Source organism: Alteromonas sp. AWM4_230, from assembly GCF_056158305.1.
In genome coordinates, this window is sequence record NZ_JBSWTB010000001.1 from 2,815,319 (window position 1) to 2,872,989 (window position 57,671).

Below are 57,671 nucleotides of genomic sequence, written 5' to 3' on the forward strand. Positions count from 1 at the left end.
TGGTAATTGATTCACCTAACTCTTTAAGCTTTTCAACCGACAGTGCACCGTCATATGGTGTATCCCAGTCGTGGCCTAGGTATGGAGACCAGTCTACACTGTGCTCAGTCATTGGACGCCACTCTTCAACAACGCATGCGCCGTGATCTAGTGCTTCGCGGTATTCTTCAAGGTAGCGATCTGCGTCTCGTTGTTCAATTACACCTTCAGCAATTAACTGGTCAGCATAAAGAACACGTGGAACCGGGTGCTTTTTAATTTTCTGGTACATCAACGGCTGCGTGGCGTTTGGCTCATCCGCTTCGTTGTGGCCATGACGACGGTAACAAACTAGGTCAATTACAACGTCTTTCTTAAACTTGTTGCGGTATTCAAGCGCAAGCTGTGTAACAAAGGCAACCGCTTCTGGGTCATCAGAGTTCACGTGGAAAATTGGCGCCTGAACCATTTTAGCGATATCAGTACAATACTGAGTAGAACGGGTATCTTCCGTTTTTGACGTAGTGAAACCGACTTGGTTGTTCACCACTATACGAACCGTACCACCTACAGCAAAGCCGCGGGTTTGCGACATGTTGAAGGTTTCTTGTACTACACCCTGACCAGCAATTGCCGAGTCACCGTGAATAGTGATAGGCAGTACTGTGTTCGTGTCATCATTGCGGCGAGCAAGACGTGCACGTACAGAACCCATAACTACTGGATTAACAATCTCTAGGTGAGACGGGTTGAACGCTAGCGCTAAGTGAACATTACCGCCTGGTGTTGCAAAATCTGAAGAGAAACCTGCGTGATATTTTACGTCACCCGCACCCAATGAATCGTCGTGCTTACCAGAGAATTCATCAAACAGAACAGAAGGGTTTTTACCCAACACGTTAACCAGCACGTTCAAACGACCACGGTGAGCCATGCCGATAACCACTTCTTTGGTACCTGCTGTGCCCGCCTTGGTGATGAGACCTTTGAGCATAGGAATCAAAGCGTCACCACCTTCTAATGAGAAACGCTTGGCACCCGGGAATTTAGAGCCTAGGTATTTTTCCATGCCATCTGCTGCGGTTAGACCTTTAAGAATGCCTAATTTTTCATCGCGAGAGATTTCTGGTTTGGCTTGAACTGATTCAATCTTTTGCTGTAACCAACGCTTCTGTTCTGTATCGGTGATGTGCATATATTCCGCACCGATAGAACCACAGTATGTACGATTAAGTGATTTAAACAGCTCACCTAGCGGCATAGACTCCTTACCAATAGCGTAAGAGCCAACGTTAAATACTGAGTCGAAATCTTTTTCGGAAAGACTGTGGTGAGAAAGTTCTAAATCGCGAACGCGCTCTTGCTGCCAAAGACCAAGTGGGTCTAGATTAGCGTGCTGATGACCGCGGAAGCGGAATGCGTTAATTAACTGAAGAACTTTAACTTGCCTATCATCTGAAACATTTGCCGAAGGCACAGACGGGCTAGACATGCGGGCTGTGGGCCCTAACGCAGCAAGTTGCCTAAATTGATTTTTGATAGTTGTATGATTGGTTTCTAACTCTACGCCATCGACTTTGGGGAGGTTATCGAAGATTTGTCGCCAATTTTCAGAGACGCTTTGAGGGTCTTCTAAATAGGTTTCATACAACTCTTCAACATAGGCAGCGTTGGCACCTGCCATGTGCGAGGAATCCCACCACGCTTTCATCACGCTTTCTTGCATTTAATTTGCCTTGCTACGTTTTATAAAATCTAGTTAACAATCAATATGTATTATAAGGTTATTCTCAGCATAACCAAGTGTTATAACAGCGAATATATAAAAAAATAGCCATCCTTTTGGGATGGCTATTTAGAGCATCACTTTCTGTAACTAAAAGAAGTTATCAGAATATAGTACTAAACAGCCCGTTGTAAAAGCATAGACTTAATTTGGCCTATTGCTTTTGTTGGGTTTAAGCCTTTAGGGCATACACTCACACAGTTCATGATACCGTGACAGCGGAATACGCTGAATGCATCATCAAGGTCGTTAAGACGTTCTTCAGTTGCAGTATCGCGACTATCAATAAGGAAGCGATATGCGTGAAGTAGACCCGCAGGACCAATAAACTTGTCTGGGTTCCACCAAAACGATGGGCATGACGTTGAACAACATGCACAAAGAATACACTCGTACAGTCCATCAAGTTTCGCACGTTCTTCAGGCGACTGTAAGTGCTCGCGCGCTGGCGGCTGCTTGCTATCGTTGATTAAGAACGGCTTAATCTTTTCGTACTGTGTATAGAACTGTGTCATATCAACAACGAGGTCACGTACTACCGGTAGACCTGGAAGTGGACGAACTACTATTTTACCTTTGCCCAGTGCAGATAGAGGAGTAATACATGCTAGGCCATTTTTGCCGTTCATGTTTACACCGTCTGAACCACATACACCTTCACGGCACGAACGACGGAAAGAAAGCGTCGGATCCTGCTCTTTTAGTGCAAGTAGCGCGTCTAGCACCATCATGTCTTGACCTTCCTCTACTTCTAGAGTGTAGTCTTGCATGCGAGGCTTCGCATCTACTTCAGGGTTGTAACGATAAATCGAAAAAGTTAATTGCATGATCGTTGCCTCTCTTAATATGAACGCACTTTAGGCGGGAATGCTTCCCTAAGCTTAGGCGCCATATTCACTTCACGTTTAAGCATTTTATCAGTGTTCGGATCGTAGATGCTGTGGCATAACCAGTTGTCATCATCACGTTCCGGGAAGTCGAAGCGGCTGTGAGCACCACGGCTTTCCGTTCTGAAGTTCGCTGCTACTGCTGTGCTGTACGCAGTTTCCATTAGGTTATCAAGCTCTAAACATTCAATACGTTGAGTGTTGAAGTCTGAACTCTTGTCGTCAAGGCGCGCGTGCTTAAGGCGCTCGCGAATTTCGCTAAGTTCCTTAAGACCTTCCGCCATGGCTTCACCTTCACGGAATACTGAGAAGTTAAGCTGCATGCATTCTTGCAAGTCTTTCTTAATTTGAACAGGGTCTTCGCCCTTTCCTTTCTCTGAATTTTCCCAACGATTGAAACGTGTCATAGAGGCTTCAAGATCAGACTCAGACGCGTCGCGTGTTGGTGCCATTTCAGATAATGTCTTACCAAGATGTAGGCCAGTCGCACGACCGAATACAACAAGGTCAAGTAGTGAGTTACCGCCAAGGCGGTTTGCACCGTGTACAGATACACATGCAATTTCACCACATGCGAATAGACCGTTAACTACCTTATCATTACCGTTTTCATCAACGGTTAGACATTGGCCATCAACGTTAGTAGGAATACCACCCATCATGTAGTGACAAGTAGGAATTACTGGAATTGGTTCTTTAACTGGATCAACGTGTGCAAATGTACGCGATAATTCAAGAATACCTGGTAGACGAGATTCAAGAACGTCTTTACCAAGGTGGTCAAGCTTAAGCTTAATGTGAGTACCCCATGGGCCTTCACAACCACGACCTTCACGAATTTCAGTCATCATTGAACGTGCAACAACGTCACGACCCGCTAGGTCTTTCGCGTTAGGTGCATAACGTTCCATGAAGCGTTCGCCGTCTTTATTTAGAAGGTAACCACCTTCACCACGACAACCCTCTGTTACCAATGTACCTGCGCCAGCAATACCCGTTGGGTGGAACTGCCACATTTCCATATCTTGAACCGCTACACCCGCGCGTAGCGCCATACCAACACCGTCACCGGTATTGATGTGCGCATTTGTCGTTGAAGCGTAGATACGACCCGCACCACCAGTTGCAAGAACAACTGCGCGCGACTTAAAGTAAACTACTTCGCCAGTTTCAATGTCGATTGCTGTACAGCCTACAACGTCACCGTCTTGGTTTTTCACTAAATCTAGTGCATACCATTCAGAGAAAACTTTTGTTTTATTCTTTACGTTTTGTTGATAAAGAAGGTGAAGTAGTGCGTGACCTGTACGGTCCGCCGCAGCTGCCGTACGAGCGCCCTGCTCGCCACCAAAGTTTCTTGACTGACCGCCGAAAGGACGCTGGTAAATCTTACCATTCTCGAAGCGAGAAAAAGGTAAGCCCATATTCTCCATTTCGATAATAGCTTCTGGACCAGTTTTACACATGTACTCGATGGCGTCTTGGTCACCGATATAATCTGACCCCTTAACGGTGTCATACATGTGCCATTCCCAGTTATCTTCGTGTGAATTACCTAGTGCTACGGTAATACCACCCTGTGCAGACACAGTATGAGAACGGGTTGGAAATACTTTAGACAACAGTGCGCATGATTTACCAGATTCTGAAATCTGTAGTGCTGCGCGCATACCTGCACCGCCTGCACCAATTACAACTGCATCAAACTCGTGAACGGGTAAACTCATTTTACACTCCCCACAGTACGAATAGGCCAACAGCTACATAGCCGAACGCGATGATATTTAGAATATATTGTAGTCCTGCGCGCAGACCTGTTGCTTTAACATAGTCTGTTAGCACCTGCCATAGGCCGATGCGCACGTGGATCATCACTGCTACTAGTGCTGCCAATGTGAAAACTTTCATAGCTAGGCCGGAGAATAACCCTCGCCATTCGACAAATGTTAGGTTATCGGTGGTTATAAAGAACCACGCCATGAAAACCGAGTACGCGAAAATAATTGCTGCTGTAGCGCGAAGTGAAACGTAGTCTTGTACGCCGTCACGCTTAATGCTTGCTTGGTTGGTTACCATAATGCAACTCCCAATACTACGGTCAGTACAACCCAAAGTGCGATTACTGCTTTAGCACTTGTGTTGCCCGACTCTAATTCTTCCCAGTGACCTAAATCCATAACAACGTGTCTTAGGCCGCCTAGAATGTGATACGTCAGCGCTGAGGCTGTGCCAATTGCGACAAATTTTCCAAGGAAACCGTCCATGATTGCTTGAACGTTCGCGAAACCTTCAGGCGAATGAACAGAAACTGCCCATGCCCAAATAACAAAAAGAAGCGCGAAGAACATTGCAACACCGGTTACACGGTGGAGAATTGACGAAATAGCAGAGGGCGGAAATTTAATAGTATTGAGTTCTAAATTTACTGGTCTTTGCTTTTTCACAATGTATGCCTGTTTAATCCGTAGGGGATAATGAATTTCTTACCTTTATTATGTCCTGAGTAAGTGAATTCGATTTTTAACCTGTTAATTGCCTCATCCACTGAGTTGTTAACAATTTGTGAATTATTCTTTAATGCCTGTAACAGAATAAATATTCTGTTTCCGAGGCACCGCTGAGTATATCCAGCGTAGTATATAATTACAATTTTTTGTGCCGTAGTAAGACTTTAGTCGCTATACGCACTTTTAGAATAATTATTTTGCTAAAAAAGAGATCAAAATTGAGCGCAACACGTTATAACGAGTGCAATTACAGTAAGTCGAAGTTTATCAGTAGCTAAATAGAATAACTATGCATATCAATAAGAAATTAAGCACTTTTAATCTGAATGCGTAATTATTCCTCATGAAAAGGTTACTTTTTAATCTAACCTGTTAATATATTTATTAATCGGTGGTTTACCTTTGTCGAAAACCAATTGATAATTGCACTGTATCGGGCAAAGTGATTTACCAACGAGTTAATTGAACGTTACTGAATTGCTAGTATTTTTTTAAGCAATTCAGAATATTTATTGTTCAAATATGCAATTAAATTGACTTGTTGGTGCATAATAAAGTACAAATACGCCCACTTTTCCCAACGAAGCGGATATTTTCGTCCGTTTTCGCTGCAAACAGAACCATTCTGAGGAGAGCATTTTATGGCAGATCAGAAAGCCATTCTTAAAGCCGGCGGTAAGGAAATCGAGCTTCCTATCTTGTCTGGCACCGAAGGACAAGATGTAATCGATGTCCGTACGTTAGGCCAACACGGTTATTTCACGTACGACCCAGGTTTTATGGCGACAGGATCTTGCGAGTCTTCAATTACCTACATTGATGGCGCTCAAGGTGTTTTATTACACCGCGGTTTCCCTATCGAAGAACTTGCACGTGACGCAGACTACCTAGAAGTTTGTCACATGCTTCTTCACGGTGATGCACCAACAAAAGAACAGTACGAAGAATTTAAAGAGACAATCACTCGTCACACCATGGTACATGAACAAATCAACATGTTCTTCCACGGTTTCCGCAACGACGCGCACCCTATGGCAATGCTATGCGGTACAGTTGGCGCTATGTCTTCGTTCTACCACAGTGATTTAGATGTTTCTAATGAAGAACAGCGCATTCGCAGCGCACACCGTCTAATCGCTAAGATGCCAACACTTGTTGCTATGTGCTACAAGTACAACATCGGTCAACCATTCGTTTACCCACGTAATGACCTTAGCTACGCAGCTAACTTCCTGAACATGATGTTTTCTGTTCCAGCAGAAGAATATCAAATCAGCCCAGCTGTTGAGCGCGCGATGGACCGTATCTTTACGCTTCACGCAGACCACGAACAGAATGCGTCAACGTCTACCGTTCGTCTTGCTGGTTCTTCTGGCGCAAACCCATATGCTTGTATTTCTGCTGGTGTTGCTTCACTTTGGGGTCCTGCTCACGGTGGTGCAAACGAAGCATGTCTAAACATGCTTGAAGAAATCGGCACAGTTGATCGTATCCCTGAGTTTATTGCACGCGCTAAAGACAAGAGCGATCCGTTCCGTCTTATGGGCTTTGGACACCGTGTTTATAAAAACCACGACCCTCGAGCAACGGTAATGCGTGAAAGCTGTCACGAAGTACTAAGCGAACTTAACGTTAAAGATCCACTACTAGAAGTAGCAATGGAACTTGAAAAGATTGCGTTAAGCGACCCTTACTTCGCAGAGAAGAAACTGTTCCCGAATGTAGATTTCTACTCAGGTATCGTTCTTAAGGCAATTGGTATTCCTACCAACATGTTTACGTGTATCTTCGCTCTGTCTCGTACAGTAGGCTGGATTTCACACTGGCATGAAATGATGAGCGATCCTAAACAGAAGATCGGTCGTCCTCGTCAGCTTTACACTGGCCACAGCCAGCGTAAGTACACGCCGATTAAGTAAAAGTTTAGGTTTCACTGAACTAAGTATTATGCTTAATAGTAAAAATAGCGCCTTTATGGCGCTATTTTTGTTTATACAACCACCGTCAAGGAACATCCATGCCCTATTCTGCGGTTTTTTTAGGTATCGCCGGTCTTATTCCTTTTGTAGCAATGCCACTAGCCTATCAGCTTAACTTGTTATCACTAACGCAAAGCGCCGTTTATTTTGTGCAGTACTCAGCTGTGCTGCTATCTTTCTTTGGAGGTATTCATTGGTGGGACGCAGTAAGTAACCAACGCTATGGCAAGCAAATGCTTACCGCAATGCTGCCAACCATTGTAGGATGGCTATGCTTAGTATTCTCACATGATGTAAAAGTTTTTGGCGTGTTATCGCTTAGCTACGTCGCGATATTAATCTATGACAAGTTTACGCTAAGCCTTCCTAGAGAGCAGGTTGTAAGTTATATCAGTTTGCGTATGGGGTTAACTAGCGTTGTGGTTATCTGTCACGCCTGGATGATTTATTTGCTGGTATAGGTATCGTATAGATGTAGAGTGCGTGCTCAAAAACAGTCAGGCTACAGTTACGCATAACCATCACTTAAGAGAATTAAACTACTGATAGTAATGCAAATTTAACAATTTTCTTAGCAAATAAAAAAGGCGATAATAATGAAGCATTATTATCGCCTTTGTTCTTTTTACCTTACAGTATCTTCAGAAGCACAAGGTAATTATTCAGCGCGTATAAGTGAAAGTAACTCTTCTGTTTTTTGTTCCATCAGAGCAATGTCGCCTTTACTTTCAACATTCAATCGAATAACTGGTTCAGTGTTCGATTTACGCAAGTTGAAGCGCCATGTATCGAACTCTAATCCTAATCCGTCAGTCGTGTCGATAACGCTCGCGAGAGATTTATACTTACTGGTTACACGTTCAAGTGCCGCGTCAGCATCTTTAAGTTTACTGTTAATTTCGCCTGACGATGGAAACGCCTGAATACGTTCTTTTACCATACTTGCGAGCGTTTGTTGTTTCACGCATACTAATTCGGCAATTAATAGCCAAGGGATCATGCCTGAATCACAGTAGGCAAAATCTCTAAAGTAATGATGCGCGCTCATTTCTCCGCCGTAAACGGCGTCTTCTTTACGCATACGTTCTTTAATAAACGCATGACCTGTTTTAGATTTAATCGGTGTACCGCCTGCATTCGCTACAATATCTTCTGTGTTCCAGTACACACGTGGGTCATAAATGATTTTGCTGTCGGTGTTTTTTTCAATGAATGCTTCGGCAAGCAAGCCAACAATGTAATACCCTTCAATAAATTCACCATCAGCGTCAAACAAGAAGCAACGATCGAAATCACCATCCCACGCAATACCAAAGTCAGCACCCGACGCTTTAACAGCATCAGCCGTGTCTGCACGGTTTTCAGGTAATAATGGGTTAGGTATACCATTTGGAAAAGTACCATCTGCGTTGTGATGTACTTTTATAAATTCAATCGGTACACCCTGCACTTTCATCTCTTTCTCAATGGCGTCAAGCGCGGGGCCTGCTGCACCATTACCCGCGTTAACCACCACTTTTAACGGCGTGAAATTACTCAAGTTGACGTAAGAAAGCATGTGAGACACATAGTCAGACATACATGACTTAACCGCATATTTATCGGTTTCAGAAAGCTTGTTTTCTTTTACATGAGCCGTACCATTAAAAAACGCATCGGCATCAATTGATGTAGCCTCAGTGTAGTGTGCTAATCGCTCTGACACGAAGCTATCTTCTAACGCTTCCGCTTTCTCTTTTATCGCGTTAAGGCCTGTGTCGCCACTAATTGGAACAGAGCCTGACTTCACCAGTTTCATACCGTTGTAATTAATGGGGTTATGACTTGCCGTTACCTCAATACCACCATCAACGCCAAGGTGTTTAGTAGCGAAGTAAATTTCCTCTGTTCCTGCCATGCCAATATCAGTCACTGTCGCGCCAGCATCGATTAGACCCGCACTTAACGCTAATTTTAATGGTGTTGACGTAAGACGCACATCACTACCAACAACAACAGTTTTCGCATTTAATTCTTGCGCAAAAGCATAGCCAATTCTGTACGCTACATTTTCAGTTAACTGTGAATTCAATTCGCCACGAATATCGTACGCTTTAAAGCAGGTAATTGGGGTTGCCATTTAGATAGAAATTCCCTGTGTATTTATGATTACATTATCGTCTTTCACAACTAAAGCGCGCATACCGCCCCTTTATTATCGTCGTAAAAGAGAGTTTAGACATACCGATATTAAATCATTAGAGGAAGTGAATTACTATTTCAATTTAAATAACACAGCGTTTCGCTATCTCCGTTATCTATCACTGAGTTTAAAGTGCGAGTTCGAAGTAGATACTGTTATGAAGGGCGCCTTGATGTTGATACTTTCGGCAAAAACACTGCTTAGGACTAAAACCATTCTTGATAAGTACTTTTTCAGAAGCAGGATTGTTATCCATGACTTCAGCAGTAAGCCATTTTAAGCCCTTGCTTTTAGCCTCATCAATTAAAAATGAAACACAGCGAGAAGCAATGCCTTTCCCACATTCCTTCTCCGCGACTCGATAGCCAATTTCCGCCTTGTCGCCTGCTCTGTTTCTAATATTAGCACGCGCTAAAATCTGCTTGTTTCGTTGATCATCAACAAGTACATAACCCCAAGCCCTTTTCTGTTGTTGTAAGTAAAGCAATTCGCTAACGTGATAGCCAAGACCCTCTATTGAATAAAACGTCGCCTCTCTTGGTGCTATAGACATTTCAAAATAGGCTTTGTTACTACGCTCAAATTCTAAAAGTGATAGCACGTGTTTTTCGGCGACGCTTTCAAAATGCATTGGCGGTGTTGATCCTTACTGTAATAAACGTTTAGCTTTCAAATTTATCGCGTCCGTGAGGCGCCATAAGATCTTGCTCGGGTCCAACGGGGATAACTTGGGTTGGATTTATCATAGTGTGGCTAAAGTAATAGTGACGTTTAATATGATCGAAGTTCACTGTTTCAGCAATACCCGGTACCTGATAAAGTTCTTTCATATAACCGTAAATATTCGGATAGTCTGCAATCTGCTTTTTATTGCACTTAAAATGCCCATGATAGACAGCGTCAAAGCGAATGAGTGTAGTAAATAAACGCCAGTCGGCTTCTGTAATTTGATTACCAACCAAATAGCGCTGTTTACTCAACCTTTCCTCAACCCTGTCAAGCGAGTCAAACAATGCGATAACTGCCTCTTCATAAGCTTCTTGCGTAGTAGCAAAACCAGCTTTATATACACCGTTATTAATGTCGTGATACACCATGTTGTTGATGGTATCGATTTCTTCGCGCAGTGCTTTAGGATAGTAATCGTCGTCATTATTAGTCAGTGAGTTAAACCCGCTATTGAAAATACGAATTATCTCCGCTGACTCGTTATTGACGATGGTTTCAGTTTGCTTATCCCAAAGAATGGGTACCGTTACACGAGTGGTTATTTCAGGCTTAGCCTTAGTATAAATTTGATGCGCATAATCGAAGTTATAAAGCTTATCACCCGTCGACCCCGGGTAATCTTTAAATTCCCACCCTTGATTAAGCATTTCTGGGTGAACTACAGAAACATCAATATGGGCCTCAAGTCCCTTAAGCTTTCTAAATATAAGCGCTCTGTGGGCCCATGGGCAGGCTAACGAAACGTATAGGTGATAGCGGCCTGACTCAGCTGGGAAGGTTGCTTCGCCGCTTTTGCTAATAGTGTCACGAAACTTAGATGCTTGACGTTCGAATTTGCCGCCGTTCTTACTGGTGTCATACCATTTATCTTGCCATTTTCCATCAACGAGTAAGCCCATATGCCTGCCCCTATTTATTACTTCATTAAACAATGAATTCATTTAAACATGTATTGGGTAGAACGTATGTCGCTTAAAATCGGATTTATTATTCGAAAAAACTGGAGTGTATTGATCTTTAGTGTCCACTTTTGAGATGATGCGCGCCCTGCTAGCGTGCTCGCACGTTTTTGTGTAAACACACGCCTTTGAGTTAGTTTATTTTTAAGTGAAGTGAAACATGTCTGATGATCCACGTTTAGGCGGTATCGTGCGCTTGTATGGCGCGCAGCAAACCAATAATTTAGCCAATAGTCATGTGGCCGTGGTCGGCATTGGTGGTGTAGGAAGTTGGACTGCAGAAGCGCTGGCCCGTTCAGGCGTTGGCACTATCACGCTTATTGATTTGGATGATGTTTGCGTAACGAATACGAATCGACAGATACATGCGCTCTCAAACACTATCGGAGAAGCAAAGGTAGACGCAATTGCAGCTCGAATTAACTTGATTAACCCAGCTTGCAACGTAATCTGTGTCGAGGATTTCGTTACGCCTGAAAATACAGCCACATTGCTAAATAAAGAAATGCACGCTGTAGTTGATGCCACCGACAGTATTCGCGCTAAAGCGGCGATGATAGCTCACTGTAAACGCAATAAAATTCCCATTGTTACGGTTGGCGGTGCAGGCGGTCAAATAGACCCAACTCAAGTCACTAAAGGCGATTTAGCTAAAACGACGCAGGATCCGCTTGCGGCTAAGCTTCGCAGCGAACTTCGTCGTAACTACAACTTCAGTAAGAACCCTAAACGTCGCTTTGGCGTTGAGTGCATCTATTCAACAGAGCAATTGCGCTACCCACAACCTGACGGCTCGGTTTGTTACAACAAATCTGCAATGGAAGGTGGTACTCGACTAGACTGTGCAGGCGGCTTCGGTGCTGTGGTCACGGTAACCGCCACCTTTGGTATGTTTGCCGCTGCAAGTGTAATCAATAGATTAACTGGACAAAAATAGACTTTAGCCGATAACTTACGCACAATAGTTAAAAACTTATAACACCTTGTCCTGCGGGCTTTTTCGGCGTTGGCTTGGTGTACTAAAAGCACTGGTGAGAAGGAGAACAAAATGTCACCTGATGAACTCAATAAATTAATGGCAGATTGCGCGAAGGACGCTGTGGTTACTGCAGCTGATGAGTTCGAAATTGTACTCGACCACTCACCTGCTAGCGTAAAACTTGTAGATGATATTTTACTGAGTTTTGTAGATAAGTATCACGATTTAGCGTTAGAAGATGAAGCGGTGTTCACCATTTGTAATATCTTTGGCGCTTACGTCGGCGAAATTTTAAAAGCGCAGCTAGATGGTCAGTGGATTTACGATCAGTCAAACCCCAAAGCACCTGCCGTTTTTCTTCAGGTTGGTGAAAATACCTATGCTTTAGCAGGTATCTGCTATGAACGTCTGGTTAACGACAGTCAAATAAGCGTTAATTCTTATTATGAACAAGCGCTGGGCAATCATTTAGGCAGCCACTAAATATTCGTCGGCTTTGCACCTAATCAAAATCCAGTGTTGTTAAGTTACGCGGTTGATGGTGCTAAAAGGTACTGGTTCTAAACGACACTAACTTCAGGGATTGGGCGTCTCCCAATCCTCTACCATCCACTTTAGGTGACGACTCTTGGAAATAGCATATAAAGCTATGCTGTAAAAAACGATTTTCACGCCTGTAATGTATTCAAACCCCCAGTGATGGTGCATTGTGTAATATAGCTGAACGCTTAAGAGTGCCAGTACACCCAACTGAGCCAGCGGTATAAACCATTTTCGCCAAGCTAAATACTCTTTTTTCCACAGACGCTCACGCTGACTAACTAAAACCAAAGCAATTAACACGGGAAAACTGGCTGCTAGCCCTAAACCCAAGCTTTCTTTTTGCGGGTAGAAAAATGCGAGTAGTTCACTGGTTTGAGTACGAGAAGCTAGCGAAAATATAAACGCTAACCAATCGATGCAAAGAAGAATAAGCACGCTATATAGCCAACGGGGCGGCAGAATTCTCCCTGATTCATCATAAAAAGCTAGCGGTAATTTGAGCATGTTTTCACTTCTATGTTTTCAACTCTGCATTTTCAAAACGCAAAAAGTCTTGATGGTATTTATTCCTAAGAAGTGACTAAAGTGGGGGTAGACAACGCTTTTTTAAACCTTCTTGGTGTTGCTTTAACCATATAATCTGTCACTTTTATTTTCATGCTTTCAAAAAAGTTTACCTGCGCGCTATTTCAAATATGCGTTAACAACTTATATCGTCAACGCTAAACATATATACTGCGTCTACGCGGGTTTTCCTGTATAATCCGCGGCCATTTTAAGCTCAGTCATTTTCCAGGTGATATTTTAGATGACAGTAGAAACGTTTAATCCAAACAAAGTAGTAAATAAAACCACCACGCTAGAAACGCCAGTGAAGGTATTAAGTGACAACAAACCTTCGCAACAAAGCAATGGCAGTAGAATTGGTTTTGTTAGCTTAGGTTGCCCTAAGAACTTAGTTGATTCTGAGCGTATTCTTACTCAACTTCGCACCGAGGGTTATGACGTCGTCCCTACTTATAACGATGCTGATCTCGTTATCGTTAACACGTGTGGCTTCATTGATGCTGCAGTTGAAGAGTCGCTTGATACCATCGGTGAAGCACTTAAAGAAAATGGTAAAGTTATCGTGACTGGCTGCCTAGGTGTTAAAGAGGACGAAATTAGAGAGCTTCACCCGAACGTGTTAGCGATTACTGGCCCTCACGCCTACGAAACGGTAGTTGAACAAGTACACGATCACCTTCCAAAGCCACAGCACAATCCGTTTGAAGATCTCATTCCTGACCACGGCGTAAAATTAACGCCGCGTCATTATGCGTATTTAAAGATTTCAGAAGGCTGTAACCACCGTTGTACGTTCTGCATTATCCCTTCTATGCGTGGTGACCTTGTCAGCCGCCCAGTGGGTAACGTGCTTGATGAAGCTAAGCGTTTGAAAGACGCTGGTGTTAAAGAGCTATTGGTTATTTCACAAGACACTAGCGCCTATGGTGTTGATGTTAAGCACAGAACGGGGTTCTGGAACGGCATGCCTGTTAAAGCGCACATGCAGCAGCTGTGTGAAAAGCTGGGTGAAATGGGTATTTGGGTCCGTTTACACTATGTATACCCCTACCCGCACGTCGATGACCTTATACCGCTAATGAACGAAGGTAAAATTCTTCCGTACTTGGATATTCCCTTCCAACACGCCAATAAACGCATTCTTAAATTAATGAAGCGCCCAGGCAGTGCCGAGCGCGTTCTTGAACGTGTTAAGAAATGGCGCGAGCAGTGTCCGTCGCTGGTTATTCGCTCAACATTTATTGTTGGCTTTCCGGGCGAAACAGAAGAAGAGTTTGAAGAACTATTGGATTTCCTTCGTGAGGCCCAGCTTGATCGCGTTGGCGCATTTGCCTATTCACCAGTTGAAGGGGCAAGAGCAAACGACCTGCCTGACCCAGTACCAGAAGATATAAAACAAGCCCGCCTTGCGCGCTTTATGGAAGTACAGGGTGAAATCAGTCAAGCTCGTTTACAAGCCAGAATTGGCAACGAATATCAAGTTGTCATTGACAGTGTTGATGCGGAAGGTGCAGTAGGCCGTACATATGCTGACGCACCGGAAGTTGATGGTCTGGTTCATTTAAACGGCGTTTATGACGTAAAACCAGGCGATCGTGTATGGGCTGAAGTAATCCATGCTAACGAGCACGACGTGTGGGCTGTACTATCTGAAGATCAAGACGAACAAGAAGGCGCAGATCCCGCGCTGTAATTTTCGAATAAAAAGCGGTCTATACTCGTAAGTCATCTATTCGTTATTTTTTTAACCCTATCGGCTAATTGCCAGTCGATAGGGTTTTATATATAACAGACCCTATACACTATTATACAAGTAACCCAATCAACGCCACCTTCTGTGGTACGTGAATAAAATATGGCAATGCTCCCCTACATCAAACCGAAACATTTATCCCACTGCTTTTTGTCGTTTGGCATATTGCTCATTTTAACTTTTGTGTTCAGTCAGCGCGCACTAGCCATCACAGAGTGTAAGACTTTACACACCGCGGGAGCAAAACAGTGGTTTCCTTACGCATTTAACAAGTTTGAAGGAAAGCTGAAAGCCTCGGGGATAGCATTTGACGTTCTAACCCTGCTAGCACAGGATTTAGGTGTCACACTAAAAATAGAAACCGGATTACCTTGGAAACGAATAGAATCTAAACTCGATGCGGGCGAGCTTGATATTTTGGCGGGAAACTATTGGAATGAAGCCCGAAGTCGAAAGTGGCTTATCACCGCCCCTTTTGCAGCAGAAGAGGTTTATGTTGTGCTTTCGCCTTCACTGTCGCAAAAACGAGGTACTGACCTTTCACTTAATGCCCTTGCGCAATACATTGGTGTGATGCCGCGCGGTATTAGCTTAGGTGAAAAGTTCGATAGCATTAAATCAAACTTGAATATTATCGAAGTTAAAGACCACGACAAAATGTATGAGATGATGCGTCGACATCGCGCTGACTATGCAGTTTCACCACAAAGTGCAGCACTAAGCCATTTAAAAGAACTGGAAAACAACGGCATGCAAATCAGCGAGTCACCAATATCATCAAACGAGGTGCATTTTGCTATCTCTGCAAAATCCAAATGTGCATCATTATTTCCAGAGTTTAACGCTGCTCTTGGCGCTCGTTTGAAAGATGGGTCTATTGAGCAGATTATTAATACGTACAATCTAACGCGCTAACAAGATAAGACACAACAGAAAGGTGTGGTTAAAAGATAAAAGAGCGCTTAGAGATAAGCGCTCTTTTGATATAAAGCATTTACGTTTGAGTTCTTAGCAGCTTAACATTCAGCCTACCAAGGCAATACTTCACCATTTGAATGAATAAAGCGACCCGAGTTAGTTACATCTAATTCATCAATACGCTGTGACAAACGTTCGGCGCACGTATCGGCATCAATATCCCCTGCTCCGTTTACCATTTCAGTCTGCACGAATCCAGGGTGGAAGATACCTACGGCAATGCCTTTAGGCTTTAAGTCATTCGCCATAGAAACACCCGCTGCATTTAACGCTGCTTTAGACATACGGTAGCCGTAATAACCGCCTGAACCATTGTCAGCCATAGACCCCATGCGACTAGTGATTAACGCAATTTTGCTGTCCTGCGCCATTGCAGGCAGCAGTGTTTGCGTAACAAAAAGTGGGCCCATCGCATTAACGCGAAACTGGTAGTCGATTGTGTTTGGATCCCAGTCATCAAGACTTTCACGTCCAAGTACACCAGCATTGTTGATGAGCAAATCAATGTTAATATCCATTAAAGGGGCAAGCTTTTCAGCCAATGACTCAGGCTGTGATACATCCACGCCTTTGATAATGGTCACACCTGCACTGTTTAGCTCATCACAGCTATTACGACATGTGGCATAAACCTTTGCGCCACGTGCTTTATATTGCTTGGTAAGCGCAAGGCCTATGCCCCTATTGCCACCGGTAATTACTACGTTCATAACGGTTCCCTTGTTACAATGTGTATGCTTTAAAAAGGTTTCATTAACCTTTCACGAGAACTGGCTGATTCATTAGGGCTTATCGCTCAATACAGATAAACGCTAAGCCTTATTTCAGCACTCGTTTCTCGTTATTTTATAGTCTTCAAAAGGCGTTCTAGATCTTCTGGTGTATCAATTCCAACCGGAGGCGGCGCTATCGCAACTTCACAGTGAATTTTATCGCCATACCATATAGCGCGTAGCTGTTCTAATGACTCAATTTGCTCAAGTGAACTAGGTGTATAAGCTACATATTGCTTAATGTATTGAGCGCGGTAGGCATAAATACCTATGTGGCGTTTATACAGCGACGTGTTTGCAGATTGTGGATTCGCCATCATGTGATCCCGCTCGAAGGGAATGGGAGAACGCGAGAAGTAGATTGACTCTCCCTTTTCATTCACCAATACCTTTACGATATTTGGATTAAACACGTCTTCAACACTTTCGATTGGCGTAGACAGTGTAGCCATTTGACACTGAGGCGCATTCGCAAGGTTGTCGGCAACCTGTCTGATATTTTCTGCAGGTATAAAGGGTTCATCACCCTGAACATTCACCACAATAGTAGAGCTTTCAATGCCTTCTTTTTCGACAACCTCAGCAATACGCTCTGTTCCCGATTGATGATCAACTGACGTCATACAGACTTTGGCAAAACCGGCCACTACGTTTTGAATGCGCTCATCGTCGGTTGCCACTATAATGGTATCGGCGCCAGCCTCCTTAGCACGCTCAACGACGTGTTGAATCATTGGTTTACCGCCAATTAACGCTAAAGGTTTCCCTGGAAACCGGCTTGAGCCATACCGAGCGGGTATCACAACTGTAAATGACATAACTTTTATTTGCCCCTACTTACCACTTAATTAAACGTTTTATTAGCGCGTTGCGTCTACTTCGTCTAACGACAATGCAGTTGCTTTACTTTCGATAAGTACAGGGATGCCATCTTTAATATCAAAAGCCAACCTATCGAATCGGCAAATTAACTGAGTGTTGTCTTCACTAAGTACTAATTTTCCCTTACACACTGGGCAAGCCAAAACTTCTAAAAGCTTCTTATCAAAGGCCATTGTTATTATTCCTGTCCGTTTTGGTGAATCTTTAAACCTGCTTTGGCAAGTTTTACGTTTACTAAATTAAAAAAATCTGGTGCCAAATGAGCGGTAACGGGTAAAAACCAGCAATCGTCGTGGGCGAAGGATGCCGCTTTCACCGCATCTTTTTCCGTCATTAACACTCTGCCATTGGGTATATCTGAAGGCGTTATAGCATGATGATCAGCCAATGGAGTGGCAGAAGAAAGTTGAATACCCATTTCTCTAAGCTGAGAAAAAAAGCGCTGGGGAGAACCGATCCCAGCAATTGCGCTGCACGGCACTTTTTTAATCTCTTCAAGCGTTGTGGTTTTCACTCTGTTAGCCACACAGGTAAAATCCCCTGCGACTAACGTCATCAAGTATTGAGGCGCTACGGCATTGTTGAATGTTGGCATTGAACGACTGTTATGAATTAACGCATCAACGGTATTCAATCGCCACTGCCCTTCACGTAGTGGCCCCATTGGCAGCAAAAAACCGCTTCCCACTTTTCTGTCATCCATTACCACAACTTCAACATCGCGATGAAGTGCGTAATGCTGAAGGCCATCATCACAGATAATTAAATCACACTGTAATTCGTCACTTAAGTAAGCGGCCCCGCGTGCGCGAACTGGATCAATTACCACGTCACATTGGCTTCTTATGGCTAATAAACGGGGCTCGTCACCTACTTCAGAGGCATCGTCCTCGCCGTTAACTAGTCGAGGGTAAAACGGCGACTTAGCGCCATACCCGCGACTTAGAATACCAACCTTTACGCCTTGTTTTTGATAGTAATCGGTCAACGCCAGTACAACCGGAGTTTTACCGTTTCCACCTACCGAAATGTTGCCAACTACGATGACAGGAGCACTCGCCTTGTAAGCTTTTTTGAGGCCTACCTTAAAAAACAAGCGGCGAAGTGCTGAGACAAAGTAAAACAACAGCGCAAGCGGTGAGAGAAGCCACACCAAAGGGTGGCCAAAGTACCACTTATCGTGCTTGGTTTTAATTTGCAACTGACTCACTTAGCCTCACCAAATTGCAGTGCGTGCAGCTGTGCGTAATGACCGCCTTTTTCAAGCAACTCATTGTGTTTGCCTTTCTCGAGAATGCGGCCTTGCTCAACCACCATAATACAGTCTGCATTTTCGATGGTAGACAAGCGATGCGCCACAACAATACTGGTACATCGTTTTTGCAGCGTTTCCAGCGCATCTTGAATTAAGCGCTCAGACTCAGTATCAAGGGCAGAAGTCGCTTCGTCCAAAATCAGAATGGGCGCTTCGGCAAGGATTGCACGAGCAATAGCAATACGCTGTCGCTGACCACCCGATAGCATTAGGCCATTTTCACCGATAACCGTATCTAAACCTTCAGGTAGGTTCGATAAAAACTCTTCAACATGCGCCATCTTAGCTGCACTCTCAATGTCTTTTCGAGATACGTTTTCTCTCGCACCATAAGCAATGTTGTTCGCAATGGAATCGTTAAATAGCGTCACATTTTGTGAAACGACTGCAAACTGCGCTCGCAGATTTTTTAGGTCAATGTCGTTAAGCGGCTTGTCGTCTACACGTATTTCACCTTCTTGCGGCACGTAAAAACGCGTAAGCAGCGACGAGATAGTCGATTTACCGCTTCCTGAACGCCCTACTAATGCTATCGATTGGCCAGGGGTTGCAATAAAACTCACATTAGACAATGCAGGTGTCTGTTTGCCCGGGTAAGAAAAGGTTACGTCGTCGAATTCTATCTTACCTGTGGCGCGTTCAACCTTTGTTTTACCTTTGTCTTCTTCGTCTGCTTCATCAAGGATCTCAAAGATACTGGCACACGCTGCCATGCCTTTTTGGAATTGGTTGTTAATGGTAGTGAGTTGTTTTAGAGGCTTCAGCAGCATTACCATGCAAAATACGACATTGATAAATACACCAGCCGTTAGCTTTTCTAGCATGCCTGGCGTACTGGCTATAAACAGAACAACAGCAAGGGCAATCGACGCTATAACCTGAATTGACGATACGCTTAATATAGAGGTCACATGAAGCTTCATCGACTGCTGGCGATTGTGATTATTTTTCTGTTTAAAGCGTTTCTGCTCTATTTCTTGGCCGCCAAACATGATCACAACTTTGTGACCTTTTACCGCCTGCTCTACTGACGACGTAAGGTTGCCCATTGATTTTTGTATGCTTTTGCTAACGATGCGAAAACGTTTACTGACAATAGATACAATCACCGCCACGATAGGGCCAATCAAAAGAAAAATAAGTGAAAGCTGCCATGAGTAATAGAACATGACACATAGCAAACCAATAACCAGCGCGCCTTCTCTGACAAGCGTTAATAAAGCTTTACCAGAGGCGTTAGCCACTTGTTCGGTGTCGTAAGTGACCTTACTTATAAGCCCGCCAACTGCATGATTATCGTGAAATGACACGGGTAAATGGATGTATTTATCGAACAGCTGTTGGCGCATGCGCATAACAACTTGGGCACCAATCCAGTTTAATGTATAGCTGCCTAAGAAATTAAACACGCCGCGCAATAGAAACAAAGGAACGATGGCGTACGCAGCCATCCGAAGATAATCTTTATCGTTATTACCTAGCGATTCATCAATCATTGGCTGTAGCTGTGAAAATACAAAAGTATCTACCGCGGAATAACCAATCATACCGATAATGGCAAACACAAAAGGCACTTTATACGCTTTCAGATACTGTAAAAAGCGCTTAATTTGATAATCCGAGTTGTCGGCTTGTTGCATGTAGTTTTTTTAACCTGTTTAAAACGTTAACGAAAACGCGTTAAGAGTATTGTACTCGTTCTCACTCTAATTCACTAATATAGAGGCAAAATTGGTTAGTCTGCCAACTAACTGAACAATGTGTGGTCACTTCACTATAATACCAACCCTCATAGGTAATTGACCACTCAGAAGGCGCTGGCAAAGTTTCTAGCAAAGCGTAGAAAGGCAGGAATGGCTTTTTACTATATACAGGGTGTTGAAGTACCGGCTTTTGAGGTGTTGCATGTCGATGAGCTAGGGTTGCACTTCTAGATGTCGCGGACTTATGCCTCGTAAATACCAGCGTTTATGCAAGGTATCTCGCTGGGCATCTATACGATAACTGCCCTGAGTAAACGTTGCCCTTACATAGCCGTGATAACTGGTTAGATACTGTTTAACTCCATGGTGATTGTATCGCCTAGCCACTTCACTTGCCGGAAACTGCCAGCGATTTTCGAAACCTTGGGTAAAGATCACAGCCTCTGGTGCAACATACTCTATGAAAATATCAGTAGATGAGGTTTTGCTACCGTGATGGGGGGCAATAAGAATATCAGCACTCAGCTTTGAAAAGCTTGGAATCAAGGCACTTTTTGTTGCCGCCCCCTCTTCTATTTCAGGTGTATTGCTTATTTCACGTGTGCCGTTTATTTCTTGTGTGCTCTTTATTTCACTTGTACCGATTATTTCTTGTGTAATTAGGGCGTACTCACTCGCCTTTTCAATATCACCGGGTATAAGTACGCTGCCAGACTGACTAGATATTTTTACCACACAGGACATGGCGTTATTGTCTTGCGTATTACCCACTGGCGGCCATAAAAACTCAATGGTCAAATTTTGCCATTGGATACGCTTGCCTCGTTCGCATCCCGCGGTAGGCGAATAAAAGCTGGCTTGTGTTGCCAATTTATGAAGCTTAACCGCAGACAAACCTCCCGCGTGATCGTTATCACTATGTGTATGAATAACAACATCGATGCTTGAAACATGTGTACTTTCCAGAAAAGGCAGTAGGTGTGCGGTCGCTGTGTGAGCAATACCGTTAAACTGAGCACCGGAATCAATAATGATTGCTCTACTCCCTCTCGTAATAGCGATCGCGCTAGCTTGGCCAGCATCAAAAACGTGGAGTGCCCAAGGCTCGTTGTTAACGGGTAGCCATTTTTGAATGGAACTAAAAAAAGGAATAGACAGAATAAGGATACATACTTTTTTGTAGCGCCACCTGGGCAAGAGAAAAATAACAAAAGCAGCAAGCAAACAGAGCGTAGCGCCATTACCTTGGTGAACATTAAATGCACTTATTGAAAAGTCACTAAGCAGGTTCAAGAATGACAATAAATATCCCAAACACGCATCACTTATTTGAAATAGTGTGCTTGCTAATTCCTGGACTGGCCCGAAATGAATAAAATGAAGCAGCAACAGTGAGAGTAAACAACTAGGTAGCAGCAAAGTTATAACAGGTAAGGCAATCAAGTTTGCTATTAGCGCAATCATACTCGCACTATCAAACCAGATGAGCGTTAGCGGCATCATTATTAGCGTTAGCGCTATTTGCAACTTTATTAGCGACACATACCATGGTGAGCGCTGTAGCCCCCATGTGGTTACTAAAAACCAAATACACACCACCGCACCTACGCTTAAGTAAAAGCTTGCACTTAACATAGAAAGCGGGAAAAGCAGCAAACTTAACGCCAGCATAGCTAACGCAATATTTATTGGCCGCCATGCATTTCGTGAAAGCGACAATACGCAGCCAATAGCTATAAGAAACCAGGCTCGCACAACGGGCAAGGCACTTCCGCTTAACAGCGCGTAAAAACAACAAATAACCACAAGCAAGCAGAGCACTATGGTTCTAATCGGCGCTTTAATAGTTAATAACTTTGAACGTCGATTAGTTTTGCCCTCTCCATCAACTATTTTTAATGTTAGGCCTGTTACGCTGGCTAAGAAGTACTGCACACTGCCGAATATATTGAAAGCCTGTCTGAGTATGAAAATTATCGGGTTAAAAGCTAGTAAGCATACCCCGGCAATAAGTGATAAGTGCATACCGGATATACTAAATATGTGCCCAGTACCTGTGCGTTGTAACAGTACCCAGTTGCCTTTCGTAAACCCAGCCTTATCGCCAAGCAGTAGCGCCCGCCACCAATTGAGGTTATTGAGATTCAGCGCTTCTAGCGTTGTCGCAAGGTCATAGCGCAATGAATGCTCATGCGCGATTTTATCGTGCTCTATAGATTTAATATATCCAGTGACATGAATAAACTGACTCACCAGCTGCTGCTGGCGGCTTGCGCCAACGGGATTGGCCGTACCGTATGCAGGTTTAAGTTTAACAACCGCTGTAAACATGTCGCCATTGTGCAAACATTTAAGTCCAACAGATTTTTCTGACGCTTGCGGTCTCACGTGCTGCTTTACATCATCTATATCACGCTGTGAACGAAGCCCTCTCTCAACATTGTCACTTAAATACTTGTATTGCTTGTGAGCAAGTCGAGCTTTAAAGTTGAAAGCATTAGAAAAAACTGCTTTAAACGGTGTTGGTACTACGCCATCATCTAAAAATGTCGCGACCCTCTCACCATTCACCGACGCGATGCTTACCACATAATGAAAAGCGGCGTCTGGGTTGTTACTTTTATTAGAAACGCACCCCTGCGATAAAACTCGCCCCGATATTGTGACATCTTGTTGAATTTTACCCTTGGGCAGTTGCCAAGCGTAGTAAAAATGCCCTACACTCGCCACCCACAGTACGCCGAGTATTAAGCCACTCACTGCACAACATAGCTGCACATCAAAAATGGTCTTATTGGACCTAGGTTTTTCTATAGAAAACAGTAAGATGACAGCAATAGCTATCACCAATATGGCAATCATCAACGCCATAGTGTGGGTACTTGGAAGTTTTTGCCATAAAACTGCACTTATTGCGCCAACGCAAAAACAGCTTAGGCAAATTGTGATACGATTGACCATGTTTTCACGTAGCAATTGACAGTAAGTGAACGTTGCTAGTGCAAAACCGTGCTGCGCAATCCCGTTTGCTGTTGTTTTTTCTGTGTTTTTTGTTTTTATTTTCGAGATGCATTGATATTTATGCCTAAGAAATTTATTCGACGTTTTTTGCCAGATCACCAAAGCATTAAGCAAAACAAAGCGTTAAAAATATTTGGTAGCGTATTGCACGAACCCAATTTATGGCACCTGAACCGTCGCTCTGCATCTGGTGCGTTTGGCATAGGTTTGTTCTTTGCTTTTTGGCCTGTGCCGTTTCAAATGTGGCTTTCTGCAGGTTTAGCTATTCCTTTTCGAGCAAACCTTCCCTTGTCTGTCGCAACAGTCTGGGTGACAAATCCATTTACCATTCCCCCCATATTTTATGGTGCTTACAAAGTGGGTACTACTGTACTTGGGACCAAACCTGAGCATTTTGAATTCCAGTTTAGCTGGCAGTGGGTGGTAGAAAGCATTAACACCATTGGCCCCGCCTTTTTGGTTGGTTGTGGTATTTGCTCTGTGGTTTTCGGATTGGCGGGTTACTTTTCGTTAAACTGGGTGTGGCGTTTTCAAGTGAAAAAAGCGTGGGAAAGACGCAGGCAAATGCGTAATCAGACGGCTCAATAACAAAGCCCCCTCGAGCAAATAGCAGCAAGAGCAAATAGCAGCATTTGCTTTCGATAAGAACTAAAAAAAACGCCACATTTCAATGTGGCTTTTTTTTAGTTCTTATCGGAAGTGAGACTTGAGAATACCTGTGTTTTACAACTGAACTGCGTTAGGCTGAAGAAAACTGACGAAAAGCACTATCAAAGAGACTTCGGCCTGAAAGCATTCTTAGCGTTTAGTTCACAGATCTATTATTCATGCTCAGCGAGGAAGGCGACTAACGCGGCTTCATCCCACACTTCGACATCAAGCTCTTGCGCTTTGGTTAGTTTAGAACCCGCTTTTTCACCCGCCACTAAGAAGTCAGTATTCTTACTTACTGAGCCTGCCACTTTTGCACCTAATAATTGAAGACGAGCTTTAGCATCTGAACGGCCCATTTCACTTAGCGTGCCGGTAATAACACAGGTTTTGCCTTCAAGTGGCAAATTATCTGAATCGGGCTTTTCAATGGCAGGCCAATTGATTCCTTCATTTAAAAGTGCGTCAATCACATCGGTATTATGCGACTCATTAAAGAAGTTGAATATATGGGTAGCTACCACCTCGCCCACATCCTGCACTTCTACTAAAGCTTCTAATGAAGCTTCACGAATCGCTTCCAAGGTTTCAAAATGCGCAGCTAAGTTTGCCGCCGTCGCTTCACCTACTTCACGGATCCCCAATGCATATAGGAATTTGGCTAAGGTAGTTTGTTTTGATGCTTCAAGAGATGCCAAAAGCTTGCTTGCAGACTTCTCAGCCATTCGCTCTAAGCCAACAACGTCACCTAATGACAGGGTAAAGAAGTCTGCGGGACTGTGCACAAGATCAGCATCTACTAACTGGTCGACAAGCTTATCGCCCAGGCCATCGATATCAAACGCTTTACGCGAAGCAAAGTGTTTAAGCGCCTGCTTGCGCTGCGCGGCACAAATTAACCCTCCGGTACAGCGAGCGACTGCTTCATCTTCAAGCTTTTCAACCTGCGAGTCACACACTGGGCACTGACTTGGGAAACTAATGTCAGTCTCATTACCCGTGCGATTTGCTTCAACCACAGAAACTACCTGAGGAATAACATCACCGGCGCGACGAATAACAACAGTGTCGCCAACTTTAACGCCTAATCTGGAAATTTCATCCTGATTATGAAGTGTGGCATTAGACACGGTAACGCCACCTACAAAAACAGGCTCTAAGCGCGCTACGGGTGTTATTGCCCCCGTCCTGCCCACTTGAAACTCAACGTCCACCAGTTTAGTTACTTCCTCTTGCGCACGAAACTTCTGCGCAATCGCCCAGCGTGGCGCGCGGGCTACAAACCCAAGGGTATTTTGCAATTCAATACGGTCTACTTTAAACACGACGCCATCAATGTCATAAGGCAAGTTATCGCGCTTTTCCAGAATGTGGTTGTAATAGTTTAGACAACCCTTACCGCCTTCAGCAGTGTCAATGTCTGGGCACAATGGCAGCCCCCATTTACCTAATTGTGCAAGGCGCGCGCTGTGGGTTGTAGGTAGTTCAAAGCTTTCTGGTTGTACTACGCCTAGTGAGTACGCATAGAACATCAGCGGGCGTTTAGCGGTGATTTTTGAGTCTAACTGACGCAAACTTCCGGCTGCGGCGTTCCGCGGGTTGGCAAAGACCTTACCGCCCGTTTCTTTTTGATGTTCGTTTAATTTTGCAAAGCCATCTCGCGGCATAAACACTTCACCACGCACCTCGACGCGAACTGGATAGTGGTCGCCACGAAGGGTTAAAGGTACATTTGAAATAGTACGCACGTTAGCAGTGATGTTTTCGCCTACCTGTCCATCGCCCCGCGTTGCAGCGCGAACTAATTCACCGTTTTCGTACAAAATACTCACGGCTAAGCCATCTAATTTAGGCTCACAGCTAAAATCCAAAGTAGCAGTATCTTTAAGCCTGTCTTTTAAGCGCTTCTCAAATGCCAATAGAGACTCTTCATCAAAGGCGTTATCTAGCGACAGCATAGGCACATCGTGAGTCACTTGCTCAAATGCAGACAGCGCAGCGCCTCCCACCTTTTGGCTTGGAGAATTTGGGCTATGTAACTCAGGATATTGTTTTTCAAGCGCTATTAGCGCCTGCATATCTCTATCATAAACGGCATCGGGAACCGAAGGATCGTCTAGTACATAGTACTGGTAATTGTATTCATTTAACGTGTTGCGAAGTTGAGCAACTTGTTGCTTTGCTTGTTCTAAAGAGTCTGACATGGAGTTGTTTTCACGCCGTATAAATAATTAAAAGTTTTACAATTTGTAGCTTAGGTGACTTAACCTAAACGACCTTTTGTTTCAAATGAGGCATTAAACCGCCGTCTTTTTAGTCGGCTAGTATAATTTGTAGCCTCTCTATAGCGCTATTTAATAGAAAAGGACCTGGGTATGAGCCAAGTCCTTTTTATTACGCTAACACGCAAGCACGTACAAAGCGTGCGATATAGACAGTTGAATAGCTTACGTTAGCCGCGAGCAATCATACGCTTGCGTTCAAATTCACGAATTTTTTCAACGTATTGCTGTAAGCCTTGTTTAGTTAACACGCTTCGACGCCCGTCTAATACCTGAGCACCAAACTCGTCCGCCAACTTACGAGCCGCGTTGTGCATCATATTGAATACTTGATGAGGGTCGCCTTCAATGGGCAATATCATAAACAAAGATACACCTTGGGTCTCAAAATTTTCCAGATTATCAATATCAAAAACACCAGGTTTAAACATATTGGCTAGACTAAATAATACTGGCCCCTTGCCATTGGAGTTTACGTGACGATGGAAGATATCCTGGTCGCCAAACTTAAACCCTAGTGTAAGCAGCATAGGTAAAAGCGCAGCACCAGAAATTGGCTCACCTTCTGGCGTTCTTACGTTCAACACCAATACTTCAGGTTCAACATTAGATGACTTCACCGGCTCAGAAGTGCTGCTCGCACCGTCGCTATGTGTATCATTTGCACTAAAGCTCTCTTCACCAAAATCAGTGTTACCTTGCTCACTGGTGTCGAAGTCAATGCGCATTTGGTCATCACCAAAATTAGGCTCTTCCCGCTTTTTAATCGGTGTTTTACTGCGCTTACTACGTGCAAAACGCCGCGGCTGTTCATTTTCTTCCTGGCTACTCCGTGATGAAGATGCATCGTCTTGAGCGTCTAAACTAAAGTCAGCGACTTCTCGCTCGTTTTTAGTTGGCGCTTGAACTGTTGCAGGTTCTTCTTTAAGCGTAGGGTCTATATAAAACTTTTGTGCAGAACGAACGGGTGCTGAATGAGCCTGTTCGGGATGTGCCGTTGTTTGATTATCAGAGTACCCGTCATTTGCGCTATTCGCGTTATTTGCGTTTGATGACGCTGTATAAGACGCGCCTTGCGTACTTTCTTCGCGCTGTGCTTGTGACTCTGACTGAGCTTCATCGTCGCCTTCCCGAAGCAGGAAACCTGGAGGTTCTGGGAAAGCAGCAACGTTGTCATCGCTTTTATTTGATGCCGTATCAAAAGAGCGAGCCTGCCCTTTCATGTGTGGCTTGGGGTTCGTTACCACTGAACCATACAGCTTGGGCGCTTCTTGAGCGTCTTCTTTTTCGCTCCTTTTTTCGCCTTCTGTTCCACCCACTTTTACGGCTGGCGATATCGACGAATTATCATTGCTGCTGGCATTAGCGTGCCCTTCGCCAGCGTCGTCTTCATGGCTATGGATGTCACTCGACGAAGCATATTGAGAAGAGTGATTGCTCTCATCGTTGCCGAATTTTTTATGTTCGCTGCCGTTATCGGGATTATTCAAAGTGTCATCAAACGATGGGCTCGAAGCTGCACTGTTCTCATCTGCTCTATTATGCGAGCTTTGCGAATTGCTAACCACTCGAACCGCACCAATACCAAGCTCATCAAAGCCTTCCTGAGCTTCGGTTTCTAATTCGCCATCATCATCCTGCCATTGTCGGGGCTCTAAGCGCTCTTTTTCCGAAGGCTTACCGTTTTTACGAATTTTCCAAATACCGTGGGCAAGCACAGCAATGATAAAAACCGTGCCTCCAAGGAGTAAAAATAGACGTAATTGATCTTCCATTTAATTTCTTTCGCCCTTTGTTATGCTTCTGCGAAGGCTACAGCTTCGTCAACGTCTACCGCTACCATACGTGAAACGCCAGGTTCCGCCATAGTAACACCGGTTAGGTGACTCGCCATTTCCATCGCTATTTTATTGTGGGTGATATAAATAAACTGCACTGTTTGTGACATTTCTGACACTAAGTTACAAAAGCGCCCTACATTTGCATCATCCAATGGTGCATCTACTTCATCCAGCAAGCAAAATGGTGCTGGATTTAATCTAAAAATAGCAAACACCAATGATAAAGCGGTTAATGCTTTTTCTCCACCGCTTAAGAGGTGAATCGTACTATTTTTCTTACCAGGGGGGCGAGCCATTATCGTCACCCCGGTCTCCAATAGGTCATCATCGGTAAGTGCTAGGTATGCTGACCCACCTCCGAAGACTTTAGGAAATAACATTTTAAGGTCTTCGTTAACCTGCTCAAAAGTGTTTGAAAAGCGCGTGCGGGTTTCTTTATCAATTTTCCGAATGGCCGATTGTAGCGTTTCTAGGGCTTCAGTAAGGTCGTTGTGCTGTGTATCTAAATGAGATTTTCTTTCTGACTGGGTTTCAAATTCTTCAACCGCAGCTAAGTTCACTGCCCCCAAACGCTGCAAATTAGCCTGCGTTTTTTCAAGGTCATCTTGCCAGCGTTTCTCTTCTGCGTCTTCGGGTAAGGTTTCTAGAATGTTTTTCAGTGACTGCTGTGTTTCGTCAAGCTGCTCTAAAATCGTATTCGCGCGTACACGATACCCTTCAATATCGATGTTAAGTTTATCGATGTTTGTCTGTCGGGTTTGAATGTCTTTACCTAGAGCCTGATGCCCTTTTTCGGCTTCTCGTAACCACTGCTCTATATCTTCAAGACTGCGCTGTTTAGCGCTTTTCAGCTGTTCTAATTCCGCTTTATTTTCTAACAGAGACTGAAGTTCTGCTTCCTGAATTTCTTCCGGAGACGTAAGATGCGCTAGCTCTTTTTGCAATCTTTCTTTGTTTTTTATGTATTCTTCACGCTGCTCAAGGTTACGCGTAACCTGCTGGCTATATAAGTTTTGATGATTTTCAAACTGCTGCTTTTTTAACGCAAGCTCATGATTTTGCGACGTTAATGAATCGACTGAGGCGCGCAATTCTGACGTAGTTCGCTCATTTTCTTCACGTTTGGTGTTAACTTCATCAATGTGCACTTCATATTCAAGGATTTGCGCTTCTTGAAGTTCTAATTTTTCAGACAGTTGCGCTAACTGCTCTTCTTCTTTAGCAAGCATTAACTCTTGTTTTGCCAATTCATCATTGAGTTTAGCGCTGCGAGTAGACTGCTGCTCTTGCTGCATTTCAAGTAAAGAGAGCTTGTTTTTAATCTGAGCCCGTTGATTTTCTTTTTCAGCTAAGGCGTTTTGAGCCGTATGCTTTTGAGCTTCGCTTGTTTCAAGAGCCTGCTTCGCTTCCTCAATGGAATGCTCAACTTCTTCAATGAGATTTTCAGTGGCTTCAATATCATCTGTAAGTGCTTTAATCTTGTTAGCACGCTGCAAAGCACCGTCATTCACCTCACCTGGTTTAACAACCCAATTGCGGCTTGCCCACAGGCCTGTAGGTGAAATTGCGCTAGAAAAGCCATTACCATCGCTTTTCATCTCGTCATCAGCTAAGTATTCCACCTTGCTTGTCAGGTCTTTATCGTCTTCACACAGGTAAATGTCATCAAAAAATGCGGGAACCCGTGCCGGTGAAGTGTGGCTACCGCTAAGGTCACTTAATAAAGCATTAGCTAAAGATCCAGCTTTTGCCGAAGTTACAAACACGCTTTCGGTGTATACCTTTATGCCGGTGGGCAGACGCGCTTTGTTTTTAAGAAGTTCTTGTACCGGGTAGCTTTTTGCGACAACAGGATCTTTTGCGTGCTGTAATATAGCCTCTATACAGGGTGCAAGCTTTTGGCTTGAGCTAAATTGTTGCCAAAGCTTTTCTATTCCTTCTAATAGCATATCTTCGAAGCTAGAGGCGTCTTGCTGAAGCGCTTCTAATGCAGATTTGGTTGACTGGGCGGTTTGCAACTGACCCAGCGCATCCCGTCGTTTTGCTTCAATGGTTTGCACTTCAGCATGTTGTTTTTGCACTTTCTCGCTAGCTGCTTGAACCGCCTGTTTACCTTCATCAATATCAAAATCTAGCTCGTTTGCTTGCTCATCTAGTAATGCAATTTGATCTGAGTAATCTTCGTCATCGAGTTGTTTTAGCTCGTCTTGCAGTTCGCTAATACGCTGAGATGTACGAAGCTGCATACTCATTGTGGACTGAATTTGGCTATGACACTGTTGCACGTCTTGTCGAAGCTGGTTGTACGTTTGCTCTTGTTCACGTGCTTTTACGTTAAACTCTCTAAGCGCCTGCTCAACTTCTTCAAAACGCGCTTTTGCGTGTTCCAACTCGGCTTCTTTCAGTACAAGCTCTGGTTCAATGTTTTCAAGCGCCTCGTTTGATACGGCAAGTGCTTCCTGTGCCTCATCAATAGAGTGGTTTAGCAATTCATGCTGTTCGTTGATTCGCGTTAATTCTTGCTCTATTTGCCCTTGTCGCTGTTTAGCATGCAGGGCATTTTGCTCTAATCGCGTTATTGCATTGCTTGTGGTGAATAACTGCTGCTGCAGATCATCGATGACTTGCTTGGTCTCAACTTGTTTAGTTTTATACGATTCAAGTCCGGCTTCATCACCTTGTAGCCTGGCATTTAAATCATCAACTTCTAGTTGCAGTGTTTGCTGCTGTTTTTGCAGCACTTCAATATGCTCGCTATTTTTAAGAAATCTAATCGCCGCAAGCTGGCTTTTTAACTCACGAGCCTGTGCGCGCAACGTTTTATAGCGGGTTGCTGCGGCAGCTTGTCGCTGTAATTTTTCTAACTGCTTGCCAAGTTCATCGCGCACATCGTTTAAGCGTTCAAGGTTGTCTTGCGTGTGCCTTATTCGATTTTCTGTTTCTCTGCGACGCTCTTTGTACTTTGAAATACCCGCAGCTTCTTCAATAAACACGCGTAGTTCTTGTGGCTTAGATTCGATAAGCCGTGAGATCATACCTTGCTCGATAATGGCGTAAGAACGTGGGCCTAACCCCGTTCCTAAAAACAGATCGGTAACGTCTCGCCTGCGACATTTGGTACCGTTGAGGAAGTAAGTAGACGTGGCATCTCGGGTCACTAATCGTTTAACAGACAGCTCGTTATAGTTAGCAAATTCGCCCGCGATCCGCCCTGCACTGTTATCGAAAACAAGTTCGACGCTACACTGCCCCACGGGTTTTCGTGAAGATGAACCGTTGAAGATCACGTCTGTCATTGCATCGCCGCGTAGGTTCTTCGCTGAGCTTTCACCTAATACCCAGCGAACAGCATCAATAACATTAGACTTACCACAGCCGTTCGGGCCAACAATGGCAGTCATTTCCCCGGGAAACGGAATAGTAGTAGGCTCAACAAAGGACTTGAAGCCCGCAAGCTTTATCTTCTTAAGCCTCACGCATCATCCCTCTGATATACAGAATTGCCGGACGAAATCGTCAAAGCTTCAGCCCAATACCCCTTGGTGGGATGCTGAATTAGCGGATGATATGGAAATGATGTAATCACACAGAAGGTTCTTTTGTTATTATGTTTCGACTCTACCAAAACTAACAGCTTGTAACAATTACCATTTCAGCGAGTTAGGCACAGAACGCGCCAAGTGCGTATGATAGAGTAAATAGTTAATAAACAAAGCGTTTAAAATAACGCGAAGGAGTATGAATGAGTTCAGGTGGTGTACATTATTTCTTTGAAGGCTTTTCGCTTATAAAGACAAAAGGGCTAAAGCGTTTCGTGTTTGTGCCCCTCACTATTAACCTTGTTCTGTTTTCCGTTGCTTTTTATTTCTTATTTGGCCAAATAGAAATGGGCATAGCCTATGTTATCGACCTTGTACCAGAATGGTTAGGCTGGATAAAAACGGCTATCAGTTTCTTCTTATGGCCTTTAGCAGTTATAAGCGTATTACTTATTTTCGCACTTATTTTTGGCACCCTAGCCAACTGGATTGCCGCGCCTTTCAACGGCGTGTTATCAGAAAAGGTTGAGCGTCATTTAACGGGCCAAGACTTAGGTGATGAAGGCGTTATGTCGTTGGTAAAAGACATTCCGCGCACTGTAGGTCGCGAACTGACTAAACTTATTTGGTATTTACCTCGCGCCATCGGTTTTTTATTGCTGTTCTTTTTCCTACCTATTATTGGGCAAGTACTTTGGTTCTTATTTAACGCCTGGATGATGGCTATCCAGTATTGCGACTACCCTTATGATAATCACAAGGTAGATTTCACTCGAATGCGCTTGCACCTGGGCGAACACAAAGGAAAAGCAATGACCTTTGGCATGATGGTAAACGTATTCTCGCTCATTCCAGTGGTGAACTTCATTGTTATGCCGGTAGCAATTTGTGGTGCCACATCTATGTGGGTAAGAGAGCTGAAGCCTACGCTTCGAGGGTAGCGAGAAATAACCCGTTGCAGTACCTGTGAAGGTGGTTGTTGAATAGAACTATGGCGTTATCGAAAAAGAGTGCGCGGCTGCTTATTTGGTTCCGGTAAATGCTTCGTACTCAGCTAGCCAGTGGGCCGCCTCTTTTTGATTACCGCTATTGTGGAAAGCCTGGAAGAAATTCATTGAGATGGGACGCTGCGCATTTTGCTTTTCAAGCTGGTGCTGCCAAAGGACCAGATATAAAGGCGGGATCACGCCGCTATCGTGGTGTTCCATGAACGTAATACGTCGGCTAGGTTTGTAGCTATTAAGCCCCAACACTGAACAGGTTTTAGCGCGGGCGATAATCGTTGCGGGGTCTATCGATAGCCAATTCTCTACCGTTTCATGCGGTGCATACCAATACTCAGTATCTACCACTACGTTGGGAGGTAGAAAGCCTTCAATTCCATCTTCATTGCACAGCTTGTTTGCCATACCCTTGCCAATTGGATATTCATCTGCAAAGCCAGCAAAATGCGCAAGTTCGTGCACGAATACTGAATAAGCGTCACTAATATCTAAATACATTACACCGTTTTGAACGTTCGCTTTACCCTGCTCGGCCACCACTACTGCATGGCTAAATTTACGCTTTTTGGCGATATTGGCTAACGGCGTAATATTGCAACCCAAGATACCCGCCCTTTTATAGTTATCGTTACATTCCAGCACATCGGATTTAAGCCAAATAGGCGGGGCTAGACAAATAGAAAGGTTTTCAAGGCGCGAATCGTCGTTATATGACTGATAAAGTTCGTGCGCTCGCATGATGGTCGCCAAACTTGTAGCGAAAGGTTGAACACGCTGCAGGCAATTTGCTTTACCTTCCCAATCAAAAGCGCCAGATTGCCTTGTTGCTTGCGCCACTGAATACGGAGAATAAAGTTTGATGGCTTCTAGTGCTTTTTCCGCTTGTTGATGGCCTTTTTGGGCTGCAAATTTAAAATGCGATTTAGCTTCTGAGAATTCGCCCTCGTCCCACAAAAGCCTTGCGTACTTAAACGCACTTTGCATGTCTAAGGTTGCTGTAGCTGCCAGCAGAGGCTTAGCTAACTGCTGTTGACCGTGAAGTAGGTACCAATCGGCCAGTGCAGCCTGTGCAGGCAAATATTCCTGCGAGGCTGCGCGTATCAGCCACTTTTCTCGCTTTTCTGGCGAATCGGTAGACATTGCAAAGGCTAGTTGCGCTTCAGCAACATCGCCAAGCGCTGCTAAGCGCATAAAACGCTCTGAAGCCCCCTCTTCGCCTAAAATTTGGTACAACAACCACGCAGCGTCAGCATTTTCTAGATTAACAAGCTTCTCTAGAAAGTAGGTCGCTGTCTCTTGATCAATGGAATCTGTAGAGGAAAAGCCGTTGTTATATGCACTCTCAAATATCTCAAGCATATAGGCTTGGGCAGTGTCACTACCCTGCTTTGCAGCGAGCCAAAGCAGCGCTAGCGCGTTATCTCTTGGATTATTTTTAAGGGTAGTATTACCGCTATCTGGGGCAATAGCATTAGACTGAACGCTTTCAAACGTGCCAGTTTCCTCACCTTCTAATAAGACACCATCTTCATTTTGATGTGATGGTAATAGCACGCTAATAGCGTTCGAGATAAGTTGAGGAGCATAGCGCCCGCTATCGCCCGCAACGATAAGCAGTGCGAAGACTGCTAAAAATAAGCCTCGCATAATGCTTTGCGCTTACTCTTCGCTAACTACATCGTTGCTAGCTTGATCACGCAAACGGTTAAGCTCCATTCTTGCGTAACGGTGTTCTACATAGTCGAACACGTTTGTACTTAGCGCAAGCTTGAAGTAATTAGACGCGATACCGCTATTTCCGCGTAGGGAATGAAATTTACCTAAATAAAAATACGCTTCACATAGTCGGTCAGTTAGCGCTTTTTGGCTTTTTACACCGTTAAGCAATGAGTTAAGTACATCGTTTTCATCGACAGTACCTAGGAATAAATCCACCAGCGAAGTTGCCCAATGCTCATTATCTAGCGTAGGACGAATAGACGCTAAGTAAGTTTGGCCTTCCACTTCTGAAACATCGTAATGAGCGAAGTAAGCCCACAGCGCACGAAACGGATCGCTGTTATCTTTTTCAAAAAAGCGGTTAAGATCGTTAGTCGCAAGTTCTGCGCGACCGCCATAGTAAAGCGCGATGCCACGGTTCAAGAACGCGAAATCGTACTCTGGATTAATTTCAATAGTAGAGTCAAAAGCGTCGTAAGCCTGAATGAAATCACTCTGCTGGATATAATGAATACCCATAGAATTATAGGCTTCAGCTAAATCAGGCTTTAAGTTAATGGCTTGGGTGTAATCGAACTGCGCTAAACCTGCAAGGCCTACGCTGTCGTAAAGCATGCCTCGTTGAAAATGAAGTTCAGCTTTATCTTCATCTGAAAGCGCCGGGCTAGTTAGCACTTGATTATAGCGTGCGATTGCCATCTCTGAACGAGGGTTGACAGGTGCAGGCTCGGCCAAAAGCAAATTCCCCATCTGTGGTCTTTCTGAAGCAGGGGGTGTTTGCGCACAACCGGTTAAAATAGCAGCGAATAGAGAAAAAAAGATGAGACTAACGTTTCTGCACATGGTAAAAAAGCATTCTATAAAAAAAGAAAAAACCGCCTGAGCATTTAATATACGCTTGTCTGCGGCGCTAATGCCGCCAACCTTCTCGCATTTGATGATAAAAGTAAAGCGTATTGGGTGGTTAACACAGGTAGCTATGAAGAAAAATAATTTAGAACAACTATCACAACTTGCTTTTGACGCACAGAAAAACTCTCATTCACCCTATTCCAATTTTAAAGTTGGTGCTGCGGTACTTACGCCTAGTGGCGAAACCTTCTCTGGTTGTAACGTAGAAAGTGCTGCTTTCCCACTAGGGCAATGTGCCGAAGCCACGGCCATCGGAAATATGGTTACACAAGGTGAAAAACGCATCTCACACATTGTTATTGCCAGCCCGAACGATGAATTTTGTTTTCCGTGTGGCGGCTGTAGACAAAAAATTGCTGAGTTCGCACCAGATGAAACTCCGGTAACCATGGTTAGTCAAAGCGGAGAGAAATTTGAAACCACAATTGGTGAATTACTTCCCAATGCCTTTAGGGCGCACGATCTAGACAAATAGGTTTTCTAACCATACCTTGCAACAAACGAGGCTCAGGCAGTTTTTAAATCTACCAGCCTCGTTTTTACGTTTCTAAGCATCAATAGAAGCAACATTTATAGCCCGTTTGTGGAAAGGCGCTTTTGCAAAAGGCGCTTTTGTAAAAGACAATACACTGTGTTGTATCAGATGTTGTGGATTAGCGCTTGGTAAAATTGTTGTTTGCATATTGTTCCCCCTTTTTTCACTGAACGAAGGAACTGAATAAAAGGGGTGAAAATATTTATTGTTTTTCTACAATTGCCCTTGCAGTTTCTACAGCAAGCTTAGCAGTCCTCTAATCATTATTTTCATTTTGGCGCTTATTTAGTTTCGCTGCTGCCATAAAGCCAATAATAAAAATGGCGAAGATAACCACGCCTACCCAAATCAATACGTTAAAAAGAAAGTCCATGTTATTCCCTAATCACAATTTTATAATTTAACTTTAACATTTATTTGATTGAGTAGGCGAATTAGATCATTCAGCCTATTTACTTATCAACGATGTTATTGAGATTTTTCTATACCAATAGCCATTACAGACTGACCGTCTTTAATGGCTGGCATTTGATTAACCATCATCACCGTGCCATCAACAGGCGATTTGAGGGTTTCAACTAGATTTCCAAAATAGTCGGTGACCTTACCTATGTCTTGCCCAGTTGACACTTCATCGCCTATCTCCACTGAAGCCTTAAAAAACCGGTTTTCGAGCTTTTAGGGTATTTAATGGTTTCGTAAATAATTGGCTCAGGATGCGGCTTTGACTTTTCTGGCAACATCTTTAGAAAATACATAGCGTTCTCAGCCACCTCTAGCGCTTTCGCTACAGACTCTTCATCTGTCTGCGCTAAGTGCCCTATTTCGGTAGTAAGGCCAGGCTTTCCTCTTGTCATCGCTGTGTTAGGGTAAGAAATTGAATTGTTAGGATCTCTTGGGCGGTCGCCATACATGACAATATGCTGCATGCCAGTTGCTTTCGCGAATTCAAATGTTAAAGCGTCAAGCTCTTCGTCGCCCACAAAAGGAGAATACACATGATTCAATAACGTTTGGTTTGCACTGCCAGAATGCATGTCTATTAAAAAGTCAGCTTTGCCAATAAACTCTCTGGTTAACAACTCAGCAATTTGTTCTGTCGGTGTGCCATCCGCGCTCCCTGGAAACTCCCTATTCAGGTTTTTCTCATCTTTAGGGTTTAACGCAATTCTATTTCCATGGAACCCATCTAAATTTGCCAAGTGCAGTACAACCAACACACCGCTCATCTCGTTAGGATCAAGGTTTTGCTGAAGTTGTTGTAGGGCATACATAGACGGAAACTCATCACCATGAATACCGGCGGTAAGTAGCAGTACTGGACCGTCATCTTTTCCGTTTATAACCGTCACCGGCAGCGTTATGCTTTTCTCTGTAGCAAGGTAGGACGCTTTCTGACCCGTTTGGGTGGTCACGCCCATCAATTCATAAGGTTCATTTGCGCTCGCGTTTAGACTAAACGCAGAACAGAGAGAAACAAGAACACCGGCTAACGCTTTCTTTTTTAACGACATACTTAAAAACTCATTGGAAAATAACGCACTAGTAAGCCAGAACGTTTTAGGTTAATCAATAATAAGTATTTTAAAGTACCTTTATGAAAAAATACCCGCTATCAGCGGGTATTGCGTTATTCTAACGAAATAAAAAGTTGGTCAACTTCACTTTGCTGGTTCTAGGTTCGATACTTCGTTAGTTTCAGGCTGTTCATCACCTCGCTCGCGAATTGCTAGCTGCACATTAGAAACGTTTTTAATCAATAACCACGTAACAAGAGCTAGAGGAATTGAGATAACTTCTGAAGCCTGTGAGACCAAATTCACATTCATAATTTCAGAAATTTCTTCCGCTCTTCTGGACAATCGAAATGCCGCCTGCCCCGCTATGCTGTTAGCGATCCAAAAGAACCACCAAATGCCTAAGATTGAGCTCACTTTTTCTTCTGACCAATTTGATGGGTTTTGGCTAGCCTGCCAAATTTCTTTCATCGCTTGATAGGGCTTCCATAGCGAAACAATGGGAATGAAATAAAAACCTATTGACCAGCCCGGTGAAAACGCCATGTCTTTCGCACCTAGTTGACGCGCATTTTGATTTGCTTGATAAATCCATTTTAAAATTAAAATGCCAGAAACGATAAACACACCAAGGTAAGAAAAAGCGATAACGGCCTGTCTCATGTCATTAGCTTCTGCATCGGCCACCGCCATTTCTTGGCTAAAATAAACGCCGTTCTGGAAGTCTGTTAAAAGCTGGTACTCCATTAAATTTGAGCAGATAGCGACTAACGAAAGGACAACTTGAAAGCATAGAAAGTACTTAATCCACGCCATAAGGTTTGTAGGGTCTTTGAATTCTTCTTTTTTATCTGACATTTCTATTTACTACCTTGGGTCTAGGCCACTTTACCAAGCTAATCTATCTGCTTTTATTGAGGCTATTGTTTATGTTTATTATTCGATTTCTACTTTTGTCACAATTAAATAGCGTTTATTTATTAACTAGCTTTTAATTAAGCGTTTTACCTGAGCCTGTTCTCTAAAAGCTCCTGAAACGGCTTTGGCAACGCATTACGGGCTTTGCGCGTAATCTTAACTTCATGTTTTTGCCACAATATTCCTACATACACCACACCTAAACCAATAGCCGTTAACGCAACAGGAAAAAGCCAACTGTCTCTAAACACATTCGAGGCCAAGTGGCCTAAATAGAAACAGCTGCCTAACGCACCAAATATCACAAAGACTTTCCGAACCAATAATGCGCCTAGCCCAACCATGACTAGGTTTATACAAAAATAGAAAAACTTTGAAAGTTCGCTGTCTGAGTTTTGGCTAGTAAGCCCGCCCCAAAACGCAATAACGCCGAATAAATATAACCAAAATGCGTAGTCGGCAGTGTGCCTTGAACGTATATCGACCCAAAAAGCTAATAAGGTCATGAGTATGCCAAAGTACATAGATACTTGTGCGCGAAATTCCCACGTATGAGAGTTCCATATATCGTCTTGGTCGATGAAAAGCATGACAGCATCCATACTGATGTACCACAGTGTTACTGCTATAGGCATTATCAAAAATGGATACTTGTACCGCCAAGCGACTATCATGCCGGTCACCAATGTGCCAAGTTCCATGTACAACCACAGCCATTTAACGCGTGTATGAAACTGACGATAGACTGCATCGTTCTCGGGCCAAAGGCCAAGCCATTGTTGAAAACCGTAGATAGCAAGCGGTGTTAAACACACTACAAAGGTTGCGCAAATACCGGCAGGAATAATAAGGTTTTTATTTGCTAAAGAGTTAGTAAGCTTTATCCCTACACCAGCGTAGAGCAATGATATGAAGATTATCCCCAGCCCCCCAAACTGTTCCCACCCTAAATTCATAAACAAAGTCATGGCGCCAATAGCGATAAGGCCGCCCAAGTAATAGAGAATGTGGGTAAAGGTGAAAGCGGGAGTATGCTGGCTTTCTGCCTGAAAAAAGCTGTAAAGGTCAATGCCCTGCTGTTCAGAGATGATATTCTTCGCTACTGCTTTTTGAATACTTGCTTTCGATACTTCCATGTACTTCTCTGAGTTAGCTTGTAGAAATTAGAACTTTTACTTTACTGGGTTATAAGCAAAAAGCCAGACTAGAGAAGTTACAGAGTATTACTCGTCGCTTTTTCGTAAGCCTTCTCAGATTTGTTCCACGTTAAGTGGCCAAAAGCGATACCTGCAATGGGAAGGATGATTAAAGCAATGGTTGGGCGTACCCAAATATTTTCTAATGGGTCAAGAAATTCCATTAGTAGGGTCCAGAAGATGGCTGTAGACACGCCCCACCCTAAAACACCGTTAACTAAAACGAAGCGCTGTTTTCCTTTCTCTCGCGTTTTTGCCCACTTTTCCATTTTCATGTAAATATCCTTTTTCCAAATATTAAACAAGCAGTACAAGGCAAACAAAAACAACTATTGAGCTAACTAAACCAACAGCGAAGGTCCTTCCTTCGTCTCTGCCCACTCGCGGATATTCGCCAAAGGTTAGAAGTTTGAGCACTATATGCCCTATCCCTTTTATAACGAACTCAATGATAGCTTCTACGACTATCCATTTGAATATCCGAAGTATAAAGCGGCCCAGTGGTTCTAAAACGTCTTCCATAACTTTAATGCTCTTTGTTGCTTTTATTAAACAGTGCTTTTGTTAAATAGTGCTTTTACTAAATGGTGCCGTTATTAAATAGTGGCTGTCTAATAATTTTGTCGCTAACGACGCCCTTTACTCGGCACTCTGGTTCGTCTAATGGCGAGACTACAAGCCAATTTCACCAATAAAAATCAAGGCCCACATAGCCAACACAGCGACAAAATTGATGGTAAACACCATACCACGCAATCTAATATTGTTGGTAAATATTTGAATAATGCTGTGCAACACTCTGCCAATTACAAATACCCAAGCCAAGTAGATTTGCTCGTTGTCTATTGGCTCATCCATTGCGATAAGCAACACACTGGCAATGTAAAAAAATATTGGCCACTCGAATTGATTGCTTAGGTTCGCGCTGATTTTAAGCTGAATATTGCTGAAAGGGTTTGAACCATCTTTGCCCTGCCCCACACCCCATATAACCGGTGCGCGAACTATAGTGAGTAATGCGTAAAGTACAGTACAAAGAAGTACATGCGTAAATAGTGGAAGTATTAAACTGGACATATTAATGGGCTACACGTTCACTTTATACTTCAAATCAAGGGCTTCATCACCTGTCATTCCGCGGAAACCCCACTGATACTTTTCTTGTTCTTTAATCGTAATCTCGATATCTACGGGTGAAATCTCCAACTCTAGCTCAATTTGTTTAAACAATGCTTTTATAAGAGACTTTTGCGTGTGTATTTCTCGCCCTTTCATCATGTTTATTTCGATAACTGTGTATGCCTCGGTTCTACCATCAGGGTAAAAGAAGTCGTCTTTTGACAGCGGCACAAAGCGATGCGCTCTCTTATTTTCGGGTAAGCCCAAGACTGATTGCATACATGAATGAATAACATCTGAAAGCTTGCGTTTTATTGGGTTTAATTGTTCGTCTATGCCATAGATTACGATCACGTTGCCGTCCTTTGCGTTTATTGTATTGCTAACGGAGTTTTAGTTATTTTTCATACCCGTTCTATTTCGAGTATTTTATTTTTTCACTTTAACGCAGTTTAACCTCAAATATGATTTCACTTTCTTTTTCTATAGAACCATTTGGACCAAAAAGTATGCTGTAGTAACGCAAACGTTCATTTAACGCCTCTGCTATTAGCACTCCAGTTAATGCAGGTTGCGGCCAAATTGAATTGTGTGCAGAAATCATTTCGGACCACCTTCTGGTTAAAAGCTCTTTATAACCACCATTTTTCCATTCACCCGGTATATCACTCCACTCTGCACAAGTAATTAGCACTTTTAGCGGGGCTGAAAGGCAACATAACTTTCTCATTTCGTGCTCAGCGTCGAGCGCAACATTTTCCGACTCAATGAAAATCAGTGGAACATCTGTTCCATTTCTAGATTTTCGACAAAATGTATAGTCGATTTTGAAGAGCTCTTTTTTGTAATTTAAGCCCATTTTACGAGAAAGCGGCTCTAAAATAGTATCCTCATAAAGGCGAGTACGATTCCTCGATGTCTTCCAAGACTCATTGAATTGGGAAACAGGTAAAGCTTCTAAACTTTTAACGAAGGAAGATCTAAACTCATCCCAAAGTAAGTGCAGTGCCATTTAAATCCTTATGTTGAGTGCGAATAAGACAGGTATAAAATTTATAACTTTGTAGCGAAACAAGCCTGTCTTGTTTACTCATTTGTTTAGCTAACGCAATGGTGCTAAAAGATGTTTGTTAGTGTTACGCTCACTCGGTAGTTACCTATTATTTCTAATTGGAAATTTACCTTTAATTGCAAACCAAATACCTGGAAAGCCAAAAGCGAAAAAGAATAATATCGCATTGAATAAAGATGGTTCAGATCTCTTGCCTGATATTAACTCACCATTTCCGAGTTGCCCTAGTAAATACCAAATAGATAACCCAAATACAGTTAACCCAATTACTCGACCTAAGTAATTACGTAACTTTCCAGTAGTGATACACATTACAAAAATGGTTAAGCAGAAAGCACCAAACACATAAATTCCGATTGGCTTACTCATTTCTGGCGCAATTAAAATCATAACAACACCAAACAACCCTGTAATACTACCGAGTAATATTCTAGATAAAGGACTTAACCCTTTGTTTAGGACATATTGACCAGATTTGTACATACTTTCCCTGTAACCCTAATGCTCCATAAAGAAAGGACAATGCATGGCTATACTTAGCGAAGAATGAGCGCCAGCCATACTTTAAACAACTTTACTTAACATGCCAGGCATAACTTGAAAAATCAAAACTGTCCCCGAATACAAAAATGTGACTACACAAAAATGCCCGCCTTGTTTAGCCGCCTAAATAGCCGCGCCCAAACGACCTACCATTCAATATCTTTTGTCTGTAAACACACAAATAACCCCAGAATTGTTGTACATAATTTCATGGTTGAAATCACAGTACGCTGCGGCAGCATTTAATGGCAACTGTTCATTGCCCCACCTTTGGGGCTTAAAATATGCGAGCTCTCCACTAATGCATCTTTTCGCTTCTTGGTCTGTTGAATAAACACACATTTGCGATTGGTCGACGTGAGTCTTTTGGTCGCATCCATTCAAAAGAATAGAAAATATGGCTATGAATAGTAATTTCTTCATGTGACTTCCTTGTTTCGTTCTAGACCGTTAACACGTGAATAAGGCGTGTATTAGTACTTGTACGCCATAAAGATGCCTGTCTTGATTAATCCGATTCAATCCTGCCATGGAGATTGACGCTTCTGGAGCAAATTGAGGCATATCAGTAACATCGATAACCCCATTTTCAGATTCTTTTTGGCTTATCTCCCAACCATATTTTTCGCTGAGCTCTCGTGAGATCGCATTCCAACCACCACCAGTATCAGTAAAAAATGTCAGGGTAGTTCCGTCCGCGAGTTTTGGTTTTAGGTAAATTAAGTTATTCTTAAATTCACTGGGTAACTCTTCAGAAAGACAAATAAAAGGGATTGAAAAGATTAAAAGCGATACTAAATGCTTCTTCATTGGCCTTCCTTTGGCGTTGTTTTTTTATTTTTCCTGGGCAAAAAATAAATTCTTCTAGAACAACATTATGTCTTTGAACGCAATATTTAACATCAATAAAACAACCGAAGCGGTTCCTAAGGCCTTTTGCATATTAAGTAATTTGGCATTGGGTTGGCGTTTAGGCATTAAAAACTGTTTTATGTTTAGTTGCGTTACCAAAAACAGTACCGATGCAAGAAGCATTGAAATGAATAGCAATGGCTGACTGCTTTGAAGCGTGGAATAAGCGAAAAAAAGAGGAATGACAGTAAATAGCGATAATACAATTCTGGCGGGAAGTTCATACTTGACCATAAATAACATCCTTGCTTTTGTAGGCGGCGAGTTTTTAAACTCTAGCGGTTGAAACAAAATGGGGCAACGTTTTTTTACTTAACATGACAGGCATAACTTGAAAAATCAAAACTGTCCCCGAATACAAAAATGAGACTACATAAAGATGCCCGTCTTGTTTAGCCGCCTAAATAGCCACACCCAAACGAGCTACGATTCAATATCTTTTGTCTGTAAAAACACATAAACAACCACTCGTGCTTTTCATCACCATAGTCGTTGATAAAGTTCGAGGAAAGGTAGTAAAACCACCACCAAAGTGATGCTAAGCATAAGAAAGCTAGAGGGATAGAGCTTTTAAAGCGAGTGTTCATTGTACGGCTCTATAAAATCATGAATATTGAGTAGCTTAACAGCCAAAGAATTTGGCAGCCGTAACTTAGGCGTTGATAAAGCCCTGGTACAGTTTTTCGTTCAAGGGATTTTGCTAATTTATATGAAAAGAAAACGCAGCCAATAACGCTTAATGCAGATAGAATCCTCAGCGGCCAAGCATAGAAGCTAGAAAAAGTAACGATCAGCGGCGCCACGGTAAACGAAACTAACATTATTAGCCCTGACCACGTATGGATTTTACAACTTTTCGAAGGTGTTGTTGTATATGGGTCGGCGTCCATTGGGAAGTAGCCACAAACCCAAGTACAGATGCCATGTATTATTGTCATTGCACCGATAACCATAGTTGGCATATGGTCTGGATGTGAGTTTATAAGGTAATACCCAAACAGAGCGAACAATAAGCCCAACGGGTAATTATTGATTGCAGGAGAGAGTTTCTGTGTTGGACTACCAAACGCACCAAGTTCACTACAAAACTGCTTCGTATGGCTATAGTTTGGATAAAAACGAGAAGCGATGTAAATGCCTAAAACTATCCAAACCGATGCCGCTATCCCTGTAAAAGATAAAAAGCTATCCAAATGGGTGTCCTCCTTGATTTTATTGCGCTTACAGTAATTAAGCGAAGCCCCTATTCATAAGCCGAAAAACGTTTTAACTGGCTTGGTGCGGGATATTTTGCGTTATCATTTTTTTATTGCCGCTATAGTTTTCATAAAACTGCTGGTGTGCAGTATAAGAAAACGTATCGTCTCTTTTTGTATATTGGGCAATCCAGTCTATCAGCATGGGTAAATTATCATCTTGAGCTTGTTTGGTATCGTATTTATGGGGCTCCCAAGGTCTTGCTTTCGCGTTAGCGATACACAACTCAATGGGTAAATTCATAAATATAATTTCTGAAGACTGCCCCTCTACTAGCTTAAGAAGGTCTGTGTAACACCCCTCAATTACCCAACCCTGATTAGAAGCGGTAAAAGACTGTATTTCTTGATCCGACTCTTTAATCGGCTTTCTTTCTGGCGGGCTAGTGGGTTTCCATGCAAGGGTATCGAGATCTAAATGTGCTAAACCGTGAATTTCACACAAACGACGCGCTAGCGTAGATTTGCCAGAACCGGAATTTCCGAATATTAAAATTTTAGTCACGGTGTTTTCCTTACTACCTTAGCAAAAGGCATCGAGAAACGCTTATTATTCTATAGCGTGTACCCAGCTAATCATGAAACTTAAGCCATTTCTCATCTTTGCGAATAAACCCAGTTTTTGTTACTGAATGAGGCCACTGATTTTCCGGGTTGTGCACTATCCCTTTCACCGTTTCTATACTATCCGTATCTTCTGAACCCGTTACAATTACAACGTCTCTAGAGGGTACATAAACAACTATATCGCCTTTCACCGGAAAGTTTTCTTTCGTCCAAAGCGCATCATAAATTAGAAAAGACGCTTCGTAAGTGCCATCGGCCACAATCATCGAGATGGTCGAAGGGTCTCCTTTAATTTGTAGTGACACAATAGCGTTCATCAAATTAGACATTGAGAAGTCCCTAAGCTCTTCCTCTTTTACGTCTAAGTTAGCAATGTCTTCTTTCGGTATGAACTTGATAGATGAGGGTGTATCAATGGCATAAAGAATATAGAGTACATCATTTAGCTTCTCATAAAAGAAAGGCAGCTCACCCTCATTACCTTCGCTCATCAATTCAGTTATATGGTTTATATAACCTGAATCTTTTATTACGGGAAAAATATTCGCTTTATCTATGTTGGATTTAGCGTCATTACTGTTCTTTGTTAACGCACTGATGTACGTTTCTATAATTACGTCGAGCTCTTCTGGGTCAGAAAGGTAATTCATATAGGCATTATCGAGATATGCGGTAGACGTTCCTCCACCACTGTAAGTCATCTCAACCTCTAGACGGCCTTTTATTCGCGCACTCACAACCTCTGGTTTGGTGGTAACAGCCTTCACATACCTTTGAGTAAACGCACTTTCATCTAAATTGCTTTCGGCAACCACACTACTTATAAAAAAGCATAAAAACGCTATTATGAATGTTTTCATTTTCCATATTTTTCTTTAATTAACACATCAAAGTATTGAGTATCGTTTGGACATTCGTCGCTGTTTTTGGCGAAATCGCTACTGCACCCTGGGTTGCAGAATCCAACGGTATAGCCACTATATTCGGCAAGCGAATCGGGCTTTACGGGTTTGCCAGATCTAGGGCAGAACTTATTGATGGGTTCCATAGTTTTTTCTCTGTCGCTAGTTAAGAGATACAACTTATATCGTAATTGCTGTAAAAGCTAAAAATATGCGCGCCTCTCACGAATAGAATACGACATATCGCACTTTTCACACGCAATGTTCCAGCTACCGAACCGCTGAGTAATGTTCAACTCATCAGCACATATTGGACAAACTTCATCAAGAAAGGTACTTGGAACGCATTGAGAGCTTAAAAGTTAAGTTCTCTTTAACAGCTAGCCACTCTGTATTGATGATTGAAAACACAACCGTATCTCTATAACCACCATTTGGCATTTTTTGATGATTCCTAAGCACGCCGTCTTGTTTTGCACCTAAACGCGCAATAGCATTACGTGAAGCTTGGTTATGCCAGTTTGTTCTGAACTCTACAGCGATTGCTCCGAGACTTTCAAAAGCGTGGGTAAGAAGAAGTAGCTTACATTCGGTATTGCATGATGTTTTCTGATAGCTTTTGCTGTACCAGGTGTAACCAATTTCCACCCTTTGATTTAAAAGGTCAGCATTACAAAAGCGTGTTGAGCCGATAACCTCTCCGCTAGCTTTGTCTATAACCACGAACGGTAACGATAGCCCTTTGGCTTTCTGCTCTAGTGCTGTCGTAATATAGTCATCAATAATTTCAGCGCTTGGTACAGAGGTGAACCATAGCTTCCAGAGTTCACCGTCGTTTGCTGCGTTCACTAAAGCGTCTGCATGTTCCATTGTTAACGGAGTGAGCTTTATATTCTCAGACTCTAACTCAATATCTTCAAACCACATTTCACTTTCCATGTATTTCTGACTGTATGTTGCTAAGCACAAAGATGCCTGTTTATTTTTGCTTACCAACTGTTGGAAATATATGATGCTAAATCAAAAAAAGCATCGACTTTATCTCCGCGTTTGTTCCAGTTATCATGAGTATGAGGCATGCCTTTCACCTCAATCCTTTCATGCTTCTTCATTAGCTCTATTCTTAACAGTGCGCGCTCTTTTTCATTTAGCATCAATGACTGTATTTTTTCTAGTTCGCCAGTGTCTAACCAAATTGCACCACAGCCTGGGCACTCATCTATCTCTACCGCATGAAGCGGGCTATAAAACCTGCGCAACATCACGGTATCAGGGCATTTGGGACAGGAAACCCGTTTATGTAAAGAATCGAGTTGGTAACGAAACTGGCTAAGGTGCTTTGCTAACACATTCCCTCTTTTTTCTTGCGGGTTTTCAAAGTCACTTAGTGTTTGATTTTCGAGTAAGACACCGCCACATGCTTTGCTGTAATAAACCGGAACTTTACCAACTGTGACTTTTTTTAGCTGTGTTTGCGTTCTTGGGCACTTCATTTTTTAGTCTACCTTTGTTCTTCTAATATTGTGACTTGATACAACTGGTTAATAAAGTAGGGTTATCAGCTATCTTTGAGAAACTCATTCAACCTATATAGATTGTATTTTATAACCATCTTGTCAATGTAAGACAGGCTGCCTCCTTTCAGATGGTTACTCTTTATCACTAAAGTATCGTCAGCAACTTCTATATAACGGGATAAGTCTAAAGCCTTGAACTCTTCATAAACACTGACTAGTTCTTTATTGTTAATATCGATTTTATCAATCGTCCAAGATAGTCCATCTCGTTCAACAACGAATATAATGTTACTAAGAGTATTTTCGCTTATGTTTTCAAAGGTAACGTGAACAGAAACAAAGTTGTTTGAGCTAAAAGGAGTCCAGTATTTATTCAAGTCTGTCGTGTAAACAACACTACTAAAGTCCTTTAATTCGAGCGTTTTCATTAGGGAAATCAAAAATAAAAAACTTTGATCTTCACAGGGTAGTCTTTGGTCGACGCCACTTGAACTCTTGAAGTTTAAAGGTATGCATTTTTCAGCTTCAAAGCCCACTTTCACGGTTTCTAGATAATTTTCAACAAGCTCTTTAGCTCTGTGATTTTCACCTAAGATGCTTACCATTATAAGCAACAAAACGATGGGGAGAAGCCCAAGATACTTCAATAAAACTCTGCTTCTAAATTTCATAAATTCCTTTTAGCGTTCTGACTTTTCAAGAACAATCCTATATATGTAAGGCACTACGTAAAAATGCCTGTCTAGTTTTGTGTTCCGTGTGTGTGGAGTTATTATGCATCCAAGGCTTTTTGCCAAAAAACAGCGCTGCCAGCCTCTGGGTCTAATTCGTAACTACTAAATCCAAATTTTTTATACGCCGCTTTAGCAACATCATTATTGCTCAGTACCTCAAGGGTAATTTTACAGCAACCACGTTCCTTAGCTATCGACTCCACTTTTTCCAATAATTTTTGACTAAGCCCTAGCCCTCTATAGTTTTTATGAAAAACTAATCAAGACAGGCATAATTAAATATTACATAAAGTGCCTATCTTCTATAATTCTAAAAGTGCCGGTACATATCGCTAAGCTTCGTTCCGCCTTTTGGCTGAAAACATGCCGAACCAGAACGCCCCTTCTAGAACAAGGCCTAAAATGATAAATAGAAATACACCTGACTGAATACCCATACTGTAAGATGCGATTGCTGCGACTAGAAGAAACAGAGCGATAATAATTCGATAAACACCATTCATTTAAACTCTCCTTTTAAATGCCTAACACAAAGATGCCTGTCTTGTTTAAACTAGTTTAGTCAACTTTTAAGCTTAAGGCTTTAACCAATTTGTAACATGATGTCTTTAGCGATTACTCTAGGCCTTTGAACCTTTTTAGTACCTTTTTATTGGGTATTTGACAGTGTTGTGTACCACCAAAAAGCTTGATGCGATTACGAGCAAAGGCTTTATAGAACAGGTCTCTAAATGTTCTTGGTAAAACTCTGAATATGCCGAACAAAAACCAGAAACCACTTAAATCTTTGGCGATTTCAAGTGCTGCGTCTGACCACAGAAAGACTTTCCCGTTTTTAACCAACATGAAAGTATCAACACCTACTGTATCGACTTTATAGCGTTCTATAACCTCCTGAGCGTAAGTTGACTGCATTGGGGAGAAAATAAAGCGTTCCATTTTGTCGCGCTTCAAAATGAATGCGACAGCTCCGTTACAGAAGTTACACACTCCATCGTAAATAATTAAATCTTTTTCTTTCAATGAATAAGCCCAAATAATATACCGCTGCGCGACTACATAAAGATGCCTGTCTTGTTTAAACTTCGTAAACTTCGAAATTAGGACAACATGCTGGACCAGCGCTAGAGCACTAACCGTCCATTATTGATGAGGCCGATAAAAAGCCCAGTATATCCCGCGACTACCCCCAGTAAAATGCACGCTCTACTCAAGTTAGGGTGCCAAAATCTCCTGCGGGATTTTACTCCCTCGTCAGATTCAATAAGCAACTGAGAACGTCTACTCAAAACATAAAGTCCTGCAGAAAAAACGGTAAAAGCACCAATCGGCGCTGCGGCGCCTTTGGTAAATTCATAAGCCGCAGACAGAAGTATACCGCTTAATAAGATCCAAACTATGGTTAAGTTGCGCAGTTTGAGCAACTGCTTCTTTTTGCTCTCGGAGTGCATGTTCCTAAGTGGAAATCGCGCACTTAGAAAGACCACAACAGCCGCAAAGGCTGACGCAATAGCCGCGCCACTCAGCAGCCAATTCCACTTTGTCAGACCCGTTGCAGTTGCACCACCTGTTGCAGTTGCAGCCGAAGCCGGTGCACTCACCGTTAGGTTTGCCAACGTCATTGTGGTGAAGGTCACCGCTGGTGCCGTTGCATAGATGGCGCTTCCCATTTTAGTTAATGCATCTTGCTTCAACACCTTTCTTGCCCGCGACAAATTCTTGCGTACCGCAGCTTCTGAAATCGATAGCAGTTCAGCAACTTGCTTGCTGGACATCTCCTCCCTGTAATACAAAAGAACCACTTCTCTTGTCTCTTCGGGTAGATTGTCTACGAGTTGTGCTACCACTTTTTTCATCGTATCAGTTTCGTAGTACTCTTGAGGTTCTTGATCCTGCGTACAGTAAGAGGCGAGTAATTTATCGGCCTCGTCACCACCAATACGTTTGGAAAGCTTGTTGTCTCTTATGTAGTTAAGTGCTGTATAGCGGGTAGATTGCCTAACCCAAGGTAAAAAGCTATTTTCACTTTTGAGCGAGTTCAGGTTTTGCCAACAATTGATGTAGACCAACTGTGCCACTTCCTCACTGGCATCTACATCTTTAATAATAGAAAGGGCTAAACTGCTAACCATATTCCGCGTGTGATTAATTAACCGTTCAAACGCTTTGAGATTGCCAGTCTTAGCTTCGATAACATCAGCGGCGAGCGTATTCATGTTGCCTTCTCTCCTTTCCTTAGATTACATGAAGCTTGCTATCTGCGACGCCACCCACTCTGGAGACTCCCACATCATAAAGTGCCTGGCATCTCTATTCATCAAAAGTTTTGCTGTCGGTGCCTGAGAAACCTGTTGTTGATACAAGCGCTCAGCAAATTCATGTTCTTGCTCGCTGGAAAATGCGCCACTTGCACCTAAAACCAATATAGGTGTTTGCGTTGTCGTAAGATATTCCCGTAAATCCGTGGTCATTAACTCACTAATCGCAATACCAACGGTACGTGGATCTGAACGCTCTGCCATTGCCAATATTTTTTCCTGAGCGTCTTCGTTCCTAGCTTGGATATAGACGCCATTGCGAGTGCTTTCCCGTACCTGTTCTGGCGAGAGTGCGGCATAATACTGTTTCATTTGTTCAGCACGTTGTCGCATATCTTCTGCCTTAGTCTGAGGATCACGGGTGAAAATAGGTGCTAAGAATGGCAACCCATCAACGGAGACCACTTTACCCACCGCTTGAGGATAATCGACAGCGAGATTGAGAGCAACAAACCCGCCAAGGCTATGTCCTACTATAAGTGGCGCTTGTAAGTCGTTGTCGGCAATATAGCGGGCTACCTCGCCCACTACCCGGTCAATAGACCAGTTCTTTATCGGCGCTGAACCGGCAAAACCGGCTATTGATATCTGGTGCACCTGGTGTGCTTGTTCAAACTGCTCTGCAAAATCGTCCCATACAGAGCTGTCTGACATAAGCCCAGGAATAAAAATAATAGCGGGCCCCTTTCCTTTTTGTGAAGCCGTAAAGGTCTCTTGGGCTGCAATAGAAAAGCTGGCTACAAGAAAGCCAATTAGCAGACCAATTAACTGATACTTGCGATAGTGTTTAGCGAGGTGTTGATTGATAGTTGTCATGTGATTAATGTCCTTTTTACTTAGTGTTATTACTTAGTAACCACAGACGACAAAAGTGTGACTAACTTTTTTAGGCAATATTACCTGAGAGCTTAGCTAGACGATGTTGATCCTTCTCTGTAAGGCAAGACCAAAACTTAAAATGACAGGCATAACGAAACTGAAAACTTAACATGAAAGGCATGATTAGTAGAAAAATCAAAAATCAAAACTGTCCCCTCGTACACTTTCTTTAATCTAAATCCCTATCCAAACTGCTGAACAAGTAAATCAGAGTAAGAAAGTCGCAATGCCTAAAGCCCGAAAGTCTCAAATTAGTTTATCGGATACGCCCTATTATCACTGTATTTCCCGCTGTGTACGTCGTGCCTTTTTATGTGGCGAGGAAAACGGTAGAAGTTTTGAACATCGTCGCCAATGGGTAGAAGACCGTATTCATGTTTTAAGTGAGGTGTTTGCAATTGATGTATGTGCTTATGCGGTAATGAGTAATCATACGCATCTGGTATTGCACGTAAACAAAGAGAAAGCAGACGCACTAAGTACAGAGGACGTGATTCAACGATGGCACAAACTGTACAGGGGCACATTACTCTCGCAGCGCTACATGTCACCAGATTCACGTAAAGACTTACATGAAATCCAAATTAAAACGGTGGAGTTAACGGCTGAAGTATGGCGTAAAAGGCTATTTGATATCAGCTGGTTTATGCGTGCACTAAATGAATACATTGCCAGGGCCGCAAATAAAGAAGACAACTGCACAGGGCATTTTTGGGAAGGACGTTTTAAATCTCAAGCGCTATTGGATCAGCGGCCCTTGCCGCCTGTATGGCTTATGTTGATTTAAACCCAGTACGAGCAAAGATGGCCAAAACGCCTGAAACATCGGACCATACCAGCATTCAATACCGTATTAACGCAGCTAAAGTAGGCAAAACACCGAAAAGACTTATGCCTTTTGCAGGCAATCCAAGGCAAGAGATGCCACACGGTTTACCTTTTACTCTTCCAGACTACTTACAGCTTGTAGATATAACCAGCCGATATATTCATCCAAATAAACGCGGCAAGGTTCAGCATAACCTGCCCCCTATTTTAGAGCGTCTCAATATTGAACACGAACATTGGATAACTTTAACGACGCAGTTTGAAACCTGCTTTAAGCACGCCGCCGGCAAAGTGACTCACCTAGAGCAATACGCACACAATCAACATCTGCAACGGGTTCAAGGCCGACAAAGTGCAATGCGCTTACTTGGTTAGCTCTACCGCTTAGTAGATAGCAAGACGGACACAAAATGTATATTTCTGCACAAAGATTTCTGCCTCGTTAACTAGAAGGCATTTTTACAATGCGCATCCGCATGCGTATACTTGATATGTACGGCCATTTGGAGTAATTGCATGCAAGATTTATATGACACCCATGCCCCAAAAAAAGCGACTAATTTAAGCTTAAACAGTGACTTATTGCAAAAAGCTAGAGACTTGAAAGTTAACCTGTCTGCAACCTTAGAACAGGCACTTAAAGACAAGTTGAAAAGCGTTGAAGAAGAAAGATGGAAAAAAGAAAACAAAGCTGCCATCGCTGCGTACAACGAGTTTATTGCTGAGAACGGCTGTATAGGTGATGAGTACAGGAACTTCTAATGACACAGTTTGATGTTTACAGAAACCCAAGCTCAAAAAACAAATAAAGCTTACCCTTTTCTTGTAGATGTTCAGAACTCTGTAATTGACCAATTAGCAACAAGGTTAGTTGTACCGCTTACAAAGAATAAGACTAGAAATAGTCTTTACATGAAAAACCTAACGCCGGAGATAGAATTCGAAGGCGAGACATACCTATTTCTGACTCAACAACTGAGTTCCATACCCGAAGATGTGCTAAAGGACTCATCGGTTCTTTGGACCAATCCCGGGAATTGCTAATAGGTGCAATAGACTTTGCTATTACTGGAATATAGCTTTCTATAACAACTCAGATAGGTGGGTATACAGAAACATGCCTGTCTTGTTTAGTTTCACGCGTTAAGCGCCGGCCCCGATACTACAAGTAACCTGCTTTTTGGTACTTTTCATACCCTGCCCGAGTCAATTCCTTGAGCTTTTGAAAGAGTCTGGCATCTGTTGCTTTAAAATTAAAGCAAGATTTGCCTTGCATTCGTTTTTGAAGCTCTGGCGATAGACTTTCTAATAATTCTGGAAATACATAAACGGGCATCAGATGAAAGCTGACATAATTCTTATTGATTTTGACTGAGCCAAAATACATTGGCTTCTTGTTTTTCATAACGTGATGCGTGTTCAAATAAAAATTATCGGGATTATCAGTGACCACGACCATGCCATTGGAATATGGAGTCAGTATATCTTTGAGATGATGAAAAACTTCGTCTGGATTATTCACTTTTTTAAAACCTCAAGAGAAAAGAAATAGGACACGCACAAAATGTATATCTCGATAAACAAAAAAGACTGTCTTGTTTAGTCGCTTTAGTCATTGCCAGCGCAATGCCAAAGCCCACTATATTTTCAATAGCCACAACTTTGGTGTGTTCAGGGCCCTGATATTTGACGCCATATTCCCAAGCACTTTGAAAGTAAAGGATATTAAGAACGCCAAGAACGGCCACTAAAGCCAAGACAATTCTAGGGAAGTGTTCTGACTACACAAACACACAAACATGCCTGTCTTGTTTAGTAGTATAGTCTTTTTAGTGTAAAAAAATGACTGTCTTGTTTTATGATGGTTCAGACTGAACAAACTCTTTCGATTTTGGCCATTTCATTCCATGAAGGTTAAACATTCTGAGAGCACCTAACGCCTCAATAACCGGCGCAGCTTTGCTGCGTCCGGCGCCGAAGGCGCGTAGTTGATTGACTTGTTATGAGTTGCCACTACGGAAGCTCCCCTAGATACGGAAATGCGCACCACGACAGCAATACGAATAATGTGAGATTTGCAGCATATGCCAGCGGTCTCGACCCTTTAGCTAATGCAGCGATAGATATTGCCAGCGCAATGCCAAAGCCCACTATATTTTCAATCGCCACAACTTTGGTGTGTTCAGGGCCCTGATATTTGACGCCATATTCCCAAGCACTTTGAAAGTAAAGGATATTAAGAACGCCAAGAATGGCCACTAAAGTCAAGACAATTCTAGGGAAGTGTTCTGACGAAGATGAGAGTTTAAGTACCGATAGGTAAAGTGCTGGAGTGACGAAAGGGAATAGAATTAAGGTAATAAACGCAACAAGCACAATCGGTAGAGGCATTGGAACCCAGACGTTGGGCACACCACCTAACACGATAATGCCTGATACTGCTGCCAATAATGCAGCCCCACCATACATCCATTGTTTATGGGATAACTCCATGACTCTCCTAGGACTCATAACAGTTTACTCGTCCCCAAACAGTCATGCTAATCCACACCATTTTGGGGCACTTCTCCTTTTTCCTTCTTACAACTCTAAACCATAACCTACAGAGAAATAAAGAAAAAACCGTAATGTCGTTTTTCGCTCATTTATTAAAAACACCAAATCGACATGCAGATGATTTCGGGGTATTTAACGCTACACAAAGATGCCTGTCTTGTTTAGTCATTGTTTAGTCAATGGGGTTACTTCAACTCTCTATCAATTTGAATGGGGTCTGTTTCCCACTTTTGTGCTCTAAGTTGGGTCGGTGTTTTTCCATAATGCTCCTTTATGGTGCGACTAAAATGCTGAGAGGTCTTAAATCCACAATGCTGTGCCACCTCAGACACAGATAAACCGGTATGTTGTAGTTGATCTACGGCATTTTCAATGCGAATGTGCCAGAGATAATCCGTCGGCGAGAGACCCATTTGTGTCTTAAATAACGTTAATAAGTAATTTGGGGTGACGCGAGCAACTCTTGCAAACGTCTTCAGGTCACATGCTTGGGCGTAATTCTTAACAATGTAATCTCTGGTTTTCCGTACGCAAACCGATAAGCATTTATCAACTTCGGCTAATTTTACTAACCGAAAGTATTCATAAAATGCAGCCATTCCAAGTGTATTGCGTACATTGACATCATCTACATTCCCTTCTAGAACCAGCTTACTGCCGTGTTCCAGCAACTCTAATAGCAAAAGTGATGGTGCGGTTGATAACGGCAGAGCTTTTATCTCAATCCGTTTTTCTGGGGGGAAATCTAAGGCACCTGAATGGCACCACATCACTGAACTTCCCGGTTCAAATTCGCCTTTAAATAAATACGAATTGTAGATAAATACTAACTCTCCTTTTTTAAACGTGTAGATTTTATCATCGCTCTGATAGCGAACTATACCTTCTAGAATGTAAGATAAATTAATATGCTCTTGTTCAATAGGTCCATAATCCCCGCCCAAGGGGTAATGTGATTTCCCAAAAACAAAGATCTGCTCATTCAATTGCATAGATACTTACCTAAAAATTTAGCTATTTGTGGACAGAAATTATGAGGATACACTTATTCACCTAGTAATTCTTGCATCAAGAGATTCGTAATCTCAGACACATAATAGCATGCTGTTTTGGGAGTGCTTGGTATAAATGTTGATAGTTGTTAGTACAGTTTTACTGTGAATAGATACCAACTCTGGCAATCGATGATTTAGATATCAGAGTTATTTACAATTACTAAGGACATCACCATGGATAGCTTACAGGCATTGATGGCAGCTCTTCCTAAAGCAGAGCTTCACCTTCATTTGGAAGGCTCCGTCTTGCCAGAAACCCTTATAGACCTAGCAAAGAAAAACAATGTTCAATTGCCAGATTACAAAGAACCAGCTGATTTATATAAATTCGATAATGACTTAGCTGCATTTTTGACTGTCTACAATTTAGTATGTGAGTCAATAGTGGATGAAAGTGACTTTGAGCGAGTTACCTTTGAATGTTTGGCCAATTGCAACAAAAACGGTGCTCGTTACGTAGAGTTATTCTTCAGTCCTCAAGCCCATTATCCCCATGGCGTGTCCTACCTCACGTGCTTAACCGGAATACGAGCTGGCCTTAAGCGCGCCTACGAAACTTTTAGCATTGAATGCCAGCTAATTCCTGGTATTAATCGTGAAAAATCACCTGAAGAAAATCTGGCGTTTTTGAATACGATTTTACAGTATCCCTGTGAAGAAATTGTAGGTATCGGTCTGGATTACTATGAAGCTCCCTTTCCCCCTGAGTTGCATACAGAAATCTTTAAACGGGCTAAAAAAAACGGGCTTAGATTAACCGCTCATGCAGGAGAGGCAGGACCTGCGAGTAATGTTAAGGCCTCAGTGGATATTCTTGGCTGTGAACGCATAGATCATGGCTACCACATTGTTGATAATCCAGAGATGTTAACTGACTTTGCTAATCGAAATATATTTTTCACTGCATGCCCAAGTACATCAACTATCACAACACGCTGGCACGATTTAAGCGATGATAATCATGCAATTAAACGCATGATCAACGCAGGCTTGAAAGTAACGATAAATTCAGATGATCCTCCAATGATGGGCACCAATTTAACCAACGAATATATGTTAATGGTGAAGAAAATGGGCTTTTCCCTCAGTGATATAAAAACCTTTATTTTAAATGGTGTTTTGGCGGCTTGGTTATCCGAAGACAAAAAAGAAAAATGGTATAAGTCATGGTCTGCTGAAATTGATCGTTTAATCGCCGACTACACTCATCTACATGATACTAAAACAAAATCAATCGCTAAATAACACTCAAAAACTATAGGAAGTTCAATGCTCAATAACAAATTATTTAGCAGCAATGTCAGGTCTGAATTTAATGCATTTCTTACGTTTTTTTTCGACATTGTAGTAACCATGTTTGTACTCGTTGGCTTACTATCTTTTATTGGTTATCCACTACTATTTATCATTGAAAACATTGTGCCCGCGCTTGCAGTTGGGGTACTTGTTGGCAACGTTATATACATACGCATGGCAATCGCCCTAAGCAAGCAAACAGGCATAATGAAAACGGCACTACCACTAGGAATTGATATTACTAGCGTGGTGGCAATCATCTTTCTGGTGATAGCGCCGTCTCTTCAATTATTCAAACTAAAATTCGACGATCTTGATACTGCACTTCGCTACAGTTGGTATGTGGGTATGGGGGCATCACTTTGGTTGGGAATTATTAAGTTCGCTTTAGCCTTTTGTAGTGAAACCATGCGCCGTTTCATTCCCATTGCTGGCACTTTAGGCTCTATTGCTGGTGTCGCATTTGTTTGGCTAGGAGCTA

The 57,671-nt window shown here is 42.7% G+C and carries 59 protein-coding genes and 2 pseudogenes (2 of these 61 running past the window's edge); 14 read left to right on the forward strand and 47 right to left on the reverse strand.

Annotated features, from left to right (window positions below):
- The 5 genes from ACXACS_RS12060 to sdhC all read right to left on the reverse strand — a co-directional run.
- Nucleotides 1-1,705: the 5' portion of a 2-oxoglutarate dehydrogenase E1 component gene (locus ACXACS_RS12060; RefSeq protein WP_474806858.1), read on the reverse strand. The gene continues 1,115 nt to the left of window position 1, outside the view; only the first 1,705 of its 2,820 coding nucleotides appear in the window; it begins with the start codon at nt 1,703-1,705; its stop codon lies off the left edge, out of view.
- Nucleotides 1,706-1,881: 176 nt separating this feature from the next.
- A complete protein-coding gene (locus ACXACS_RS12065) occupies nt 1,882-2,592 on the reverse strand; it encodes a succinate dehydrogenase iron-sulfur subunit (protein ID WP_012518362.1) in 711 nt (236 codons plus the stop codon).
- A 14-nt stretch (nt 2,593-2,606) separates the two neighbouring features.
- Nucleotides 2,607-4,379: a succinate dehydrogenase flavoprotein subunit gene (gene sdhA, locus ACXACS_RS12070; protein ID WP_118494940.1), complete on the reverse strand. Its 1,773-nt coding sequence runs from the start codon at nt 4,377-4,379 to the stop codon at nt 2,607-2,609.
- A gap of 1 nt (nt 4,380) precedes the next feature.
- Nucleotides 4,381-4,728 (reverse strand): succinate dehydrogenase, hydrophobic membrane anchor protein, encoded by a 348-nt coding sequence (gene sdhD / locus ACXACS_RS12075; RefSeq protein WP_269917142.1) that lies wholly within the window; start codon nt 4,726-4,728, stop codon nt 4,381-4,383.
- Nucleotides 4,722-5,096: a succinate dehydrogenase, cytochrome b556 subunit gene (gene sdhC / locus ACXACS_RS12080; RefSeq protein ID WP_071814724.1), complete on the reverse strand. Its 375-nt coding sequence runs from the start codon at nt 5,094-5,096 to the stop codon at nt 4,722-4,724. The genes sdhD and sdhC overlap by 7 nt, the downstream gene beginning before the upstream one ends.
- A gap of 704 nt (nt 5,097-5,800) precedes the next feature.
- Between sdhC and ACXACS_RS12085 the strand changes: the two genes are divergently transcribed.
- Nucleotides 5,801-7,078 (forward strand): citrate synthase, encoded by a 1,278-nt coding sequence (locus tag ACXACS_RS12085; protein WP_474806861.1) that lies wholly within the window; start codon nt 5,801-5,803, stop codon nt 7,076-7,078.
- 98 nt (nt 7,079-7,176) lie between these two features.
- Nucleotides 7,177-7,599, forward strand: a complete 423-nt coding sequence (locus ACXACS_RS12090) for a DUF3429 domain-containing protein (protein ID WP_474806862.1) — start codon at nt 7,177-7,179, stop codon at nt 7,597-7,599.
- 197 nt (nt 7,600-7,796) lie between these two features.
- On the opposite strand, the gene ACXACS_RS12095 is transcribed toward ACXACS_RS12090, so the two are convergent.
- The 3 genes from ACXACS_RS12095 to ACXACS_RS12105 all read right to left on the reverse strand — a co-directional run bounded on the left by ACXACS_RS12095 (nt 7,797) and on the right by ACXACS_RS12105 (nt 10,948).
- On the reverse strand, nt 7,797-9,257 hold the full coding sequence (locus ACXACS_RS12095; protein ID WP_474806864.1) for a phosphohexomutase domain-containing protein: 1,461 nt from the start codon (nt 9,255-9,257) through the stop codon (nt 7,797-7,799).
- A gap of 190 nt (nt 9,258-9,447) precedes the next feature.
- Nucleotides 9,448-9,951, reverse strand: coding sequence for a GNAT family N-acetyltransferase (locus tag ACXACS_RS12100; RefSeq protein ID WP_474806865.1), 504 nt, complete (start codon nt 9,949-9,951; stop codon nt 9,448-9,450).
- Between the two features lie 31 nt (nt 9,952-9,982).
- Nucleotides 9,983-10,948 (reverse strand): glutathione S-transferase family protein, encoded by a 966-nt coding sequence (locus ACXACS_RS12105; protein ID WP_474806867.1) that lies wholly within the window; start codon nt 10,946-10,948, stop codon nt 9,983-9,985.
- A 220-nt stretch (nt 10,949-11,168) separates the two neighbouring features.
- Here ACXACS_RS12105 and tcdA point away from each other — a divergent pair, with 220 nt between their 5' ends.
- Together tcdA and ACXACS_RS12115 are read left to right on the forward strand one after the other, a co-directional pair.
- The gene (gene tcdA, locus ACXACS_RS12110; RefSeq protein WP_179983388.1) at nt 11,169-11,945 is read left to right on the forward strand and encodes a tRNA cyclic N6-threonylcarbamoyladenosine(37) synthase TcdA; all 777 of its coding nucleotides are present in this window, start codon (nt 11,169-11,171) and stop codon (nt 11,943-11,945) included.
- A gap of 111 nt (nt 11,946-12,056) precedes the next feature.
- Nucleotides 12,057-12,470, forward strand: a complete 414-nt coding sequence (locus ACXACS_RS12115; RefSeq protein WP_474806870.1) for a hypothetical protein — start codon at nt 12,057-12,059, stop codon at nt 12,468-12,470.
- A 93-nt stretch (nt 12,471-12,563) separates the two neighbouring features.
- On the opposite strand, the gene ACXACS_RS12120 is transcribed toward ACXACS_RS12115, so the two are convergent.
- Nucleotides 12,564-13,034, reverse strand: a complete 471-nt coding sequence (locus ACXACS_RS12120; RefSeq protein ID WP_474806872.1) for a DUF2919 family protein — start codon at nt 13,032-13,034, stop codon at nt 12,564-12,566.
- A gap of 304 nt (nt 13,035-13,338) precedes the next feature.
- Here ACXACS_RS12120 and rimO point away from each other — a divergent pair, with 304 nt between their 5' ends.
- On the forward strand, nt 13,339-14,790 hold the full coding sequence (gene rimO / locus ACXACS_RS12125; RefSeq protein WP_474806874.1) for a 30S ribosomal protein S12 methylthiotransferase RimO: 1,452 nt from the start codon (nt 13,339-13,341) through the stop codon (nt 14,788-14,790).
- Between the two features lie 162 nt (nt 14,791-14,952).
- A complete protein-coding gene (locus tag ACXACS_RS12130) occupies nt 14,953-15,765 on the forward strand; it encodes a substrate-binding periplasmic protein (RefSeq protein ID WP_474806876.1) in 813 nt (270 codons plus the stop codon).
- 113 nt (nt 15,766-15,878) lie between these two features.
- Here the strand turns inward: ACXACS_RS12130 and ACXACS_RS12135 are convergent, their stop codons facing one another.
- The 6 genes from ACXACS_RS12135 to ACXACS_RS12160 form a co-directional block, all read right to left on the reverse strand.
- Nucleotides 15,879-16,538 (reverse strand): SDR family oxidoreductase, encoded by a 660-nt coding sequence (locus tag ACXACS_RS12135; RefSeq protein WP_474806878.1) that lies wholly within the window; start codon nt 16,536-16,538, stop codon nt 15,879-15,881.
- Between the two features lie 131 nt (nt 16,539-16,669).
- The gene (gene kdsB, locus ACXACS_RS12140; protein ID WP_474806880.1) at nt 16,670-17,419 is read right to left on the reverse strand and encodes a 3-deoxy-manno-octulosonate cytidylyltransferase; all 750 of its coding nucleotides are present in this window, start codon (nt 17,417-17,419) and stop codon (nt 16,670-16,672) included.
- 42 nt (nt 17,420-17,461) lie between these two features.
- Nucleotides 17,462-17,656 carry a Trm112 family protein gene (locus ACXACS_RS12145; protein WP_474806882.1) on the reverse strand — a complete coding sequence of 65 codons (195 nt, stop codon included), beginning with the start codon at nt 17,654-17,656 and terminating at the stop codon, nt 17,462-17,464.
- Between the two features lie 5 nt (nt 17,657-17,661).
- The gene (gene lpxK, locus ACXACS_RS12150; RefSeq protein WP_474806884.1) at nt 17,662-18,693 is read right to left on the reverse strand and encodes a tetraacyldisaccharide 4'-kinase; all 1,032 of its coding nucleotides are present in this window, start codon (nt 18,691-18,693) and stop codon (nt 17,662-17,664) included.
- Nucleotides 18,690-20,438: a lipid A export permease/ATP-binding protein MsbA gene (gene msbA, locus ACXACS_RS12155; RefSeq protein WP_474806886.1), complete on the reverse strand. Its 1,749-nt coding sequence runs from the start codon at nt 20,436-20,438 to the stop codon at nt 18,690-18,692. The genes lpxK and msbA overlap by 4 nt, the downstream gene beginning before the upstream one ends.
- Before the next feature lie 276 nt (nt 20,439-20,714).
- Nucleotides 20,715-23,372, reverse strand: coding sequence for a ComEC/Rec2 family competence protein (locus tag ACXACS_RS12160; RefSeq protein WP_474806888.1), 2,658 nt, complete (start codon nt 23,370-23,372; stop codon nt 20,715-20,717).
- 210 nt (nt 23,373-23,582) lie between these two features.
- Here ACXACS_RS12160 and ACXACS_RS12165 point away from each other — a divergent pair, with 210 nt between their 5' ends.
- Nucleotides 23,583-24,110: a DUF2062 domain-containing protein gene (locus ACXACS_RS12165; RefSeq protein ID WP_179983377.1), complete on the forward strand. Its 528-nt coding sequence runs from the start codon at nt 23,583-23,585 to the stop codon at nt 24,108-24,110.
- A gap of 233 nt (nt 24,111-24,343) precedes the next feature.
- On the opposite strand, the gene ligA is transcribed toward ACXACS_RS12165, so the two are convergent.
- The 3 genes from ligA to smc all read right to left on the reverse strand — a co-directional run bounded on the left by ligA (nt 24,344) and on the right by smc (nt 31,772).
- Nucleotides 24,344-26,377: an NAD-dependent DNA ligase LigA gene (gene ligA, locus ACXACS_RS12170; protein WP_474806891.1), complete on the reverse strand. Its 2,034-nt coding sequence runs from the start codon at nt 26,375-26,377 to the stop codon at nt 24,344-24,346.
- A 248-nt stretch (nt 26,378-26,625) separates the two neighbouring features.
- Nucleotides 26,626-28,230 carry a cell division protein ZipA gene (gene zipA / locus ACXACS_RS12175; protein WP_474806893.1) on the reverse strand — a complete coding sequence of 535 codons (1,605 nt, stop codon included), beginning with the start codon at nt 28,228-28,230 and terminating at the stop codon, nt 26,626-26,628.
- A 20-nt stretch (nt 28,231-28,250) separates the two neighbouring features.
- On the reverse strand, nt 28,251-31,772 hold the full coding sequence (smc, locus tag ACXACS_RS12180; RefSeq protein WP_474806895.1) for a chromosome segregation protein SMC: 3,522 nt from the start codon (nt 31,770-31,772) through the stop codon (nt 28,251-28,253).
- A 266-nt stretch (nt 31,773-32,038) separates the two neighbouring features.
- Here smc and cysZ point away from each other — a divergent pair, with 266 nt between their 5' ends.
- The gene (cysZ, locus tag ACXACS_RS12185) at nt 32,039-32,776 is read left to right on the forward strand and encodes a sulfate transporter CysZ (RefSeq protein ID WP_334060514.1); all 738 of its coding nucleotides are present in this window, start codon (nt 32,039-32,041) and stop codon (nt 32,774-32,776) included.
- An 81-nt stretch (nt 32,777-32,857) separates the two neighbouring features.
- On the opposite strand, the gene ACXACS_RS12190 is transcribed toward cysZ, so the two are convergent.
- Both ACXACS_RS12190 and nlpI read right to left on the reverse strand, forming a co-directional pair.
- Nucleotides 32,858-34,486: an SEL1-like repeat protein gene (locus ACXACS_RS12190; protein WP_474806897.1), complete on the reverse strand. Its 1,629-nt coding sequence runs from the start codon at nt 34,484-34,486 to the stop codon at nt 32,858-32,860.
- A gap of 12 nt (nt 34,487-34,498) precedes the next feature.
- Nucleotides 34,499-35,401 carry a lipoprotein NlpI gene (gene nlpI / locus ACXACS_RS12195; RefSeq protein ID WP_474806900.1) on the reverse strand — a complete coding sequence of 301 codons (903 nt, stop codon included), beginning with the start codon at nt 35,399-35,401 and terminating at the stop codon, nt 34,499-34,501.
- Between the two features lie 136 nt (nt 35,402-35,537).
- On the opposite strand from nlpI, the gene cdd reads away from it, so the two are divergent.
- Nucleotides 35,538-35,945 carry a cytidine deaminase gene (gene cdd, locus ACXACS_RS12200; RefSeq protein ID WP_474806902.1) on the forward strand — a complete coding sequence of 136 codons (408 nt, stop codon included), beginning with the start codon at nt 35,538-35,540 and terminating at the stop codon, nt 35,943-35,945.
- A 528-nt stretch (nt 35,946-36,473) separates the two neighbouring features.
- Here cdd and ACXACS_RS12205 read toward each other — a convergent pair.
- From ACXACS_RS12205 to ACXACS_RS12320, 24 genes and pseudogenes are all read right to left on the reverse strand, one after another.
- Nucleotides 36,474-36,635, reverse strand: a complete 162-nt coding sequence (locus ACXACS_RS12205; RefSeq protein ID WP_474806903.1) for a hypothetical protein — start codon at nt 36,633-36,635, stop codon at nt 36,474-36,476.
- 8 nt (nt 36,636-36,643) lie between these two features.
- Entirely contained in the window at nt 36,644-37,519 is an 876-nt protein-coding gene (locus tag ACXACS_RS12210; protein ID WP_474806905.1) for a M14 family metallopeptidase, read from the reverse strand.
- Between the two features lie 147 nt (nt 37,520-37,666).
- Nucleotides 37,667-38,380, reverse strand: coding sequence for a DUF4328 domain-containing protein (locus ACXACS_RS12215; RefSeq protein ID WP_474806907.1), 714 nt, complete (start codon nt 38,378-38,380; stop codon nt 37,667-37,669).
- A gap of 146 nt (nt 38,381-38,526) precedes the next feature.
- The gene (locus ACXACS_RS12220) at nt 38,527-39,576 is read right to left on the reverse strand and encodes a DUF2157 domain-containing protein (protein ID WP_474806909.1); all 1,050 of its coding nucleotides are present in this window, start codon (nt 39,574-39,576) and stop codon (nt 38,527-38,529) included.
- A gap of 77 nt (nt 39,577-39,653) precedes the next feature.
- Nucleotides 39,654-39,911, reverse strand: a complete 258-nt coding sequence (locus ACXACS_RS12225) for a hypothetical protein (protein WP_474806911.1) — start codon at nt 39,909-39,911, stop codon at nt 39,654-39,656.
- A 22-nt stretch (nt 39,912-39,933) separates the two neighbouring features.
- Nucleotides 39,934-40,158 (reverse strand): hypothetical protein, encoded by a 225-nt coding sequence (locus ACXACS_RS12230; protein ID WP_474806913.1) that lies wholly within the window; start codon nt 40,156-40,158, stop codon nt 39,934-39,936.
- A gap of 150 nt (nt 40,159-40,308) precedes the next feature.
- On the reverse strand, nt 40,309-40,713 hold the full coding sequence (locus ACXACS_RS12235; RefSeq protein ID WP_474806915.1) for an MAPEG family protein: 405 nt from the start codon (nt 40,711-40,713) through the stop codon (nt 40,309-40,311).
- A gap of 9 nt (nt 40,714-40,722) precedes the next feature.
- Complete coding sequence (locus ACXACS_RS12240) at nt 40,723-41,109, reverse strand: tautomerase family protein (protein WP_474806917.1); 387 nt, start codon at nt 41,107-41,109, stop codon at nt 40,723-40,725.
- 88 nt (nt 41,110-41,197) lie between these two features.
- Nucleotides 41,198-41,767: a hypothetical protein gene (locus ACXACS_RS12245; protein WP_179983364.1), complete on the reverse strand. Its 570-nt coding sequence runs from the start codon at nt 41,765-41,767 to the stop codon at nt 41,198-41,200.
- A 141-nt stretch (nt 41,768-41,908) separates the two neighbouring features.
- Nucleotides 41,909-42,310, reverse strand: a complete 402-nt coding sequence (locus tag ACXACS_RS12250; RefSeq protein WP_474806920.1) for a hypothetical protein — start codon at nt 42,308-42,310, stop codon at nt 41,909-41,911.
- Between the two features lie 510 nt (nt 42,311-42,820).
- Nucleotides 42,821-43,180 (reverse strand): hypothetical protein, encoded by a 360-nt coding sequence (locus ACXACS_RS12255; RefSeq protein ID WP_474806921.1) that lies wholly within the window; start codon nt 43,178-43,180, stop codon nt 42,821-42,823.
- A 54-nt stretch (nt 43,181-43,234) separates the two neighbouring features.
- On the reverse strand, nt 43,235-43,516 hold the full coding sequence (locus ACXACS_RS12260) for a hypothetical protein (protein ID WP_039232803.1): 282 nt from the start codon (nt 43,514-43,516) through the stop codon (nt 43,235-43,237).
- Nucleotides 43,517-43,878: 362 nt separating this feature from the next.
- Nucleotides 43,879-44,475, reverse strand: a complete 597-nt coding sequence (locus ACXACS_RS12265) for a DUF998 domain-containing protein (protein ID WP_474806924.1) — start codon at nt 44,473-44,475, stop codon at nt 43,879-43,881.
- Nucleotides 44,476-44,548: 73 nt separating this feature from the next.
- Entirely contained in the window at nt 44,549-45,043 is a 495-nt protein-coding gene (locus ACXACS_RS12270) for an AAA family ATPase (RefSeq protein ID WP_474806926.1), read from the reverse strand.
- A 67-nt stretch (nt 45,044-45,110) separates the two neighbouring features.
- A complete protein-coding gene (locus tag ACXACS_RS12275) occupies nt 45,111-45,965 on the reverse strand; it encodes a DUF1444 family protein (protein ID WP_474806928.1) in 855 nt (284 codons plus the stop codon).
- Nucleotides 45,962-46,153 (reverse strand): YHS domain-containing protein, encoded by a 192-nt coding sequence (locus ACXACS_RS12280; protein WP_474806930.1) that lies wholly within the window; start codon nt 46,151-46,153, stop codon nt 45,962-45,964. The genes ACXACS_RS12275 and ACXACS_RS12280 overlap by 4 nt, the downstream gene beginning before the upstream one ends.
- Before the next feature lie 178 nt (nt 46,154-46,331).
- Entirely contained in the window at nt 46,332-46,934 is a 603-nt protein-coding gene (locus ACXACS_RS12285) for a GNAT family N-acetyltransferase (protein WP_474806931.1), read from the reverse strand.
- A gap of 62 nt (nt 46,935-46,996) precedes the next feature.
- Complete coding sequence (locus ACXACS_RS12290) at nt 46,997-47,500, reverse strand: zf-TFIIB domain-containing protein (protein ID WP_474806933.1); 504 nt, start codon at nt 47,498-47,500, stop codon at nt 46,997-46,999.
- Between the two features lie 65 nt (nt 47,501-47,565).
- On the reverse strand, nt 47,566-48,195 hold the full coding sequence (locus ACXACS_RS12295; protein WP_474806935.1) for a hypothetical protein: 630 nt from the start codon (nt 48,193-48,195) through the stop codon (nt 47,566-47,568).
- Nucleotides 48,196-48,296: 101 nt separating this feature from the next.
- Nucleotides 48,297-48,503 (reverse strand): annotated as a pseudogene (locus ACXACS_RS12300) (GNAT family N-acetyltransferase); the annotation flags it as partial.
- An 87-nt stretch (nt 48,504-48,590) separates the two neighbouring features.
- Nucleotides 48,591-48,761 carry a hypothetical protein gene (locus tag ACXACS_RS12305; RefSeq protein WP_474806937.1) on the reverse strand — a complete coding sequence of 57 codons (171 nt, stop codon included), beginning with the start codon at nt 48,759-48,761 and terminating at the stop codon, nt 48,591-48,593.
- 112 nt (nt 48,762-48,873) lie between these two features.
- Nucleotides 48,874-49,281, reverse strand: coding sequence for a thiol-disulfide oxidoreductase DCC family protein (locus ACXACS_RS12310; protein WP_474806938.1), 408 nt, complete (start codon nt 49,279-49,281; stop codon nt 48,874-48,876).
- Between the two features lie 101 nt (nt 49,282-49,382).
- Nucleotides 49,383-50,474, reverse strand: coding sequence for an RNA polymerase sigma factor (locus ACXACS_RS12315; protein ID WP_474806940.1), 1,092 nt, complete (start codon nt 50,472-50,474; stop codon nt 49,383-49,385).
- Between the two features lie 24 nt (nt 50,475-50,498).
- Complete coding sequence (locus ACXACS_RS12320; protein ID WP_474806942.1) at nt 50,499-51,392, reverse strand: alpha/beta fold hydrolase; 894 nt, start codon at nt 51,390-51,392, stop codon at nt 50,499-50,501.
- A 289-nt stretch (nt 51,393-51,681) separates the two neighbouring features.
- Here ACXACS_RS12320 and ACXACS_RS12325 point away from each other — a divergent pair.
- From ACXACS_RS12325 to ACXACS_RS12335, 3 genes and pseudogenes are all read left to right on the forward strand, one after another.
- Nucleotides 51,682-52,658, forward strand: a pseudogene (locus tag ACXACS_RS12325) (transposase).
- Between the two features lie 141 nt (nt 52,659-52,799).
- Complete coding sequence (locus ACXACS_RS12330; protein ID WP_474806944.1) at nt 52,800-53,045, forward strand: type II toxin-antitoxin system CcdA family antitoxin; 246 nt, start codon at nt 52,800-52,802, stop codon at nt 53,043-53,045.
- Between the two features lie 12 nt (nt 53,046-53,057).
- On the forward strand, nt 53,058-53,327 hold the full coding sequence (locus ACXACS_RS12335) for a CcdB family protein (RefSeq protein ID WP_474806946.1): 270 nt from the start codon (nt 53,058-53,060) through the stop codon (nt 53,325-53,327).
- 118 nt (nt 53,328-53,445) lie between these two features.
- Here ACXACS_RS12335 and ACXACS_RS12340 read toward each other — a convergent pair whose 3' ends face one another.
- From ACXACS_RS12340 to ACXACS_RS12350, 3 genes are all read right to left on the reverse strand, one after another.
- The gene (locus ACXACS_RS12340) at nt 53,446-53,805 is read right to left on the reverse strand and encodes a hypothetical protein (protein WP_474806948.1); all 360 of its coding nucleotides are present in this window, start codon (nt 53,803-53,805) and stop codon (nt 53,446-53,448) included.
- A 491-nt stretch (nt 53,806-54,296) separates the two neighbouring features.
- Complete coding sequence (locus ACXACS_RS12345; RefSeq protein WP_474806949.1) at nt 54,297-54,776, reverse strand: hypothetical protein; 480 nt, start codon at nt 54,774-54,776, stop codon at nt 54,297-54,299.
- 248 nt (nt 54,777-55,024) lie between these two features.
- Nucleotides 55,025-55,831, reverse strand: coding sequence for a helix-turn-helix domain-containing protein (locus ACXACS_RS12350; RefSeq protein WP_474806951.1), 807 nt, complete (start codon nt 55,829-55,831; stop codon nt 55,025-55,027).
- 237 nt (nt 55,832-56,068) lie between these two features.
- Between ACXACS_RS12350 and add the strand changes: the two genes are divergently transcribed.
- Both add and ACXACS_RS12360 read left to right on the forward strand, forming a co-directional pair.
- Entirely contained in the window at nt 56,069-57,139 is a 1,071-nt protein-coding gene (add, locus tag ACXACS_RS12355) for an adenosine deaminase (protein WP_474806953.1), read from the forward strand.
- A gap of 24 nt (nt 57,140-57,163) precedes the next feature.
- On the forward strand, nt 57,164-57,671 hold the beginning of the coding sequence (locus ACXACS_RS12360) for a hypothetical protein (RefSeq protein ID WP_474806955.1). Its footprint extends 1,154 nt past the window's final position; only the first 508 of its 1,662 coding nucleotides appear in the window; it begins with the start codon at nt 57,164-57,166; the stop codon falls past the right edge of the window.

Bases quoted from the DNA above. Each gene is read 5' to 3' on its own strand.
- ACXACS_RS12295 (WP_474806935.1), bottom strand. From the start codon at position 48,195: ATGAAATTTAGAAGCAGAGTTTTATTGAAGTATCTTGGGCTTCTCCCC.
- ACXACS_RS12320 (WP_474806942.1), bottom strand. From the start codon at position 51,392: ATGACAACTATCAATCAACACCTCGCTAAACACTATCGCAAGTATCAG.
- ACXACS_RS12105 (WP_474806867.1), bottom strand. From the start codon at position 10,948: ATGGGCTTACTCGTTGATGGAAAATGGCAAGATAAATGGTATGACACC.
- ACXACS_RS12130 (WP_474806876.1), top strand. From the start codon at position 14,953: ATGGCAATGCTCCCCTACATCAAACCGAAACATTTATCCCACTGCTTT.
- ACXACS_RS12065 (WP_012518362.1), bottom strand. From the start codon at position 2,592: ATGCAATTAACTTTTTCGATTTATCGTTACAACCCTGAAGTAGATGCG.
- ACXACS_RS12145 (WP_474806882.1), bottom strand. From the start codon at position 17,656: ATGGCCTTTGATAAGAAGCTTTTAGAAGTTTTGGCTTGCCCAGTGTGT.
- kdsB (WP_474806880.1), bottom strand. From the start codon at position 17,419: ATGTCATTTACAGTTGTGATACCCGCTCGGTATGGCTCAAGCCGGTTT.
- ACXACS_RS12215 (WP_474806907.1), bottom strand. From the start codon at position 38,380: ATGTCAGATAAAAAAGAAGAATTCAAAGACCCTACAAACCTTATGGCG.
- cdd (WP_474806902.1), top strand. From the start codon at position 35,538: ATGAAGAAAAATAATTTAGAACAACTATCACAACTTGCTTTTGACGCA.
- ACXACS_RS12245 (WP_179983364.1), bottom strand. From the start codon at position 41,767: ATGGCACTGCACTTACTTTGGGATGAGTTTAGATCTTCCTTCGTTAAA.
- ACXACS_RS12345 (WP_474806949.1), bottom strand. From the start codon at position 54,776: ATGGAGTTATCCCATAAACAATGGATGTATGGTGGGGCTGCATTATTG.
- ACXACS_RS12315 (WP_474806940.1), bottom strand. From the start codon at position 50,474: ATGAATACGCTCGCCGCTGATGTTATCGAAGCTAAGACTGGCAATCTC.
- rimO (WP_474806874.1), top strand. From the start codon at position 13,339: ATGACAGTAGAAACGTTTAATCCAAACAAAGTAGTAAATAAAACCACC.
- ACXACS_RS12330 (WP_474806944.1), top strand. From the start codon at position 52,800: ATGCAAGATTTATATGACACCCATGCCCCAAAAAAAGCGACTAATTTA.
- ACXACS_RS12260 (WP_039232803.1), bottom strand. From the start codon at position 43,516: ATGGTCAAGTATGAACTTCCCGCCAGAATTGTATTATCGCTATTTACT.
- ACXACS_RS12120 (WP_474806872.1), bottom strand. From the start codon at position 13,034: ATGCTCAAATTACCGCTAGCTTTTTATGATGAATCAGGGAGAATTCTG.
- sdhA (WP_118494940.1), bottom strand. From the start codon at position 4,379: ATGAGTTTACCCGTTCACGAGTTTGATGCAGTTGTAATTGGTGCAGGC.
- ACXACS_RS12250 (WP_474806920.1), bottom strand. From the start codon at position 42,310: ATGTACAAATCTGGTCAATATGTCCTAAACAAAGGGTTAAGTCCTTTA.
- ACXACS_RS12285 (WP_474806931.1), bottom strand. From the start codon at position 46,934: ATGTGGTTTGAAGATATTGAGTTAGAGTCTGAGAATATAAAGCTCACT.
- cysZ (WP_334060514.1), top strand. From the start codon at position 32,039: ATGAGTTCAGGTGGTGTACATTATTTCTTTGAAGGCTTTTCGCTTATA.
- ACXACS_RS12350 (WP_474806951.1), bottom strand. From the start codon at position 55,831: ATGCAATTGAATGAGCAGATCTTTGTTTTTGGGAAATCACATTACCCC.
- ACXACS_RS12230 (WP_474806913.1), bottom strand. From the start codon at position 40,158: ATGGAAGACGTTTTAGAACCACTGGGCCGCTTTATACTTCGGATATTC.
- ACXACS_RS12210 (WP_474806905.1), bottom strand. From the start codon at position 37,519: ATGTCGTTAAAAAAGAAAGCGTTAGCCGGTGTTCTTGTTTCTCTCTGT.
- ACXACS_RS12255 (WP_474806921.1), bottom strand. From the start codon at position 43,180: ATGAAGAAGCATTTAGTATCGCTTTTAATCTTTTCAATCCCTTTTATT.
- ACXACS_RS12280 (WP_474806930.1), bottom strand. From the start codon at position 46,153: ATGGAACCCATCAATAAGTTCTGCCCTAGATCTGGCAAACCCGTAAAG.
- tcdA (WP_179983388.1), top strand. From the start codon at position 11,169: ATGTCTGATGATCCACGTTTAGGCGGTATCGTGCGCTTGTATGGCGCG.
- add (WP_474806953.1), top strand. From the start codon at position 56,069: ATGGATAGCTTACAGGCATTGATGGCAGCTCTTCCTAAAGCAGAGCTT.
- msbA (WP_474806886.1), bottom strand. From the start codon at position 20,438: ATGCAACAAGCCGACAACTCGGATTATCAAATTAAGCGCTTTTTACAG.
- ACXACS_RS12335 (WP_474806946.1), top strand. From the start codon at position 53,058: ATGTTTACAGAAACCCAAGCTCAAAAAACAAATAAAGCTTACCCTTTT.
- ACXACS_RS12115 (WP_474806870.1), top strand. From the start codon at position 12,057: ATGTCACCTGATGAACTCAATAAATTAATGGCAGATTGCGCGAAGGAC.
- ACXACS_RS12305 (WP_474806937.1), bottom strand. From the start codon at position 48,761: ATGAATGGTGTTTATCGAATTATTATCGCTCTGTTTCTTCTAGTCGCA.
- ACXACS_RS12190 (WP_474806897.1), bottom strand. From the start codon at position 34,486: ATGCGAGGCTTATTTTTAGCAGTCTTCGCACTGCTTATCGTTGCGGGC.
- ACXACS_RS12085 (WP_474806861.1), top strand. From the start codon at position 5,801: ATGGCAGATCAGAAAGCCATTCTTAAAGCCGGCGGTAAGGAAATCGAG.
- ACXACS_RS12275 (WP_474806928.1), bottom strand. From the start codon at position 45,965: ATGAAAACATTCATAATAGCGTTTTTATGCTTTTTTATAAGTAGTGTG.
- nlpI (WP_474806900.1), bottom strand. From the start codon at position 35,401: ATGTGCAGAAACGTTAGTCTCATCTTTTTTTCTCTATTCGCTGCTATT.
- ACXACS_RS12220 (WP_474806909.1), bottom strand. From the start codon at position 39,576: ATGGAAGTATCGAAAGCAAGTATTCAAAAAGCAGTAGCGAAGAATATC.
- ACXACS_RS12160 (WP_474806888.1), bottom strand. From the start codon at position 23,372: ATGGCGTTGATGATTGCCATATTGGTGATAGCTATTGCTGTCATCTTA.
- ACXACS_RS12095 (WP_474806864.1), bottom strand. From the start codon at position 9,257: ATGGCAACCCCAATTACCTGCTTTAAAGCGTACGATATTCGTGGCGAA.
- sdhD (WP_269917142.1), bottom strand. From the start codon at position 4,728: ATGGTAACCAACCAAGCAAGCATTAAGCGTGACGGCGTACAAGACTAC.
- ACXACS_RS12290 (WP_474806933.1), bottom strand. From the start codon at position 47,500: ATGAAGTGCCCAAGAACGCAAACACAGCTAAAAAAAGTCACAGTTGGT.
- ACXACS_RS12135 (WP_474806878.1), bottom strand. From the start codon at position 16,538: ATGAACGTAGTAATTACCGGTGGCAATAGGGGCATAGGCCTTGCGCTT.
- ACXACS_RS12100 (WP_474806865.1), bottom strand. From the start codon at position 9,951: ATGCATTTTGAAAGCGTCGCCGAAAAACACGTGCTATCACTTTTAGAA.
- ligA (WP_474806891.1), bottom strand. From the start codon at position 26,377: ATGTCAGACTCTTTAGAACAAGCAAAGCAACAAGTTGCTCAACTTCGC.
- ACXACS_RS12165 (WP_179983377.1), top strand. From the start codon at position 23,583: ATGCCTAAGAAATTTATTCGACGTTTTTTGCCAGATCACCAAAGCATT.
- zipA (WP_474806893.1), bottom strand. From the start codon at position 28,230: ATGGAAGATCAATTACGTCTATTTTTACTCCTTGGAGGCACGGTTTTT.
- ACXACS_RS12225 (WP_474806911.1), bottom strand. From the start codon at position 39,911: ATGAAAATGGAAAAGTGGGCAAAAACGCGAGAGAAAGGAAAACAGCGC.
- ACXACS_RS12235 (WP_474806915.1), bottom strand. From the start codon at position 40,713: ATGTCCAGTTTAATACTTCCACTATTTACGCATGTACTTCTTTGTACT.
- ACXACS_RS12090 (WP_474806862.1), top strand. From the start codon at position 7,177: ATGCCCTATTCTGCGGTTTTTTTAGGTATCGCCGGTCTTATTCCTTTT.